Here is a 57671-nt window from a genome sequence, read left to right as displayed (position 1 = left end):
TGCAGAGGAGCGGAAGAAAGAACTGATGGAGAAGAACAACATCAAAGACGGTCTTATGTTTAAGATGGACGATGACCCGCGAATTATCAAGAGAATCGGTCATTTTATCCGCAAGACTTCTCTGGACGAGTTCCCGCAGTTCTGGAACATCTTAAAAGGCGATATGAGTCTTGTAGGAACAAGACCGCCGACAATGGATGAGTGGGATAAATATGAGCTTCATCACAGAAGAAGACTGGCAATCAAGCCGGGACTTACCGGTATGTGGCAGGTAAGCGGACGAAGCGAGATTACAGATTTTGAAGAGGTTGTAGAACTGGATACCAAGTACATTGAGCAGTGGTCAATCGGACTGGATATCAAGATTCTGTTTAAGACCGTAACGGTTGTTTTTACAGGGAGCGGAGCAAAATGAGATCCTCTATTTGGAAGAAAGGCCTTATTTGTCTGAGTGCAGTAATGCTTCTGGAATGCCCGGTTGGAGCACTTCCAGGAACTGCATATACAGCGAAGGCCGAAGAAACAGATGATAAGACAGACACCAGCAATATAAAGAGTATTTTGCTGATCGGACAGGACAAACGGGAAGGACAGTCCCGCCAGCGTTCTGATTCCATGATTCTTGCAACACTGGATAAAGATCAGAAGACCATAAGCCTTACTTCTTTTATGAGAGATCTTTATGTGGCAATTCCTGGATATTCCAGCACAAGGATCAATGCAGCTTATGCATACGGCGGCATGGATCTTCTGGATGAGACACTGACTCAGAATTTTGGAGTAGAGATTGACGGAAATGTGGAAGTGGACTTCGAAGTATTCCAGGTTCTGGTAGATAAGGTTGGCGGAATTGATCTGGAGCTTACCCAGGCAGAAGCAGATTACATCTGCGGACGTGACCAGAGTGTTCTTTATCCGCAGCCTCTTCGTACAGACTGGAACCTTCAGGAAGGCATGAACCATCTGGACGGAGAGCAGGCACTGATCCATGCGCGCAACCGTTCCATTGGCAATTCCGATTACCGAAGGACTGAGAGACAGCAGGAAGTGCTGATGGCAGCCTTTGAGAAAGTGAAGGACTTAAGTGCTTTTTCCATTGCAGGTCTTGTGAAGGATGTACTTCCTCTTGTTACTACAGATCTGTCTTTCACAGAAATCATCGGATATGCTATGGATGTGATGAGTATTGGAACTGGTGATATCGCCACCTACCGGATTCCGGAAGATGGTGCATACACCCCGCAGACCATAAGCGGCATGCAGGTTCTGGTACCGGATCTTGAACAAAATCGGAAATACCTTCAGCAGGTTTTGTATCACGCTGAAGCATAACTATGAAATCTTTTGGGCGGTTCGTTGGAACCGCCTTTTATCATAAGGGCACAAAAAAGGGATGAATTCTTTTGGGTGCGAGATCATAAAGGAGGCAGATGCAGATGGGAATTCTGGAATGGATTCAAAATATAGATGCGCAGATCCTGCTGTTTATCCAGCAATATATCCGGCAGGATATGATGAACTGGTTCTGGAAGGGCATTACATTTCTGGGGGATGGAGGCTGGTTCTGGATTGTGCTTGGTGTGGTCCTTCTGATACCGAAGAAAACAAGAAAGTCCGGTTTTACCGCCCTTCTTGCACTGATCATCGGATCGGTAATCACCAATCTGGTGCTGAAAACTGCGGTGGCAAGGATTCGCCCCTATGATGCAGTGGAGGGGCTGGTTCCCTTGGTGAAGAAACTGGGAGATTACTCCTTTCCCTCCGGCCACACCTGTGCTTCTTTTTCCTGCGCAGTTGTATATTATAAAATGTATCCGGATATAAAAGGAAAGGGAGCTATGGTACTGGCCGTGCTCATTGCGTTGTCAAGACTTTATGTGGGCGTACATTATTCCACCGATGTTCTGGGCGGCGCTATAGTTGGATGGCTGTCAGCCATTCTGGCACTTAAAATATCTGTATTTACGGAAAAGAAAAAGGCGGCAGTTTAACAGAGATTTTACCTGCGTCAGACGATTGTCCGATATCTGACATGGTATCATTTCGCTGCTGCCTGTGAAGCAGGCAGCCATGACGCTATGAAGGAGAAGCAGATAAAATATGAGGGAACCTAAAAAGACAGAAGAAAAACCAGCTGCAGTGGAGGAAGCGCAGCTGATTGAAAATATTAGAAAATCCATGGAAAAGGACCAGTATTATCTTCTTTGCCAGTATGCTATCAGCATTGTGGAGGCGAAGGCGAAGATCATAGATGAGCAGCTTTCCATGAAATATGGCAGAGAAATTATGAGAAGCGTAAGCGGCCGGGTAAAATCTCCGGAGAGCATTTATGCCAAGCTCATGCGGAAAGAACTGCCTGCAGATCTGGAAACTGCAGGGAAGAAGCTGAATGATCTTGTAGGCGTGAGGATTGTCTGTCTGTTTCTGGATGATGTGTACGAGATTGCGGAGATTCTGAAGAAACAAAGGGATGTAACCCTGGTAAAAGAGAAAGACTATATTGCGAAGCCGAAGAAAAATGGCTATATGAGTCTGCATCTTATTGTTGACATTCCCATCTATTTCGGGGATAATTTTCAGAGTAAACGAGTGGAAATCCAGATCCGTACTCTTGCCATGGACTTTTGGTCTGTGCTGGAATACCAGCTGATGTACAAGAAGAATCTGTCCGGAGCGGAGAAAATCGGAAAAGAACTGAAGAATTATTCTGAAGAGGTTGCGAATCTGGATCAGAAAATGATGAAACTGAGAAACAAAATAGATAAAATATAAGGAGCATGTATGGAGGAAAAGAAAAACGCACAGAAAGTCTGTCCGTATGCCAAAAAGTGCGGCGGATGCCAGTATCAGGGAATTCCTTACCCCGCACAGCTGAAGAAAAAACACAACCAGGTGCAGAGCCTTCTGAAAAGGTTTGGAACTGTGAAACCGGTAATTGGGATGAAGGATCCCTATTTTTACCGGAATAAGGTTCATGCTGTATTTGACCGGGACAGGAAGGGAAATATTATTTCCGGAATTTATGAGCAGAATTCACATAGAGTGGTTCCCATTGACCAGTGTCTGATCGAGGATGAAAAAAGCCAGGAGATTATCCGCACCATCCGTGGAATGCTGAAGTCTTTCAAGATTAAGACCTATGATGAGGATACCGGATACGGACTGCTGCGTCATGTGCTGGTTCGAAGAGGCTTTACCAGCAATGAAGTGATGGTAGTGCTGGTTGTGGCGTCCCCGATCTTTCCTTCTAAGAACAACTTTGTGAAAGCGCTTCGCAAGGTACACCCGGAAATCAGTACAGTTGTGCTGAACATCAATGACAAGAACACAAGCATGGTTCTCGGAGAACGAGAGATCATTCTCTATGGAAAAGGCTTTATACGGGATACCATCTGCGGCAAATCCTTCCGTATTTCTGCCAAATCCTTTTACCAGGTGAATCCGGTGCAGACAGAGATCCTTTACAAAAAGGCGGTAGAGTTTGCAGGACTTACAGGGAAAGAGAAGGTGATCGATGCTTATTGCGGAATCGGAACCATCGGTATGATCGCATCAGATAAAGCCAAAGAGGTGATCGGGGTAGAGCTGAATAAGGACGCTGTACGGGATGCAAGAATTAATGCCAGAGAGAATAAGGTAGTAAATATTTCCTTCCGCCAGGGGGATGCCGGAGAATTTATGGAAGCGATGGCAGCGGCAGATGAAAAGGCGGATGTGGTATTTATGGATCCGCCCCGTTCGGGAAGCAGTGAAAAATTCCTGAATTCCGTAACCCGCCTGGCACCCAAAAAAATCGTCTATATTTCCTGCAATCCGGAAACACTGGCAAGAGATCTTCTTTTCCTTACAAAGAAAAATTACGTAGTAAAAGAGATCCAGCCTGTGGAAATGTTCTGTTTTACAGACCATACAGAAGTGGTGACCTGGCTTGAGAAAGCTGCCCGTTAGAGCGGGAAAAAGGCTTTTTGCAGGACAGGATGTTCGGCATAGTTTGCAGAAAAGAGGTACTTTAAGATGGCAGAGATAACTGGAACAATGGAATGGATCCTGGAGAATATTGCAGGCCTTGCCATTGTGATCTTTGAATTTATCGGCGTGGCAATTATTATCTGGAGCGGTATTACCGGATTTCTCAAGTGGCTGAAGCACGACAGCAATACCGGCGTGTACCTTGCAAGAGGGCTTGCCATGGGATTGGAATTTAAGATGGGAAGCGAGATCCTGCGTACGGTTGTGGTACGGGAATGGAAGGAAATCGGCATTGTGGCGGGAATCATAGCCCTGCGTGCGGCGCTGACCTTCCTTCTTCACTGGGAAATCAAGGAAGAGGAAAAAAGCAGCGGACACAAGTGATTCTAATCAGGTGAAAAACAATGGAAAAAATTTATTTGTTCTACATGGTCATGGGATTTTGTCTGGGCAGTATTTTGTTTGCCTACGAGATTCCCAGAATGGTAAAGCATGTTGATATCCGCCAGATTTCTGAGGACGGAAACCCTGGAACCTTCAATGCGTTTGCGGCAGCGGGAGTGGGATGGGGAATCCTGGTGCTTCTTGCAGAACTGCTGAAAGGTTTTTTTCCCGTATATTTGTGCAGCAAAAGAGCGGGGCAGGATTCCCTGCTATTTGCGGGAGTGCTGGCTGCGCCTGTGTTTGGCCATGCCTTTTCCATTTTCCATAAGGGAAAAGGCGGTAAGGGAATTGCAGTCAGCTTCGGCGTGCTGCTTGGACTTCTTCCATGGTGGACGCCTGTGCTGACCCTGGCTGGCTTTTATATTTTCTTTTCCCTTGCAGTTCCGGTGAAATCCCATCTGAAAAGAAGCATTATTACCTTTGGCTGTTTCGGCGTGGCTTCCCTGTTTCCACAGTGGGAATTTTCTGTAAGAATGGGAATTCTGCTTTTGTGTATGGTGGTGGTGTATAAGCATGTGGAGGCTGCCAGAGAATTAGAGTTTGCAGACAAAAAGAAATGGAGAATCCAATGAAAGCGTTGATTTTATCCTGCAACACCGGAGGCGGACACAACTCGGCAGGCCGTGCTATTGCAGAGGCTATGACCTGGCGGGGAGATGAAGCCTATGTGCTGGATTATCTTACTCTTGCAGGAGAGGGTGTATCCAGAATTGTAGGGGACGGATACGTCCAGATCGTCAAGAAAACGCCCAGACTTTTTGGAATTGCATATAAGCTTGGAATGGGCGTAAGCCGCATTACCCGGAAATCCCCAGTTTATTATATGAACGGCCGCATGGCCAAATATCTGAACCAGTACATCCAGGAAAATCCAGTGGATGTGATTGTAATGCCCCATCTTTACCCTGCGGAAACCATTACGTATATGAAGCGAAAAGGCATGAAGCTTCCTCTCACTGTGGTAGTGATGACCGATTATACCTGCATTCCCTTCTGGGAAGAGACAGATGCGGATTACTATATCACTCCTCACGAAAACCTGATAAAGCCCTGTGTGAAAAGAGGGCTGAAAGAAGAAAAGCTGATCCCTCTTGGAATCCCTGTGTCCAGAATCTGCAGGCGTGAAATTTCCAAGGAAGCAGCAAGAGAGATGCTGGGTCTTAAAAAAGATGAGAAATACATTCTGGCAGCCGGAGGCAGCATGGGCGCCGGAGATTTGAAGAAGCTGGTGGCGTGCATTCTGAAATCAACGAAGGAGGAAAAGCTGATCATTGTCTGCGGAAACAACGCCAAAGTAGAATCTCAGCTGAAAAAAGCCTTTTCCTCCTGTGACAGGGCAAAAATACTTGGCTATACTACACAGATGAATCTGTATATGAAAGCCTGTGATGTCCTTTTTACCAAGCCGGGAGGGCTGACTTCCACAGAAGGGGCAGTTGCGGGGATCCCCATGGTTCACACAGAACCCATTCCGGGATGTGAGACTGCCAACCGCAAATTTTTCGGAAGGCTTGGAATGAGCGTTTCTGCGAAAACGATAAAAGGACAGGTGCAGGCTGGCCTGAAATTGCTTTCTGACAAAGAAGCAGCGGATGAAATGATTCGAAGGCAGCAGAAAAATATCAACAAAATGGCAGCAGAAGATATCTGTGATTTTATAAAAGGAAAATTAACAGATGAAAAGGCACTGCTATAAAGTCCATATAGCAGATACTTGATTCGAGCGTTAAAAAGAACAGGAACCAGAGAATTATGGAAATGAAAGTAATCGCCCACATAAAAAGTGACTTTCCCACCAAGTTTGGGATTCCTCACCAGAGCGGCAGGATAAAGGAACTGAAGGCGGAGATTGTATTCGAGCCGGAATATCAGGTGGCGGAGGCCTTCCGGGGAATTGAGGAGTACACCCACCTGTGGCTGATCTGGGAATTTTCCCAGGCAGTGCGAAAGGACTGGTCGCCTACCGTGAGACCGCCAAGACTTGGGGGAAATACCCGAAAAGGCGTTTTTGCCACAAGATCCCCTTTTCGGCCCAATCCCATCGGCCTTTCCAGTGTGAAGCTGGAAGGCGTGGAATTCACCAGCCAGGGGCCAGTCCTTCATGTGTCCGGTGCGGATCTGATGGATGGGACGCCGATTTATGACATTAAGCCTTATCTTGCCTATGTGGACAGCCACCCGGAGGCTTCCGGGGGCTTTACAGACCAGATACAGGATCATAAGCTGAAGGTGGATTTTCCTGCGGGGCTTCTGGAGCAGGTTCCAAAAGAGAAAAGGGCGGCACTTCTGGCCGTTCTTGCAAATGATCCAAGACCAGGCTATCAGAAAGCTCCTGACCGGGAGTACGGAATGTCCTTTGGAAATCAGGACATTCATTTTAAGGTGGATGGAGAGCTTTTGCGGGTAATTCGTATTGATAATGAAAAAAAACTTGCAAAAAGTCGGATTTTCTCATAAAATGGAGAAAAAGTTTTTCGAGGAGCACAAGGATTATGAAAAAAGTAGTAAAGTTTGGCGGAAGCTCCCTTGCTAATGCGGAGCAGTTTGAGAAAGTGGGAGACATTATCAGAAGTGAGGAGAGCAGACGTTTCGTTGTTCCATCCGCACCTGGCAAGAGATTCGACGGTGATACCAAGGTAACAGACCTTCTGTACAGCTGTTATGATGCAGCTGCAAAGGATGGGGATTTCGAGAAAATCTTAGAGGAGATCAAATCCCGTTACAATGAGATTATTAAAGGTCTTTCCCTTACCTTTTCCCTGGATGAGGATTTCCAGGTGATCAAAGAGAACTTCAAGGCACAGATCGGCAGAGATTATGCAGCATCCAGAGGAGAATATCTGAATGGTAAAGTAATGGCAGCATATCTTGGCTATGAATTTGTAGATGCAGCAGATGTGATCCGCTTTGACAAAAATGGCAATCTGGATTCCGAGAAAACAGACAAGCTTTTGGGCAAGAGACTTTCCAAATGTGAGAATGCAGTAGTACCTGGCTTTTATGGTGCGAAAGAAGACGGAACTGTTACTACCTTCTCAAGAGGCGGTTCTGACGTAACTGGTTCCTTGGTTGCCAAGGCAATAAAAGCTGATATGTATGAGAACTGGACAGATGTATCCGGTTTCCTTGTAACAGACCCAAGAATCGTGAAGGATCCTGCAGTGATCGAGACCATCACCTACCGTGAGCTTCGTGAGCTTTCCTACATGGGAGCCACTGTCCTTCACGAGGATGCAATTTTCCCGGTAAGAAAAGAGGGAATCCCGATCAACATCCGCAATACCAACCGTCCGGACGACAAAGGTACCTTCATTGTAGAGAGCACCTGCCGTAAGCCGAAATACACCATTACCGGTATTGCAGGCAAGAAGGGCTTCTGCTCCATCAACATTGAGAAATCCATGATGAACAGCGAAATCGGTTTTGGCAGAAAGGTACTTCAGGTATTCGAGGATCAGGGGATCAGCTTCGAGCACGTTCCATCCGGAATTGATACTATGACAGTATACGTTCACCAGGATGAATTCGAGGAAAAAGAGCAGCAGGTAATCGCAGGAATCCATCGTCTGGTTCAGCCGGATTTCGTGGAGATGGAATCTGACCTGGCACTGATTGCAGTGGTTGGCCGTGGAATGAAATCCACAAGAGGTACTGCAGGAAGAATCTTCTCTGCACTGGCACATGCCAATGTAAACGTGAAGATGATCGACCAGGGATCCAGTGAGCTGAACATTATCATCGGTGTGGAGAACCGTGATTTTGAGAATGCAGTGAAGGCAATTTATGATATTTTTGTGCTGACACAGATGTAAGGCAGGTACAAAGTTTAAGAAAATAAATCAGGAGTTGTAAGCCTCCTTTCCCATCAGATGTGTGGAAATATTGGCTTATGGCTCCTTTTTTCGGCAGCAACAGGCACCGGAATCAAAGACAGGAGCATGGGATGGAGAAACCAGTAACACGAATATCAGTGAGAAATCTTGTGGAATTTATATTGCGAAGCGGGGATCTTGACAGCCGCAGGGGAACCATGGACAAAGAGGCCATGCTAAAAGGCAGCAGACTCCACCGCAAGCTTCAGAAGCAGATGGGCGGGGATTACCGGGCTGAAGTGGCACTGAAACGCGAGAGCAGCTATGAGGATCTTTCCATCCAGGTGGAAGGCCGGGCCGACGGCATTTTCACAGAGGAGGAAACCACCTGGATCGATGAGATCAAGGGAATCTACGGAAATGTGGAAAAGCTGGAGCAGCCAGTCGCTGTTCACAAGGCACAGGCCATGTGTTACGGTTATATTGTGGCCATGGAGGAGAATCTGTCTTCCATTGGAATTCAGATGACCTACGCCAATCTGGACACCGAAGAGATAAAACGGTTCCGCGAGGTTTTTTCCATAGAAGATTTGAGTGACTGGTACCAAAAACTTCTGGATGAATATCACAAGTGGCTGAGCTACAGCCTGAAATGGAAGAAGGAACGAAACGAATCCCTGCAGAATCTGGAATTTCCGTTCCCGTACAGGGAAGGCCAGCGGAAAATGGTGGGAAGCGTCTACCATTCCATCAGCGCTGGCAGGCAGATCTTCATCCAGGCTCCTACAGGCGTTGGAAAAACTATGTCCACTATTTTCCCGGCTGTCCGCGCTGTGGGCGAGGGAAAAGGGGAGACCATTTTTTACCTTACTGCCAAGACCATTACCAGAACTGTGGCGGAGGAGGCTTTTGCGGTTCTTCAGGAAAAAGGCATGAAATACAAGGTGGTGACCATCACGGCCAAGGATAAGCTCTGCTTTATGGAGGAGACGAAATGTAATCCTGCCCATTGTCCCTATGCCAAAGGTCATTTCGACCGGGTCAATGATGCGGTTTATGAGCTGTGGACCTCCTCTCATGTCTATGACAGGCAGACCATCCTTGGCCAGGCCGAGAAGCGGCAGGTGTGTCCCTTTGAGATGTGTCTGGATCTTGCGCTGTGGGTGGATGCAGTGATATGCGACTATAATTATGTGTTTGATCCTACGGTGCATCTGAAACGGTTTTTCGGGGAAGGCGTGGGCGGAGACTATATTTTTCTCATTGATGAGGCCCACAATCTGGTAGAGCGTGGCCGTGAAATGTACAGCGCTGCCATCTGCAAGGAGGATGCAGTGCTGGCTCGCCAGAAAATGAAGGACAAGGCACCGAAGCTGTATCGGTCTCTTGGAAAGCTGAACCATCAGCTGAAGGAACTGCAGGAAGAATGCGAAACTTACAGAATCCTTCCGGGAACAGGCACCATTACTATGATGGCTTTGAAAATCCAGGGAGAATTCGATATGTTTCTGGAAGAACATAAAGATGCAGAACTGGAAGACGAGGTACGGCAGTTTTATTTTGATGTGCGGAATTTTCTGAACATTGCAGAGCTGGTGGATGAGAACTACGTGGTTTATGCGGAAAATGGAGCGGACGGGCGTTTCCGGCTGAAGCTGTTCTGTGTGAATCCGGCAGCCAATCTGGGAGAGTACCTGAAAAAAGGCCGCAGCGCTGTGTTCTTTTCCGCAACTCTTCTGCCGATGGGCTATTATCGGAAGCTTTTAAGCTGCAGGGCGGATGACTACGGGATTTACGTGGAATCTCCTTTTTCCCAGGAAAAACGCTGTATCCTGAATGCCTGTGATGTGAGCACCTTATACACCCGCCGCAGCTACGAGGAATACCGCAGAATCGCGGAATATATTGCAAAAACAGTGTGGCAGAAAAAGGGAAACTATATGGTATTTTTCCCATCCTACAAGATGCTGGAAGAGGTTTACCGGATTTTTGACGAAGAATTTTCAGTAAACTGGGTGCGCTGCATCTGCCAGAACAGCTCCATGAAGGAAAGCGAAAGGGAAGAATTTCTGGAAGAGTTCGAGCACAATCAGGATTCCCTTGTGGCCTTTTGCATTATGGGAGGGATTTTTTCAGAGGGGATCGACCTGATGGGAGAGAAGCTGATCGGAGCCATTATGGTGGGAACCGGGCTGCCCCAGCTGGGAAATGAAAGGGAAATCCTGCGTTCTTTTTACAGCGAAAAGGGAGAGAACGGATTCGATTATGCGTATCGCTATCCGGGGATGAACAAGGTACTGCAGGCAGCCGGCCGGGTGATCCGCACAAGAGAGGATAAGGGCGTGATCCTGCTTCTGGACGAGCGTTTCCGGCAAAGAGAGTACAGCAGCCTTTTCCCCGTAGAGTGGAATGACCGGAAAACCTGCACATTGTCCAATGTGGAGGAGCAGCTGAAACGGTTCTGGGAAATGGCAAAATAAAGAAACAGTTGCACTGTGGTGGAAAAACAGTTATACTGCCCTTAACCAAAAAGGAGAACAGAATGAAAAAAGTGCAGTATTTGAAAATTATGGCTGCGGCGATTCTGGGAATATCCGGAATGTTCGCGCTGCAGCCGGGAACTCTGACTGGGGAAAAGCTGACAGCCACGGTCTATGCGAACGGCGAGGATCTGTCTGTTTTTGAGAATAGCGGCAAATATATAAAAAAAGAGGACGACGGGCTTTACTGTGTGGACCAGGATGGTTCCCCGGATGTCCGATGCGCAGTTCATTATTTTGATCATTTTGCAGTAGACGGAAAGGTTTTGGACGGCTATTACTATCACGATGAGAGTGGACGGCTGGCGCTGGAAGGCGGCATTCACTATGTTTCCAGAATGCGGTGCCAGGGGCAGCTGTTTGACGGCTATTATTATTTTGATGAGCAGACCGGAAGCTTATCTTCTGGCGGCGTGACGGTTCAGGGACTGACCGTGGAGACAGATGGAAAAATAAAAGAGCTGGTAAAGCCAGGCACAGACAGTCTGGAAAAAAAGCTGGAAGAGCTGCTAAACGGTTTTGAAGGGCAGTGGAGCGTTTATGTGAAGGATTTAGGCAGCGGCGAACAGTTTTCCATCAACAATCAGTCTATGACCTCAGCGAGCGTGATCAAGGCATTTGTCATGGCAGCCAGCTATGAAAATATGGATCGTCTCCGTGTGCAGGAGGGAACAATCCTGAAAGCAGAACCCCTCAGCGATACCGTTCTGAACAAGCTGTATGCACTGACAGAGAACATGGTAACCTTCAGCGACAATGAATCCTTCAATGAGATGGTAAGGCTTCAGACTCCATCCATGCAGTTTAATGCAGGGGCAAGGGTGATCAACCGTTTCCTTCGGGGCCAGGGCTATCAGGAAACCGCTGTGCTGCACACGCTTGCGCCTTCCAGTACAGAGCCGGTGGGACTGGGCGGCAGCAACACCACATCTGTGGAGGACTGCGGAAAACTGCTGGAGAGCATTTACCGGGGCGAGTGCGTCAGTGAGGAAGCCTCCAGCCAGATGCTGTCCTTCCTTCTTATGCAGGACACAAGAACCAAGATCCCAGGCGGTCTTACGGATTCCATCACCATAGCCAACAAAACCGGGGAAAACGACAGCAATCAGCATGACATTGCCATTGTATACGGAGACCGGACGGACTATGTTCTGTGCGTGATGTCGGAGAACGGAGGCACGGAAGAGACCGCTGTTTCCAATATCCGGATGATCTCGGCGCTGACGTACTATGCACTGAACTGGTAGTGAAAGAAATGACAGCTGCTATCCAAAAAAATTGCTTGACACTAACAAAATTTTGCGATAGCATGAACATAACAAGAGGCGATTTAGAAAGGAGATTTTTATCATGAAAGTAGTTTACACAGATAAGGCACCAGCAGCAATCGGACCATATTCACAGGCTATGATTTTAAACGGAGTATTATTTACATCCGGACAGATCCCGGTTGATCCTGCAACAGGCGAGATCAGCGGAGACACCATCGAGGTTCAGGCTGAGCAGGTTATGAAGAACCTGGGCGAAGTTCTGAAAGAAGCTGGAAGCAGCTTTGAGAACGCTGTCAAGACTACCTGTTTCCTTGCTGACATGGGAGATTTTGCCAAGTTTAACGAAGTATATGCGAAATACTTTGTAAACAAGCCGGCACGTTCCTGCGTAGCAGTGAAGACACTTCCGAAGAACGTACTCTGCGAGGTAGAGGTAATCGCAGCCGTTGACTGATGATTACATATGACGTTTGTCAGAACCATGCCGTATGATGGAACCTGGTTTTCACTGTACGGTTTAGAACGAGACCTTCCGGATTCACCGGGAGGTCTTTTTCCGTTGCTTTTTAAACGAAAATCATGTATAATAGCCAACGATAGCATGGGGATTTTTTGAACGGTTCAGGCAGCAGCCTGGATCACCAATGAGAAGAATCCTTTTTTATAAAAGAAAGGCAGGGCAAAATAGTGGAAAATCTTATGAGAGTTGGAATGGGATATGATGTACACAGACTGACAGAGGACCGGGACCTGATTCTTGGAGGCGTGAAGATTCCCTGGGAAAAAGGCCTTCTTGGACATTCGGATGCCGATGTTCTGATCCACGCCATTATGGATGCGCTTCTTGGCGCAGCAGCTCTTGGAGATATCGGACAGCATTTTCCAGATACAGATCCGGCATACGAGGGAATTTCCAGTGTGAAGCTTCTGGAGCATGTGGCAGCTCTTCTTGATGAAAAGGGATACGGTGTGGGCAATATTGATGCAGTGATCATCGCCCAGAAGCCTAAGATGGCACCTCATATTCCGCAGATGAGAGCAAACATTGCCAGAGCTCTTCACATGGATGAGGAATGTCTGAACATTAAGGCAACCACAGAGGAGAAGCTTGGCTTTACCGGAAGAGAAGAGGGAATTGCATCCCAGGCTGTCTGCCTTTTGTACAAGAAGAAATAAAGGACCGGAGGGAGAACTACAATGAAGATTTTTAACACACTGACCCGTCAGAAAGAGGAATTCGTACCTCTTGAAGAGGGAAAGGTAAAAATGTATGTTTGCGGACCGACTGTATACAATCTGATCCACATCGGAAATGCACGTCCGATGATCATTTTTGATACTGTTCGCCGTTATCTGGAATATAAGGGATATGAAGTAAACTACGTATCCAACTTTACAGACGTAGATGACAAGATCATCAAGAAAGCAATCGAGGAGGGCGTTTCCGCAGAGGAGGTTTCCACCAGATACATTGCAGAGTGCAAGAAGGATATGGCTGGCATGAATGTAAAGCCGGCTACCACACATCCTCAGGCAACCCAGGAAATCGACGGCATGATCAGCATGATCCAGACCCTTATGGACAAGGGCTACGCTTATGCGGCATCTGACGGAACCGTGTATTTCCGTGTGAAGAAATTTAAAGAATACGGCAAGCTTTCCCATAAGAACCTGGACGATCTTCAGTCCGGATTCCGTGCACTTCAGGTGTCCGGCGAGGACCAGAAGGAAGATCCCCTTGATTTCGTTCTCTGGAAGCCGAAGAAGGAAGGCGAGCCATACTGGACTTCTCCATGGTGTGACGGCCGTCCGGGCTGGCACATTGAGTGCTCTGTAATGTCTAAGAAATATCTTGGAGAGGAGATTGATATTCACGCTGGCGGAGAGGACCTGATCTTCCCGCACCATGAGAATGAGATCGCACAGAGCGAGTGCTGCAACGATAAGATTTTTGCAAGATACTGGATGCACAACGCATTCCTGAACATTGACAACCGCAAGATGTCCAAGTCCCTTGGAAACTTCCGCACTGTCCGTGAGATCAGCGAGCAGTACGATCTTCAGGTACTCCGCTTCTTCATGCTTAATGCACATTACAGAAGCCCGCTGAACTTCAGCGCTGACCTTATGGAATCCTCCAAGAACGCACTGGAGAGAATCACAGATGCAGCAGCAAGCCTGAAGGACCACAAGGACAATGCACAGGCAGCAGACCTGACAGAGCAGGAACAGGCACTTCTTGCAGAGGCATCCGGCTTTGTGAAGAAATTTGAAGAGGCAATGGATGACGATTTCAATACTGCCGATGCACTTGCAGCTGTATTTGAGCTGGTGAAATTTGCCAATACCAATGTAACAGAAGAGAGCAGCAAAGCATTTGCAGCAGGACTTCTTGAACTCCTTGTAAAGCTTTGCGATGTGCTTGGTATTATTGCAGTGAAGAAAGAAGAGATTCTGGACAAAGAGATCGAAGATCTGATCCAGGAGCGCCAGGAAGCAAGAAAGGCAAAGAATTTTGCAAGAGCAGACGAGATCCGCGATGAGCTTCTGGCAAAAGGAATTATTCTGAAGGATACACGCGAAGGAGTAAAATGGAAACGGGCTTAAATGAATTAAAAGAGCTGTTTGGCTTAAAAGACCGGGATCTGCGGACTTACTCCCCGCTGACACTGGCCTATATCGGTGACGGCGTCTATGAGCTGGTGATCCGGACCATCCTTGTAAAAAAAGGCAACTGTCCGGTCAATCAGCTTCATAAGCATGCAAGCAGCCTGGTGAAGGCAGGGGCACAGTCCAAAATGATGGAGACTCTGGAGCCCATTCTTACAGAAGAAGAGCTGGCCGTCTACAAAAGGGGAAGAAATGCACATTCCCCCACAATGGCGAAGCACGCCACAATGGCAGACTACAGAAGAGCCACAGGCTTTGAAGCGCTGATGGGCTATCTGTACCTGAAGGAGGATTATTCCAGAATTGTGGAGCTGGTAAGAAAGGGAATCCCGGAAGAGAGTTTATAGGAAAAACAGGAGGCTGCAAATGAGCGAGCAGATTGAAGGAAGAAATGCGGTACTGGAAGCATTCCGTTCAGGCAAATGCGTGGACAAGCTTTTCGTGCTGGACAGATGCCAGGACGGACCGGTGCGCACCATTATAAGAGAAGCAAGAAAAAAAGATACGATTATAAATTTTGTACAGAAGGAGCGGCTGGACCAGTTAAGCGAGACAGGTGCTCATCAGGGCGTGATCGCACAGGTGGCAGCCTACGAATATTCCACAGTGGAGGACATTCTGGAAAAAGCAATGGAAAAGGGGGAGGCTCCTTTTATTTTCCTGCTGGATGACATTGAGGATCCCCACAACCTGGGCGCCATCATCCGTACAGCCAACCTTGCAGGAGCTCACGGGGTGATCATCCCCAAAAGACACGCAGTAGGACTGACCTCCACGGTTGCCAAGACATCTGCAGGTGCCCTGAACTACACTCCGGTTGCCAAGGTTTCCAACCTTGGACAGACCATTGAGGAGCTGAAAAAAGAGGGCATGTGGTTCGTATGCGCAGATATGGGCGGAGAACTGATGTACAACCTGAATCTCACAGGTCCTATGGGCGTCGTGATTGGCAATGAAGGAGAGGGCGTCAGCCGTCTTGTAAAAGAAAAATGTGACTTTGTGGCAGCCATTCCCATGAAGGGAGATATCGACTCCCTGAATGCGTCTGTGGCAGCAGGAATCCTTGCCTATGAGGTAGTCCGCCAGAGAATGAAATAAAATCCGGAGGAACTATGGGAAAGTTCGATAATATAAGTGATGAAGAACTGATCGCCCGTCTGCGGGATGGAGAAACCATTATTGAGGATTATCTCATGGAGAAATATAAAGGCCTTGTGCGTCAGAAAGCCAGGGCCATGTTTCTCATAGGCGGAGATACCGATGACCTGATTCAGGAGGGAATGATCGGGCTGTTTAAGGCAGTCCGTGACTTTCAGCCAGGCAGGGAGGCCACCTTTGCCACCTTCGCAAGAATGTGCATTGACCGCCAGATCTACAGCGCCATCCAGAATTCCAACCGCCAGAAGCATCTGCCTTTGAATTCCTATGTTTCGTTGAACCAGGAGGACGAGAGCAGTCCCATCTGGGAGCTTAGCGTGGAAAATCCGGAGGAGATCATCATTGACCAGGAAACCACCCGGGATCTTCAGCAGAAAATTTCTGACTATTTAAGCCCCATGGAGAATAAGGTGCTGGATCTGTACCTGAAGGGGGAAGGCTATGTGGAGATCGGCAGAATCCTGGGAAAATCCCCGAAATCCATTGACAATGCCCTGCAGAGAATACGGGCGAAAATCCGTGAAGTGATAAGTCAGAACAGGAAATAAAAAAAGAGAAATGAAAAAGAGTTTATTTTTCTTTTAGATTTCCTGTCTTGACTTTTGAAAAAAATCTGTTATCATATCAATTAATCAATGCGTCCGGGAAGGACGCGTCAGTAATATCTAAAATTCTAATTTATCAATTTTGTTATAAAATCCAATTTGTTTTTTTATTTAAATCCAGAAGAAATCAATTTATCTATTTTTTATATTCTATCATGTCAGCTTTTCTATTTTTATTCACATGATTTTATTCTCTAATTTATCATTCGAAGTCTGGAGGTGATTCCATTGTGCCAAGCAGCTTTGGGGCAAAATTTTGTCCCGGATATTTGATGTGACAATAGAAAATCCCCAAAGAAAGGAGTTGGCAGAAATTTTTTCTGCCAAAGCGAATCCATGAAGAAAAGATGGATGATCTTTGTACTTGCGTGCTGTCTGACTGCGGGAATTACAGGTTCTGTGGTATATGCCTATCTGATCGACCAAAAAGAAACGGTCAATCAGATTCGGATTTTGGAGAATACCACTCATATTGAGGAAGAATTTGAACCGCCGGATGAGGTAAAGCCCGGGCAGGTGATTAAGAAAAAGCCCTGTATTGCAAATGATTCTGGTTTCCCGGTATTTATCCGGGCCAGGGTGATTTTCAGCAATGACAGGGGAGAAGCACAGTGCCAGCCGCTAGAGATTGCAGACAGCTGGAAAAAAGGAGAAGACGGATACTATTATTATCAGAAAAAAGTGTTGTCTGGACAGCGTACAGATGTAATTTTTGATAAGGTTGTTATAAAAAATACAGTGAAAAAAGATGAGTTGGTAAGTTTTGATATTCTGGTTTACGAAGAATCCGTTCAGGCAGAGGGATTTTCTTCCCCGGAAGAAGCCTTTGCCAGACTGTAAGGAGGGACAGATGAAGAAAAAAATCATAGTATGTTTAGCTGCACTGACCTGTCTGGCAGCAGGCGGGGGAACGGCCCTGGCTTATATCAGTGACAGTGCATATGTGTCCAATCAGCTGGCGTTTGCCGGGGAAAACGGGCTGAATGCCAGGCTGACAGAGCCATCCTGGAATCCGCGGAAGGGACTTCTTACAGTGCCGGGAGCGGTGATCCCCAAGGATCCTCAGGTGACCAATACCTCAGAACTGGATATGAATGAGCTGGTGGCGCTGAAATGTGAGTTTGTCTACACAGACAGCTGCCCGGATCCTTCGAAAAAAGGAAAGCTTTTGAGCGCTGCAGATATGAAAAAAGCAGTGGATGTATACCAGATCGATTACAACAGCGATGATCCAAAGAAGAGTGACTGGATTCGCTTTCAGAACCAGAAAGACACGGATCCGGTCCAGTGCTTTTACTATTCCAGAGTCCTGAAACGGAATTTTCCAGGAGAAGGGGAGACAACCGTTCCCTTATTTACCCAGGTATCTGTCGATAAAAGCGTCAATTATGCAAGGCAGAACAAAGTGCTGGAAATGGGCGGTGTCGAAATCCGGATTTCCGGGCACGTCCTGCAGCAGATGCCTGGAGAAGCAAGCTATGGACTGGACAACCCGAAGGCAGCTTATGAAGCCGGTTTGTTCCAGTTTCAGTAAAAATCAGCAAGAAAGGAAGAGAAAAAATGACGAATACAAAGAAAAGAAACTTACTGGCAGCAGGCGTGATCTTGTGCGCACTGCTTTCCGGAATCGGCACTACCATGGCTTATTTTACCGAGAGTGTCCAGGAAACAAATGTTTTTACAACCGGTGATCTGGATATTGGTCTGAAGGAACCGGAATGGGATCCAAAAGACAACGATGGAAAAAACATGTATCCCGGTTATACCGTATACAAAAATCCTACTGTGAAAAATATTACCTCAGACAAAAATGGGGAAGAACCCTGCTATGTGCGGATGATCGTGGACATTCTGGATGGAGACGGCGCAGATGTGACAGACAGCCAGGCGCTGAATCTGATCTACAAAACCATCTATTATGATGAAAGCTTTGATGGCGGATACGACAAAAAGGAAGGAACCTCAACCGGGTTGATCCAGGACCGGATTCCAGGCTACAGCCTTTCAGAGCTGGCGGCATACCCGATGGTGAATCCTCTTTGGGAAAAGGATACGGCAAGATCTACGGCGTCTAAGCTGGTATACAACTATATGGGCAAAAACGGAGATGGGATTCTGAATATCCAGGAGGAATCCACTCTGTTCACCAATGTGGTGATTCCCATCGACTGGAACCAGACGGAAATGAAAAAGGTGGGCAACTATCAGCTGAAGGTAACTGCGCAGGCAATTCAGAGCAAGGGCTTTGCCACACAGGCAGAGGCGTACCGCATGCTGGATGAGGAGATCAAAGGAGGCACTCTGCAGGAGATCAGGAGCGCTGGCGTGAACTGATCAGAAAGGAAGAGATGCTATGAAAAAGCATACGTTTACATGTATGGCCCTTCTTGTGTTTGCAGGAATGCTGTTTGTATGCGGTGCTGTGCTGGCTGCGTGGAATGTATCAGAATATGCCGAAAACCTGCTGTCTATGTCCTCCTACAAAAATTCCATACAGGAGAATTATATAAGACCGGATCATGTAGATCCCGGACAGAAAGTCGTGAAGGAAGTATTTATTAAAAATGAGGGAAATACGGACTCTTTTGTGCGGGTGAAGGTTACCAGCATGTTCGGGAGCATGGATGAAGAGGGGAGCTTTCAGGAAGAGAAGGATCTGGATCCAGGGCTGATCGAAATTCACTACAATACGGATCTCTGGACGTTGGAGGATGATGGGTACTGGTACTACAAGGATGTTCTGCTGGCAGGAGAAAGTACCAGAAAACCTCTGATGGACCGATATTATCTGTCCGAAAAAGCGGACAACCGCTACAAAAACAAAGAGGCCAGGATCCTGATCAATATGGAGAGCATTCAGGCTGAAGGCGGTGAGATGGAGACCATCTGGGGAAAAAAGGAGCGGGATCTGGGGATTTTCTATCAGCCCTGTACCTGTGAGACTGTAACAAGTGTAATCTTCGGGGAAAACCAGAAGCTGAAAATCGGCGGGGAGACCACAGATCTGTTTGCCAATTTCAAGAACCTGACGCCGGGATGCACAAGAAGCCAGACCATCCGTATCACCAATTCCTCTCAGATTCCGGTTCAGATGTATCTGCGTGCAGAGCTTGCAGAGCAGGAAAAAATGAGTCAGGAAAATCTGGAACTGGTGGAAAAGCTTCTGTCCAGATATGCTGTGGTGGAGATTCGGCAGGACAGCAAAGTTCTTTATCGGGGGGCTGTGGACGGAAATGTGACCGGGGCAGGCTGGAACATGAAGGAGAATATTTCTCTTGGAGATTTTGCAGCAGGCGAAGGGAAAAGCCTGGTGGTGAAGCTGTCCTTAAGCGAAGAGATGGACAACCAGTATCAGAGCCTTCTTGGCAGAGTAAACTGGGTATTTTCGGCGCAGGGAGCAGGTAAAAGAGAAGAAGATCCGGATGGTTCCGAAAAAGAATACGGTCAGCAGAATTCCAGAGAAGAGAATAGCCAGAATGCAGGGGAAAAAGTTTTTTCATCTGTGGCAGCAAGCCCGAAAACAGGGGATGAGACAAAAGCTGCGGTGAAATGGCTGGCATTGTTTGGTGCCCTGGCAGCAATGGCGGTCAGCAGCTGGCGGCTGTACAGAAAGGAAAGCCAGGATGAATAAAAGATATCCAAAAGCTATGTGCCTGATTATTCTTTCTGGTATGCTGATCTGTTTTTGCTATCCGCAGATTCTGAAAATGAGATGTTATACCGTAGTATCAGGGAGCATGTCACCGGCACTTCCGGTGGGGGCTGCCGTTTATGTGAAAGAGAAGCAGCCCCGGGAAATAAAAAAAGGGGAGATCATCACTTTTTTTGAAGGGGAAACGGTTATCACTCACCGGGTGATGGAAATAGATGAAAACGCCCAGCTGTTTATGACAAAAGGAGATGCAAACGAGAAGCAGGATACCCAACCTGTGAAGTGGGAGAATGTATATGGAACCGTTGTTTTTACAGTTCCCTATGTGGGGTATGTACGGCTGTTTCTTAGCACCTGGAATGGAAAAGCGGCGGTTTTGTCCTGTTTCCTGGCGTTTTCTCTGTGCATGAATATCTGGGAAGGCGTGAAAGCAAAAAGGAGCGTGAAATAAAATGAGGAAAAAACGGTACATACTGGGAGGCGCAGGCCTGCTGCTGGGAATTGCATTTTCCGGGGCTGTTACAATTGCATATCTCACCAGATCAGTGGGCGAGGTGAGAAATGTGATCACAGCAGGCTCTGTAAAAGCCAGGCTGACAGAGGCACATTGGGATGCAGAGAAGGCGTTGAAGGTGTATCCCGGTCAGACCCTGGAGAAGGATCCTGTTGTGCAGAATACAGGAAAGAATGAGGCAAATGTTTTTCTGGAAGTCAGGATCCCGGTGGAAAACATTTCCGTGGTGGATGAAAAAACCGGGAAAAAAACAGAAAAGGAAAGAAGAGAACTGTTTCAGTTTGAGGCAGACACAGGGAAATGGACGCTGTTTTCTAAGAAACAGGACCAGAATAGCCAGAAATATGTTTACGGCTATAAAAAGGTACTAATGCCAGGAGAAAGCACTGCGCCTCTGTTTTCCGAGATTGTGACGGTTCTCTATCTGGAAGGGGAGCTTGATGTGAAAAGAAGCTATGATGTGCCTGTAACTGCAAAGGTGATCCAGATGCAGGATGAAGGAATGACCATGGAGAAAAAGTATGAGAATTATTTAAAACAGTATGAGGCAGACCGCCAGGAGGACGCAGGATGAGGAAAAGATTTTTTAGAAAGGCTGTACTGGCAGCTGTGATCGCTGTGCCTGCGGTATTTTCCCATCCGGACAGCAGGGCATTGGCCCAGGAAGAGGGCAAAGCCATAGAAAGGGAGAAAGAAGCCGCAGGAGCAGAGGAGCAGGAAGCGTGGAACTCTGAAGAGGAAATGGAAAATATTTCGGAAGATACCGGTGAGGAAGAGGATACTGGTTCAGAGGATGCCACAGATTTGGAAAACCAGATGGATGCAGAAGGGGACGAAGGATTTTTTACAGAAAATGATCTATTTTCTGAGATGGAAGAGGATGACCTGCTTTTTTCAGAAGGAGAAGAGGCTGTTCCAGAAGAAAATATGGAGAATCTGATCGACCTGTATGCGGCACATGCTGGTTTTGTGCAGGAGGGTTTGCCTGTACGAAATGGAAACGGCGGCTTTGTTCCGGTTACCAATGGGGAGGCGGTTTTCAGCAGCAAATATACAAGGCTTGGCTGGAATTCCAATTCCGCAGTGTATCCCTGGAGTCAGGCTGGAAGCAGTGTGCTTGCCGGGCAAAAGATACAGGGAGCGGTACAAGGTCCGTATTATCTGCCCCTTGATAACCGTGCAAAAGGAAAATACGGGTTTCGGGTTACAAACGTAGGCTTTAACAAAGAAGCAAATACCAGTCTGGACCTTTTGATGACCTGCACGGATTATCTGGATTATACCTACGACAACAAAGGTGCAAAAATGACGGATCTGATGCCTATTTTTGGGATCAGCGATACGGATGACCTGTGGCTTCTGTTTGCAGATGGTCTTCCAGCCCAGGAAATCAAAATAGATATTGTAAAAAGCGGAACAAGTACGCCTGTACCGGGAAATTACCGCTTCAGATGGCTGGATATTGATCTGTACCAGCGTTTTGGAATCCGGCTGCAGAATGGTTCCATTGGGCACAGATATGCCACAAAGGATTCTGTAGTCAATGTGTTCCAGACGGAGCTTTTTTCCAAAAACTATGAGGTGCTGACAGCTCCTGCCGCCAAGGTAGAAGGAGAAGTTCCAGAGCATACCGTTGTCTATGAAGTGGATCAATCCGCTGGCTTTTATCTTGCAATTCTCAGCCCTGGTTACGGGAATGTATCAAAGAACCCGGCGAAAGCAATCCAAAACCAGTATGAAGAGGCGTTGACTGGAACATGTGTAAGTGTGGCAGGGCTTCAGTGGGATGCAAAAGGATACGGTCCTGTGGAATATCCCAAGCTGACCAAAAAGACAGGAAACACACTGGCAGAACAGGGAGCTTTTAACGATCTGGTGAATATTTCGGATGAGTTTTATTATACCCTTCAGACCGAAATCCCGGAGGAGCATCCGGCATATTACTATGGATCCTGTACCATCACAGATGCACTCCCTGCAGGAGTGGATTTCGCAGAGGATGCGGCTGTCAAGATGCTTCCATCCGGGGAAAATGTGACTTCCTGGTTTCAGCTCACAGCGAAGGATGATGTGGTAAGTTTTCAGGCAACCCAGGCAGCACTGGCTTCCTCGGCATTCTATGGAAAAACATATGAATTCCAGATAAAGGCAAGGATGGACGCATCAGAAATGACGCCCTCCTACAGTGGGAATGTGTGCAGCTATGCGGTAAAAAACAAAGGTTCCATTACCTGCAGACACAAAAACGGGCAGGAGGGGACAAACTGGTCCAATGAGGTTGTTTCCCGGGCAAAGGTTCAGCGGCCGGAACCGGAAAAACCGCAGAAATGGATCATAGACGGAACAGCAAAGGTAAAAGCAAAAGAATATAAGGGCAGAGATTTTGAAACGGTATATGAGATTTCCCAGCAGATTCCCCAAAACACAGAACAGTGGAAAATCGCAGGTCTTCATATCCAGGATGAGCTTGCAGACTGTTTTGAGTTAAAATCCGCAAAGCTTCTGGTTGAGCAGAATGTGCTGGCTTCATTTGGAACTTCTGGAGGAACAGATGGAAACTGGAAATTAAGTGTGAAAAATCAGCTGCTTAAGCTGTCATCTATTGGTTCCCTGCCAGAAAGCAGCTACGGGAAAATCCTCAGACTGCAGCTGTCGGTAAGATTAAAAAAAGGCTGCAGTCTGCAGCCTTATTACGCAGTGAACCAGAATCCGGACATTCTGGAGGCACATGTGTATAATATGGCTTCGGTTATTTTTGAATGGCATCAGGGAACCCCAGCCTCTGTTTTCGGAAATACAGATAAAACAGAAGTGATCATAAAAGAAGACACTCCAAAGGGAACGATAACTGTTCGAAAGAAAGATCCTTCCGGCAGAAACCTGCAGGGAGCTGTATTTGAAGTGAAAGCTGCGGCAGATATCTATTCTGTTGTGGGAACGCTTCTGCTTTCTTCAGGAGAAACAGTGGACAAAGTTACTACGGATGAAAGCGGAACAGCCATTTCGAAGCCTCTTTATATGGGAAAATATACAGTAGAGGAACGGACTCCTCCCAAAGGTTACGTGGTTACGTCAAAAGTCTGTGATGTGGAATTAAAAGAAGGAGATGCACAAAAAACAGCCGTCTTCCAAAATGAGGAAACTCTGGTCTGCATTAAAAAGGTATCCAAAAAGGAAAATGTCAGCGATCCGGATCGGTGTCTTGCTGGCGTAAGCTTTCTTCTGTGGGAGAAAACACAAGGAGCAGACAAAGGGAAGCTTTATACAACAGACGCAAACGGCATGATCCAGATCAAGGGGCTTGTCCCTGGAACCTACGTATTTCAGGAAAAAACAGCGCCGGATGGCTATGTACCGGACGGACGCTCCTATGAATTCACAGTAGACGAAAACGGTCTTGTGGAACAGGAACAGGGACATACCATTACAGTAGAGAACGGATACACCAAAGCAGAATTTCGAAAAACAGACAAGGCCACCCAAAAAACGGTAGCTGGTGCCACCCTGCGGCTTACAGACGCAAAGGGAAAAATCGTGGACACCTGGATATCTGGGACAACACCCCACAGAATCAACCGGCTGGCAGCAGGAGAGTACCTTCTGACAGAATTGGAAGCTCCAAAAGGCTATAAAAAGGGTGCGCCTGTAAAATGCGTGATCCAAAATGAGGAAGCCGTCCAATCCTTTGAGATGACAGATGTGAAGCTGGTGACCATCCAGGTGGACAAAGTAATCCATGGAAAGGAAATTGTATGGGCCCATGGAAATCCTGTTTTTACATTTCGCTTGCAGGGAACGGATCTGGACGGAGAAAAGTACACTTATTATGATACAGTAGAATTCACCAGGGAAAATACAGATACCTCCAAAGACGCAAGACTAAGCCTATCTTTTGAAGTTCCTGCAGGAGTATATACCGTTTCCGAATGCAGGATCATGCGGTATGAACTGGAAAAGATTGACGGCGTATCCGGCGGAAAGATAAATGGAAAAGAAGTGCAGTTTGACCTGTCTATGAATCAAAATGGAACCGCCGTATTTACCAACAAAAAAACAACGGACCGGGAACTGACGGACACCGGATTTGTGAGAAATGTGATCATACCGTAGAAACAACTTTTCATAAAAAATTCCCATAAAGAAAGATTCCATATCATAAAGCCCAGCCTGGCACAGGCTGGGCTTGGGGGAAGAATTTTAATTATTTTATATTTTTTGAAAAAATTTGAAAATAACTGTTGACAATCGCATAACCTTCTGGTAATATAATCAACTGTGAGCGGCAGAAATGCTGAAGCACAAGAGTGCTGATGTGGCTCAGTCGGTAGAGCGTCGCCTTGGTAAGGCGGAGGTCACGGGTTCGATTCCCGTCATCAGCTTAAAGTCCTTGATTCTATTTCAAGGACTTTTTTGTTTATACGATATAAAAAAATCCACTTTTTATTAAGAAAAACTTTTAAAATGAGAGGGATTATGATAAGATAAATCAACTGGAGCCTGTAAAAGAAGGCTTTAAGACTAACTGATAGTATTCATATGCTATAAATAACAGAGGATTTCAGGAGGGAGAAACATGGAGAACGAAACGGTTTCCAAAAATTTTATTGAAAATATCATTGATAAAGACCTGGCAGAAGGAGTTTATGATACCGTTCATACCCGTTTCCCGCCAGAGCCAAACGGCTATCTTCATATAGGACATGCCAAATCCATTCTTTTAAATGCAGGACTGGCAAAAGAATATAACGGTAAATTCAACATGCGTTTTGATGATACAAACCCGACCAAAGAGAAATCTGAGTTTGTAGAATCCATCAAGGAAGATATCAAATGGCTGGGAGCAGACTGGGAGGACAGACTGTTTTTTGCTTCCGATTATTTCGGACAGATGTACGAGGCTGCTGTAAAGCTGATCAAGAAAGGCAAAGCCTATGTCTGCGATTTAAGTGCTGACCAGATCAGGGAATACCGCGGAACCTTAAAGGAGCCAGGGAAAGAGAGCCCATACCGCAACAGAAGCGTAGAAGAGAACCTTCAGCTGTTTGAGGAGATGAAGGACGGCAAGTACGCAGATGGAGAGAAGGTTCTCCGTGCCAAAATCGATATGGCTTCTCCGAACATGAACATGCGTGATCCGGTTATCTACCGTGTGGCACATGTAAGCCACCACAGAACCGGTGATACCTGGTGTATTTATCCGATGTATGACTTTGCACATCCAATTGAGGATGCAATCGAGGGAATTACCCATTCCATCTGTACTTTGGAATTTGAGGACCACAGACCGCTATATGACTGGGTAGTAAGAGAGCTTGAGTATCCGCATCCGCCGAAGCAGATCGAGTTTGCAAAGCTGTATCTGACCAACGTAGTAACCGGTAAGCGTTATATTAAGAAGCTTGTTGAGACCGGAATCGTAGATGGCTGGGATGACCCGAGACTGGTATCCATTTCCGGTCTGCGCCGCCGCGGATATACTCCGGAATCCATTCAGAAGTTTGTAGAGCTTTGCGGTGTTTCCAAGGCTGACAGTTCTGTGGATTATGCAATGCTTGAGTACTGCATCCGTGAGGATCTGAAATTAAAGGCTCCGCGCTACATGGCAGTTCTTGATCCGATCAAACTGGTGATCGATAATTATCCGGAAGGACAGGTAGAGTACCTGGATGCTCCGAACAATATGGAGAATGAGGCACTTGGAACCAGAAAGGTTCCGTTTAGCGGAGAGCTTTATATTGAAAGAGAAGACTTCATGATCGACCCACCGAAGAAATACAAACGTCTCTTCCTGGGAACAGAAGTGCGTCTGATGAACGCATATTTTGTAACCTGTACAGGTTTTGAGGCAGACGATGACGGAACCGTTCATGTGGTACACTGTACTTATGACCCGGAGACAAAAGGCGGCAACGCACCTGACGGACGTAAGGTAAAGGGAACCATCCACTGGGTAGAGGCAACAAATGCCGGCAAGGTTCCGGTACGCCTTTATGAGAACATTGTTGACGAGGAGAAGGGTGTATACGATAAGGAAACTGGCGAGCTGAACCTGAACCCCAATTCCCTTGTTGAGGTTTCTGCTTATGTAGAGCCAGAGCTTCTTAAGGCAAAAGGCTATGACAGCTATCAGTTCGTAAGAAACGGATTCTACTGTGCCGATATCCACGACTCCAAGGAGGGAGCACCGATATTTAACCGTATTGTATCCCTTAAGAGTTCCTTCAAATTACCGAAGGCTTAATTGCCGGAGAAGATTAAAAAGTTTGCAGTCTGCATGCTTTACTTTGCAGAATGCCTTTTGAAAAGCGGTATTTAACTGCTGAATCGTGAAACTAAATAATTATTATAACAGTGTGAACTGCCGGTATTCCTATGGGAATTGCCGGCAGTTCTGCGCAGAAGTTTTTTAGTTAGTTTCATCTATTCGGCAGGATAAAACAACTATCATAAATATTACAAAAGCGGAGGAAATCAAAATGAAAAAGCTTAACGTAGCAAAAAAAGATGCATGTATGGCATGCAAGGCATGTGAAATTGCCTGTTCAGAGGCATTTTACAAGAAATTTGACGAGGATCTTTCCTGCATCAAAATTTCTGTACAGAAAGACGGCGTAAGCCCGAAACCAGTTGTATGCGTACAGTGCGGAAAATGCGCAAAAGTCTGTCCAGAGGGTGCCATCACTCAGAATCCAAAGGGCGTATACATGATCAACAAGAAGAAATGTGTAGGCTGCGGAAAATGTAAAGAAGTCTGTCCATTCGGCGTAATGGTAAAAGCAGAAGAAGCAGAGACAGTAAGCAAATGTATCGCCTGCGGCATCTGCGTAAAAGCATGTCCGATGGATGTTCTCGAGATTAAAGAGGCATAATGAGAGAGGGCGCTTTACCCAGCATCCTCACATAAGTATTTGTAAAATTAAAAAGGCCATTGTCCGGAGAAATTACCGGGCAGCGGCCTTTCAATTTTTTATCTGTCAAAATCAGTGACTAAAAATCAGTCGATATGAATGGAAGCTTCTTCCTTGTCCTGCTCTTCTTTTGCTTCTGCAAGATCTTCCTCGAATTCATCCGCAATTTTTTCTGCTTCTTCAAGAGCATTGTCTACGGCTTCCTCATCTGTTTCCTCAGCGTCCGCTGAATCTTCGTCTGAATCCTTTTCGGCAGGATCTTCAGCTGAATCCTCATCTTCCGGTACTTCGGCGGTCTCTTCCTCGGAAGTTGCTTCCCAGGAAATGAAATCCTCATGAACTTCCTTTTTTTCCGGCTGGCTGGAAGTCTCCTGCTCGTCCTCAAAATCATCCTCAGCATCAGCTACCTGCTCCAGAACTCTGCGCTTTGCAAAAGCGGCGGCTGCAGCACCGGCTGCTGCGGCAGTCACTGCACCAAGGGCAACCATACCCCAATATTTGTTAATTTTTGCCATATTGTATACTCCTTTCGCGGTTCTCCACCTGTCCTGGAAACAAACAGATGGGGCTGACCTTATTGTAATACTTTTGGGACAAAAAGAAAAGAAAAAAATCATTGCGTCGATATACGCACAGGGTTATACTGATAACACAGAAAAGGAGAGATTATGGAAATAATTGTTTTAGCTTCGGGATCCCCTCGAAGAAAGGAATTGCTTGCAAAAACCGGACTGAAATTTTCCGTGGTTGTAAGCGGCGGGGAAGAAAAGGCAGAGACATCAGATCCTGCCGAAACAGTAGAAAAGTTGTCTTTGGATAAGGCATCTGAAGTTGCAGACCTGCTTCAGGCCGAAAAGGAGCCGCAGCTGATCATCGGCGCGGATACAGTGGTTGCCTGTGACGGTGAAATTCTTGGAAAGCCTTCGGATAGGGAAGATGCTTTTCGTATGCTGTGGAAGCTGCAGGGACAGACACATCAGGTTTATACAGGAGTGACGCTCCTGCTTAAGAAAAAACATACCTGGCAGGCTCATACCTTCAGCGAGAAGACAGATGTACAGTTTTATCCTGTTTCCAGGGAAGAACTGCTCGCCTATATTGAAACGGGAGAGCCTATGGATAAAGCTGGCAGCTATGGGATCCAGGGCGGATTTGGAATCTATGTGAAGGGAATTTGCGGGGATTATAATAATGTAGTAGGTCTTCCTGTTGGCAGACTGGTATATGAACTTAAGAAACTTGGAATAGACATAAGAGGTATAAAAAAATGATAAAAGCATGTATTTTTGATTTGGACGGAACACTGGCTTACACTCTGGATTCCATGGCAGCTGTAGGAAATCAGGTAGTGCGGAAGTTTGGACTGAACCCAATGCCAGTGGAGAATTACCGGTATTACTGTGGAAACGGTGCAGATATGCTGGTAAAAAGACTTCTGATCGATGCAGGAGACAAAGAGCTTGTACATTATGAAGAAGCACGTAAGCTTTACAGAACGGAATTTGATAAGGATCCTTTCTATAAAATACAGCATTACCCGGGAATGCCGGAGACTTTGAAAACTTTGAAGCAAAACGGGGTAAAGCTTGGCGTATGCTCCAACAAGCCCCATGAGGCAGCTGTGAAGGTAGTAAAAAGAATGTTTGGAGATCAGGTCTTTGACATGGTGATGGGCCAGAGCGATTCCATTCGAAAGAAACCGGCACCGGATGGTCCTCTGAAGATTGCCGAGGCATTTGGCGTGCTGCCAGAGGAGTGCATGTATCTGGGAGATTCCGGAACGGATATGCAGACAGGCAAGGCAGCAGGCATGTATACTGTAGGTGTTCTGTGGGGCTACCGGGAAAAAGAAGAGCTTTTAAAGAACGGCGCAGATGCCCTGGTGGAATCTCCGGAAGACATCCTGGATCTTTATGAGGAAAAATGCAGCAAATAAAAAAGGAGGTATATAAGATGTATACAGAAGAGTGCATCCAGACATTTTTGGAAAATCAGGAGCAGCTTTTTGATGAGCCTGTAGCAGAGAATTATGAGGAGGCAGAGGCTTTTCTTGAGGACTGCATGGCAGTGGTGGCAGATTCCATCAGCGAGGTGCGTAAATACCTGTCCGGTATGGGCGCGGATGTGGATGGTATGAGCGATGACGAACTGGAGGAAGCCAGCGAGGTATTTGTCCTGCCAGATGGAAAATATCTGATCGTAGAGGGATAAGGACTGCCAGTAATCCTGTTGGATAAATTCATATTACATAGACGTAAAATCAGGTTGCTATAATAACCATAAACAAAGATACAGGTGCAGCATTTTACAAAGCGACCCATAGTTTACAGCATTGTAAAAAGCACTTGTAGAAATGTTTAAAATATGTTACGATAATGTTAAGACTCAGCCAAAAGGGGAATGTAAAGGAGGATGGCATATGAGATCTAGGAAAATTATAGCAATGGTTATGACTTTTCTTATGATGCTTTCCTTGCTTCCGTCACTGGTATTCGCTTCTGCGGTACCGTCCGGAGAATTAGGAGGCAAGCTGAAAATCAAAGGAACTGCAGCTGTAGGATCTGAACTCAGCGCAGATTATACCAAAGTTACACCAGAGGGGCTTAGTGATGACTACGTAAGCTTCAGCTGGTCAAGGAAAACAGGAGACCAGCTTACAGAGGTTGGTACGGAGAAAACTTATAAGCTTACAACTGATGATCTTGGAAATAAGATCCAGCTGAAGATCACCGGAAAGTCCGAGCTTGGAGTAACTGGTGAGCTGAAAGCAAACACAGTTGAAATCGTGGCAACACCGGAGGAAGCTCCGCAGGAGACTACAGAGGATCCGGATGCTGCAGCTGCACAGGATACAGCAGCTGAGGATTCTGCCGCAGAGGATATCCAGCAGGCAGAAGATGCTCAGCCAGCAGAGGATACTCAGGACGAAGTAATTGATATTGGCGGGGAACCGGAAGCTTCTGCTGATGAAATGCAGCCGGCAGAGAACCAGACAGCAGCAGATACCACAGATACATCTGATTCAGCAGCTGATTCTGCAGATGCTGCACAGCCGGCTGATACCGCAACAGATGACAGCGTAATCGATATTGGAACAGAAGACTATCTGGAAATTCCAGAAGAAGGTCAGAGCAACGATGCATCTGAGGCAGACAATGCGCAGGATGCACAGGCACCGGAGGAAGTTTCTTATGCAGCTGAGGCAGCAGCGGATACTGCATCAGAGGACGGAACTGCAGTTGTAGATTTCGGAACTGTAGATGCCGGATTCACACAGGAGGAATCTAATTCCATAGCAAAGACCGTCACCATTAAGAACATCGGTACAGGTACTCTGAATTTTAACGAGATCAGCCCGGAACACTTTATGGTACAGGATATCAATGAGCCTCTCGCAGCCGGAGAGCAGACATCCGTATGGATCATGCCAAGAGCAGGCGTTGAGGCCGGAGAATACAAGGATACCATTACCTATACCACAGAAGAGGGTACAGAGGTTTCCTTCAATGCGGATATGGTAGTAGCGGCAGCAGATGATCAGACACCAGCTGAGGAGCCGACAACTGACCCAACTCCAACCGAGGAACCATCCGCCGACAATCAGATACCAACTGAGGAACCGGCAGAGCCTACTCCGGAAGTTCCATCAGAACCAGAGGTTCAGAATGATCCGAAGATTGAAGCAGCAGATGAAACAATCACGGACAACACTGTAAACCTTGGCGAGTTTACCGTAGATGCGGATACTGCACCTACACCTGTAAAACTGAAGAATTCCGGTACCGGAACTGTGAAGCTTGCAGTACAGACTGATAAAGATTTTGTAACAGCAGCCTTTGCTTCTGAAGAAATTGAGCTTCCAGCAGATGGAAGTACTACAGCAGCATTAAGCATTACACCAAATGATACCAGCGAGACTGGTGACTTTGAGGATACCGTAACAGTTGTCAATGCAGAGACTGGAGATACCCTGCTTGCTCTTAAAGTTTCCTACTCTGTTAAGGAGACACCAGCTCCGGAGCTGACTGCAGATCCTTCAAAGGTAGAATTTGACAGCAAAGAGGTTGGCTACACAGAAGCACCTGTAGCAGCAACTGTAACTCTTGAGAACACAGGCAATGTGAAACTGACAAACCTTACTGTAAGCATCAGCGGAAGTGAGTTCACTTTAGGCAATCTGCCGGTAGCAGAACTGGATTCCAGTCAGACGGCATCCTTTACCGTAGCACCTGCAGTTGGATTAGCAGCTGGTTCTTACAGCCAGAACATCTCCATCAAAGCAGACCAGATCACAGAAATCGTAATCCCTGTAAGCTTCACTGTAACTGAAGCAGCTGTTAAGCTTACCGCAGTCAGCAAGCCAGCAGACATCACTCTGGCAAACGGCGTGGAGAAATCCGCAGAGGGATTACAGCTCCCATCCACAGTTAAGATTACCACTACAGCAGGCGACATGAACGCTTCCGTAGCATGGGATGTAAATGGATGTGCTTACAACCAGAACAGTGCAGAAGCACAGAAGTTCTCTGTAAATGGTACCGTTACCCTTCCAGATGGCGTGACCAATCCGGATAACCTGAACCTGATCGTATCTGTAAATGTTTCTGTAAGCCGCGGACCGATCGTTTCCGATGCTTCCAAGAACACAATTACAGGAATCAGCTCTGATGGTTCTTACACCACAGAGACCAAGATCACCTTCACAGCAGTTGGAGCAGGAACCGACATTGAGAACCCGATTAAGGGTGATGTAAGATATCTGCCTCTGAACTGGGAAGTTCTGGAATCAAGAAGCTGGGACAAAGCTCCATATTCCGCAACCTTCCGTATGGGCAAGAGTGGTAACTACACCTTAACGGTAACCTACAACCAGCAGAAATTCGATGGAAGCAACTGGGTAAACACAGGCACACAGGATACCAAACAGGTGAACTTCACCGTTGCAGCAGCACCGAATCAGACACTGACACCTGCTGCTGACAAGTCCGATGCAAACCAGAAGAACGCAGTAAAGACTGGTGATAACACACCAATCCTTCCATTCGTAATCATTCTGGTAATTGCAGTGGTACTGATTGCAGGAATCCTTGTTTACCGCAATAAGAAGAAATAATAAGCATTCAGCTTTTTCAAAAATAAAAAAGCATGAATGATGAAAGGGGAGGCTGATAACAGCTTCCCCTTTTTGGCGGCAGAAACCGCAGGAATGTCCGTGTACATCAGACCTTTTTTATAGATCATTCCATCCATCAACAAATATTACTAGCACTCATTTTAAATGAGTGCTAAATTTTTCTTGACTTTTGGGAAATTTGGTATTACTATAGTTTGTATAATTTAGAAGACAAAGGAGAGTGAGCTGCATGGCTGAGAAGCATGGTAGTTTATCAATTAACAGTGAAAATATTTTTCCAATTATAAAGAAATGGTTATATTCTGATCACGACATTTTTGCAAGAGAGCTGATTTCCAATGGCTGTGACGCCATCACCAAGCTGAAGAAGCTGGATGTTATGGGAGAGTATACACTTCCAGATGATTACAAGGCAGAGGTTCATGTAATCGTTAATCCGGAAGAGAAGACCCTGAAATTTATCGATACAGGTCTTGGTATGACAGCAGACGAAGTAGAGGAGTACATTACTCAGATCGCTTTTTCCGGCGCAACTGAGTTCCTTTCCAAATATAAAGACAAGACAACAGATGACCAGATCATCGGACACTTCGGACTTGGATTCTATTCCGCATTTATGGTAGCCGATGAGGTTCAGATCGATACTCTTTCCTATAAAGAGGGAGCAACTCCGGTACACTGGACCTGCGACGGCGGTACAGAGTATGATATGCAGGATGGCAATAAGACCACAGTTGGTACTGAAATCACCCTGTTCCTTAATGATGAGAGCACAGAGTTCTCCAATGAGTATCGTATGAGAGAAGTGATTGAGAAATACTGTTCTTTCATGCCTGTGAATATTTATCTTTCCAAGGAGAATGCTCCTCAGGAATATGAGACCATCGATGAGTCCGAGCTTCGCGAGGATGATGTGGTTGTAGAACATATCCACGAGGATGCCAAGACTGAGGAGAAAGAGAACGACAAAGGGGAGAAAGAAGTAGTAGAAGTTTCTCCTGCCAAGGATAAAGTAAAGATCAACAAGCGTCCGGTATCCTTAAGTGACCCGCAGCCGCTGTGGATGAAGCATCCGAACAGCTGCACAGATGAGGAATACAAGGAATTCTACCGCAAGGTATTCATGGACTACAAGGAGCCTCTGTTCTGGATCCATCTGAACATGGATTACCCGTTCAACCTGAAAGGTATCCTGTATTTCCCGAAGATCAATACAGAGTACGATTCCATTGAGGGAACCATTAAGCTGTACAACAACCAGGTATTTATTGCAGATAATATTAAAGAGGTTATTCCGGAGTTCCTGCTTCTTCTCAAAGGTGTGATCGACTGCCCGGATCTGCCGCTGAACGTATCCAGATCTGCCCTGCAGAATGATGGATTTGTAAAGAAGATTTCCGAGTACATCACCAAGAAGGTTGCAGACAAGCTTACCGGAATGTGCAAGACAGACCGTGAGTCCTATGAGAAATACTGGGATGACATCAGCCCATTTATCAAATATGGCTGCATCAAGGACAGCAAGTTTGCAGACAAGATGAATGACTATATTCTTTTCAAGAACATTGACAGCAAATATCTCACTCTGAAAGACTGCATCGAGGAGAACAAGAAGCCGGAAGAGAATACCGAGACAAAGGCTGAGGAAACCACAGAAGCCAAAGAAGAGAATAAAGAAGACTCCAAGGAGAAAGAGCCTGAGAAGACTACCATCTTCTATGTAACAGATGAGGTTCAGCAGAGCCAGTACATCAATATGTTCCGTGAGGCAGGCAAGGATGCGGTTGTTCTGAAGCACAACATTGACAGCGCATTTATTTCCCACTTAGAGCAGAAAGATCAGACCATCCAGTTCAAGAGAATTGATGCAGACCTTTCCGAGGAACTTCGCGAGGACGGTGCTGCTGATGAAGAGACATCCAAGACACTTACAGAAGTATTCCGCAGCGCCCTGAAAAACGACAAGCTGGAAGTGAAGGTGGAGAACCTGAAGAATGAGAAGGTTGCTGCTATGATGACACTTTCCGAGGAAAGCCGCCGTATGCAGGATATGATGAAGATGTACAATATGTACGGCATGGATCCGTCTATGTTTGGCGGCCAGGAGACTCTGGTGCTCAATGCCAAGCATCCGTTGGTTCAGTTTGTTGCTGGCAACAAGGATTCTGAGAAGACTCCGGTAATCTGTGAGGAACTCTACGATCTTGCAATGTTAAGCCACAAGCAGCTCTCTCCGGAAGAGATGACCAAATTTGTACAGAGAAGCAACGAGATCCTGCTTATGCTTACCAAATAAATTAAGATGTCAGGATTCTAAATAAAAGACAGTCCCGCCAGGACAGGGGAAATCCCTCCTGGCGGGACTGTTTTTTGCATGCGTAAAAACCGCCAGGACGAAAATCCTAAAATTTTTTACATTTTTATAAAAAAATTATCTCAAAAAGCTAAAAAACTGGAAATTAATTCGTATTATATATAGAGGCAAAAATTCGCTAACTGCAGATGCAGGAGTAACTAATTGTGGGAGGGACTTAACATGAAAGAGGTATACGGAACGATACGTAAACTAGGTGCAACATCAAAATACAAAGGATATTATTTTGTGGCAGAAGCTATACGGATGACTATGGAATTTCAGGAAAGACCGATGAAGATCACAAAGGACATTTATCCAAGGCTGGCAAAGAAATTTAAATCCAAACCATCCAATATAGAGCATGATATCCGTACTATTGTAAATGTATGTTGGGAAAATCATCGGGAAAGGCTGGAACAGATCGCCGGATATCCTCTGGAATACAGACCAACGAACAGTGAATTCGTAGACATGATCGCATTTTATCTGGGAACGGATGAGGAGAGCTGAGACTATAAGCTCTCAGCGGAAATCTCATTACGACTGAAAAACTCCGTTACATACTGCTCCCAGAGATGGTCCAGTTCTTTGCCCGGGAAAAAGGTCTTCAGGGAAGTGCCGGTAGTGCAAAGAAGGGTTTTGTTTTTGTACTGAAGGTTCAGATATAGTCCCGCCACCTGTTCCGGGGGAAAAGGAAGGGACGAGTTCTGAAGCAGGGCAGCAGCTTTATTGGGAGAAAACTGAAGCACGATCTTAAAGGAAAGCGGCGCACGTTTCCCGCGGATGATGGAATAGCAGATGGGCTTCACCTCTTTCCACAGTGAGTAGGTGCGATGGCTGGAACTTAAAAATTCCTGCTGGTCATTGTCGAAAAATTCAGTCTGCAGTCTGCCGTCAATGGTAAAGAGATTGCTTGTGGTGATCTCGGCCTGGTTCAGCCAAAAAAGGTCGAAGGTGTCGCCGAGAAAAAGTTTGTTTGTGAAATCTTTCTGATCAGTGATTTTCAGGGCAAGCATAGGTGCCTCCTTTCACGGGAAAAACAAATTCATAAGTATTTACCATTATAAAGCAAATTGCCAAAAAAGGAAAGAAAAAACTCTTTTCAAACATGTAGTAATGTGTTAATATAGATGTGGTATTTAAAACTACATAGCATGGAAAAGAGGACGATATAATTGAGCTATAAAATTGTTATAGATAGTTGCGGAGAACTTCTGGAGCAGTGGAAGCAGGATGAGAGATTTGAATCTGTACCGCTGACGCTTACTGTGGGAAGTGAGAATATAATTGATGACGAGACCTTTGACCAGGCAGATTTCCTTCAGAAGGTTGCAGCCTGCCCGGAATGCCCCAAGTCAGCGTGCCCGTCTCCAGAGAGCTACAGAAAGGCATTTGACTGCGAGGCAGATCATGTGTACTGCGTGACTCTTTCCTCTGAATTAAGCGGTTCCTACAACAGCGCTGTTCTTGGAGCAAGCCTTCTTCATGAGGAGAGGAAGGATAAGCAGGTTCACGTGTTTAATTCCCGCTCTGCTTCCGTAGGACAGACCCTGATCGCCATGAAGATCGCACAGTGCGAGGACGCTGGACTTCCTTTTGAGGATGTCATCAGCGTGGTGAATAAATATATTGAAGAGCAGCATACATTTTTCGTTCTGGAGAATCTGGAGACCCTTCGCAAGAATGGCCGTCTTAGCCGTGTGAAGGCACTTGTGGCAACTGCACTTAAGATCAAGCCGATCATGGGCTCCACACCGGAAGGCAGCATCTGCCAGTTAGACCAGGCCAGAGGCATGAACAAGGCTCTTGTAAAGATGGTGGAGAAGATTATGGAAGCTACGGAGAACAGTGAGAGTAAGGTGCTTGCCATTTCACACTGCAACAGCCCCAAGAAGGCTCAGATGCTCAAGGAAGCCATCCAGGAGAAGATGAAGCTGACCGACATCGTGGTACTTAACACGGCCGGAGTCAGCAGCATGTATGCAAATGACGGTGGAATTATTGTAGCGGTATAATGAATACGCTTCCTTTTTTGAAAAAAGTGTGCTATACTCACTTAAGACGATATTTCATCGCAAAGGAGACGTGCTACTATGAGTCAGAAGAAAGTAGATGCTTACAAAGCAGAGAAAGCAAACCGTGAGAAAATCATGAAAAGAGAGAAACTGATCCTGAATCTTGAGAAGCTTGCAGCACTTGTTGTATGTATTGTTGCTGTATGCTGGATTGGCTATTCTGTCTATGGCAAGGTAACAGAGGGACAGGAGACCGTACAGACAGAGACTGTTATGGATACCTCCGCACTGGATTCCTATCTGAACGGACTGAGCGAAGACGCCGAATAAAATAATTCGGCAGCCTGCCGCCAGACCGAATCTGTCAGGCATTCATTTTTCATAAATTTCAATAAAAAGGTTAAAAAAATCCCCCCGGAATCATCCGAGGGGAATTTTTTGCCTCAATTATAACTTAGTAACGTTAGCTGCCTGCATTCCGCGAGCGCCCTCTGTTAAGTCATATGTTACAGCCTGGCCTTCTTCAAGAGATTTGAAGCCTTCACCATTGATTGCAGAAAAGTGTACGAATACATCAGCTCCGTCTTCTCCTGTGATGAAACCATAACCTTTTTCAGCGTTGAACCATTTTACAGTGCCCTTGTTCATTTGAGTTACCTCCATAAAAAATAAAAAAATTATAATACTGTTCTGGCGAAAAAAATCACCAGATTTTACAGACTATATCATGTAAATATATAATCTCTAAAAACTAGTGATTTTACATTAAATAATCTTCGACATGGATTGATTATATAACCTGCACCAGAAAAAGTCAAGGAGAATTAAATTTGTGTGAAAAAAAACAATTCTGGCGGCCAAACAGATACTTGTGGAAAAAAAGTCTTTATTAAATGAACGTTTTCGTGTATGATAGTTGTGATATAATCTAACATATGCCAAGTGTATTTTTTGATAGATACCAGAAGGGAGAGAATCAAATGGGTATTCTGATTCAGGGCGGTCGTGTTGTGGATGCGGCGTCCCAGATGGACAAGATTGCAGATGTTTACCTGGACGGCTGCGTGATCCAGGAAATCGGAGAGAAGCTGAAGGTAAAGGATAAGGATGACAGGATCATAGATGCCAGAGGAATGGTGGTAATGCCAGGACTGGTGGATCTGCATGTGCATTTCCGTGATCCGGGACAGACTGAGAAGGAAGACATTGAAAGCGGCTCGAAGGCAGCGGCAAGAGGCGGTGTGACTACAGTTGTGGCAATGCCGAATACCACTCCGGTGATTGACTGTCCGGACCGTGCCAACTATGTGAAAAACAAAGCGGCTCAGGTTTCCCCCATCCATGTGCTTCAGGCAGGAGCCATGACCAAGGGGGAACTTGGATGCGAGCTTTCTGACATTGCAGGAATGGCAGCTGCAGGCGTGCCTGTTCTTTCAGAAGACGGCAAGTCCGTTATGAAAGCAAGCCTTTGCAAGCAGGCCATGGAAGAAGCAGTAAAAGCCGGACTTCCTATTTTTGACCACTGCGAGGATATGACTCTTCGCGGGGACGGCTGCATGAATGATGACGAGAATGCAAAGCGTCTGGGGCTTCCGGGAATCTGCAATTCCACAGAGGATACCATTGCAGCAAGAGATTCTCTTCTTGCCATTGAGACAGGGGCGAAGCTGCATCTGTGCCACTGCTCCACAAGAGGCGTGGCAATTATGATGAAAATGCTGAAGGAAGAGGGCATTCAGAATGTAACCGCAGAGGTTTGCCCCCATCACTTCATTCTTACATCTGATGATATTGAGAGAGACGATCCTAACTACAAGATGAATCCGCCTCTTCGTACCAGAAAGGATGTGGATGCCCTGATCGAAGGCCTGAAGGAAGGCTATATTCAGGTTATCAGCACAGACCATGCTCCTCATACCCAGAAGGACAAGACCGGTTCCATGCGCACCGCAGCATTTGGAATTGTAGGAATTGAGACCAGCTTTGCCCTTAGCTACACCGCACTGGTTGAGACAGGAGTCCTGACTCTTTCCCAGCTGGTGGAGAAGATGAGCTACAATCCGGCCAAGATTCTGAATCTGCCCTGCGGAACCCTGCAGGAGGGTCATCCGGCAGATGTAGTGATCGCAGATATCAAGCATCCATACACCATCCATAAAGCAGACTTTGTTTCCAAAGGAAAGAATACCCCGTTTGAGGGGAAAGAAGTAAAAGGAAAGATCCTGTACACCATCTGCGACGGCAAAGTGGTCTACACAGATCCATCCGCAGTGAAATAATCCTATTTTAAGTGAACAACAGGACCGGCATCCTGGCAGACCATGCCCTGTGGTGCCTGGCTTCCTATAAAATATATCCAGGAGGACAACATCCATGATCAACAAACTTATTGCAAATATCAAGAAAACAGGTGCGCCTATTGTAGTAGGCTTAGACCCAATGCTGAACTACATTCCAAAGCAGATCCAGGAGAATGCATACAAGGAATTCGGCGAGACTTTAGAGGGCGCTGCAGAGGCAATCTGGCAGTTTAACAAAGGAATCGTAGATGCTACATACGATCTGATCCCGGCAGTGAAGCCCCAGATTGCTATGTACGAGCAGTTCGGACTTCCGGGACTTGCAGCTTACAAGCGTACCATTGACTACTGCAAGGAGAAGAACCTGGTGGTGATCGGAGATATTAAGCGAGGCGACATCGGATCCACATCCGCTGCCTATGCAACTGCACATCTTGGAAAGATTCAGATCGGAAGCAAGACCTACGCACCCTTTGATGAGGATTTTGCGACTGTAAACCCATACCTTGGAACTGACGGCGTGAAACCTTTCGTAGATGTGTGCAAAGAAGAGAAAAAGGGAATTTTCGTGCTGGTTAAGACTTCCAATCCGTCCAGCGGCGAGTTCCAAGACAGAATCGCAGAAGGCCGCCCGGTTTATGAGTGGGTTGGTGAGAAGGTAGCAGAGTGGGGCGCTGACTTTATGGGAGACGGCTACAGCTATGTAGGTGCGGTAGTAGGCGCAACCTATCCGGAAATGGGCAAGGTATTAAGAGAACTGATGCCGAAAACCTTCATCCTGGTACCTGGATACGGTGCACAGGGCGGTAAGGGCGCTGACCTTGTACATTTCTTCAACAAGGACGGACTTGGCGCGATTGTAAACTCTTCCAGAGGAATTATTGCAGCCTACAAACAGGAGAAATATGCGGAATTTGGTGAGGCAAACTATGCGGATGCTTCCCGCCAGGCTGTAAAAGACATGGTACAGGATATCAGCGAAGCACTGGAAAACCGCTAGGAGGAAGAAAATGGGCACAAAGGTAAAAGAAACCTGCACTGTGATCAGCCAGGAATGCATTGGCAAAGATATCTACAGCATGTGGCTGCAGACGAAGACCATAGCAGGAAACGCAAAACCGGGACAGTTTGTCTCCGTATATACACAGGATGGGGGCAAGCTGCTTCCCCGTCCTATCAGCCTGTGTGAAATCGATAAGGAGAAGGGCGCACTGCGTCTTGTTTACCGCGTTACAGGCAAACATACAGGTACAGAAGGATTTTCCAGACTTGGCGCAGGCGCACAGCTGGATCTTCTCGGACCTCTTGGAAACGGCTTTCCGTTAGAGGAAGCAGAAGGCAAAAAAGTATTCCTTATGGGCGGCGGCATCGGTGTACCGCCTATGCTTGAGACCATGAAGCAGCTGCATGCACAGAAAATGGCAGTTCTTGGCTACCGCGACGAGCTGTTTCTTGATAAGGAATTTGCCAAAAACGGTGACGTATACATTGCCACAGAGGACGGCTCTGCCGGAACAAAGGGAAATGTAATGGATGCCATCCGTGAGAATGCTCTGGAAGCAGACGTGATCTTTGCCTGCGGACCAAAGCCTATGCTTCGTGCAATCAAGGCGTATGCCCTTGAAAAAGGCATTCCCTGCTGGATCTCCATGGAAGAGCGCATGGCATGCGGAATCGGTGCATGTTTAGGCTGCGTATGCCAGTCCACAGAGGTGGATTCCCACTCCCATGTACACAATAAGCGAGTATGTAAGGATGGTCCGGTATTCCTTAGTACGGAGGTGGAGTTATGAGTAAAATGAGCGTAAATCTTGCCGGAGTTACCCTGAAGAACCCGGTAATGACAGCTTCCGGAACCTTTGGCTCCGGTGCGGAATACAGTGAGTTTGTAGATCTGAACCATCTTGGCGCAGTAGTGACAAAGGGCGTGGCAAATGTGCCGTGGCCGGGCAATCCTACCCCTCGCGTTGCCGAGACCACAGGAGGCATGCTCAATGCCATCGGACTTCAGAATCCGGGAATCGATGTTTTCTGTGAAAGAGACATCCCGTTCCTTCAGAAATACGACACAAAGATTATCGTAAATGTGTGCGGAAAGACCACAGAGGATTACTGTGAGGTAGTAGAACGTCTGGCTAATGAGCCTGTGGATATGCTAGAGATCAATGTATCCTGCCCCAATGTAAAAGAGGGAGGCATTGCTTTTGGCCAGAATCCAAAGGCACTTGAGGCAATCACAAAAGAAGTGAAAAAATATGCCAAGCAGCCCGTGATCATGAAGCTGAGCCCTAATGTAACCGACATCACAGAGATGGCCCGTGCTGCAGAGAGCGGCGGAGCAGATGTGGTTTCCCTGATCAATACCATCACAGGAATGAAGATTGATATTAACCGCAGAACCTTTGCCCTTGCCAACAAAACCGGAGGAATGTCCGGTCCGGCTGTGAAGCCTGTTGCAGTGCGCATGGTATACCAGGTTGCAAATGCGGTGAAGATCCCGATCATTGGAATGGGCGGAATCGCAAGCGCAGAGGATGCCCTGGAATTTATTATGGCAGGTGCCACCGCAGTCTCTGTGGGAACTGCCAACTTCATCAATCCATACACTACCCAGGAGGTTGTGGACGGCATGGAGGCATTCCTTGAGAAACAGAAAGTAGAAGACATTAACCAGCTCATCGGCTGTGTGAAATAATTCAGATAAAACAGGATAAGACCTAAGGAGGACATAAAAATGGAACAGTATAAACAGGAATTTATTGAGTTTATGATCGACTGCAATGTGCTGAAATTCGGAGATTTCGTTACAAAATCAGGAAGAAAGACCCCGTTTTTCGTAAATACAGGATTCTATCGCACAGGAGCACAGCTTCGCAGACTGGGCCAGTATTATGCAAAAGCAATCGAGAGTAAATTCGGACTGGATTTTGATGTGCTTTTCGGACCTGCATACAAGGGAATCCCGCTGACGGTTGCTGCAACTATAGCAATCAGCGAAGAGTATGGCAAGGACATCCGCTACTGCTCCAACCGTAAAGAGGTAAAGGACCATGGCGATAAGGGAATCCTTCTTGGAAGCCCGATCGAGGATGGCGACAAGGTAGTGATCATTGAGGATGTTACCACCGCTGGAACCTCCATTCAGGAGACTCTGCCTATCATCAAGGCACAGGGAGACGTTTCCCCTATCGGTCTTGTAGTATCTGTAGACCGTATGGAGCGCGGCCAGGGAACCAAGAGTGCCCTTAAGGAAATCGAGGAGAAATATGGTCTGAAGACAACAGCCATCGTTACCATGGCAGAGGTGGTAGAGCATCTTTATAACAAAGAATATAAAGGAAAGGTCATCATCGACGACACTTTGAAAGCTGCCATTGATGCATATTACAGCCAGTACGGCGCAGAATAATGGTAAAAGGAGGAAATTGCTGATGAGCGAGAAGCTTTATAAGATCGTATCAGGCGTGGGAGCCGGAAGCATTGCCCTTGGAATCATTACCCTGGTAACCGGCGTCACAACCGGAGTTCTCATGATCGTGAACGGTGCCAGACTTCTGAAGGGCAAATCCGATATGATGATTTAAGGGGATTGTTTTGAAAAAGGAAACGAAAACGATGATTCGCCGTATGGGAATCGTGTTGTTTGCAGTCTATGTGATCCTGCTGATCTACTTTCTCTTCTTTTCAGAGGAGTACGGCAGGGTTGCACAGGCGGAACGGGTGTATCGGTATAATCTGGTGCCTTTTGTGGAAATCAGAAGGTTCTGGGTATATCGGGAACAGCTGGGCGCATTTGCGGTATTTACCAATATTTTCGGAAATGTGATCGGCTTCCTACCTTTCGGGTTTATCCTTCCGGTTATTTTCAGAAGAATGAACAGTGGTTTTCTTATCTGCATATCAGGATTTATATTAAGTCTGACAGTAGAAGTGATCCAGCTTGTCACGAAGGTCGGATGTTTTGATGTAGATGATATGATTCTGAACACCCTTGGGGCAGCCCTTGGATATGTTCTGTTTCTCATCTGCAATCATATTAGGAGAAAATTCCATTATGGCAAGAAGATATAGATATTCATTTACAAAGAAAAAAGAAGCCAAAAAAGGGAAGCTGTCTGCCGGCCTGGCAGCGGCGTCCTTTTTGCTGTTTATAACGGCAGTGGCACTGGCCTATTTTCTGGACACCAGCCTGGGCTTTTTAGTAGGAGGAGTGGGCCTTTTTGCCACTCTTCTTTCCGTGTACGGATTTATTATGGGCCTTCTCAGCTTTTCAGAAGAGGGCAAAAGCCACAAAACCAGTATGATCGGCTCCATCGCAAACGGCCTGATCATGGTGGTATGGCTTGGTATTTACCTGACAGGGCTTTGACTGAGAGCGCGTTTGAAAGGAGTACTATGGACGAACGTTTGAAAAAACAGATGGACTTTATTTTGGAAGTGGATAAGGTGAAAAATATTATGCGGCAGACCTATCTGGCAGACGGGAACCGCAAGGAGAACGATGCGGAGCATTCCTGGCATCTGGCGCTGATGGCAGTGCTTCTGAAGGAGTATGCGCCGGAAGAAGTGGATCTGTCCAAGGTAATTCCCATGGTTCTGATCCACGACCTTGTGGAAATTGATGCCGGGGATACCTATGCCTATGATGATGACGGTGCAAAGACAAAGCGTGCCCGTGAGAAAAAAGGGGCAGACCGTATTTTTGGACTGCTTCCTGAGGATCAGGGCAAATGGCTCTATGATCTCTGGGAGGAATTCGAGGCCTACGAGACACCGGAGGCTAAGTATGCTCACATGCTGGACAACAGCCAGCCGCTTTTCCTCAATGATGCTACAGACGGAATCAGCTGGGTAGAGCATGGGGTAAAGAAAAGCCAGATCTACAAGCGCAACAGCCGCACAGGGGAGGGTGCACCGAAGATCTGGGAATATATGCAGGAACTAATCGACAAGCATGTGGAAAAAGGACATGTGATCGGAGATATATAAAGAGAAAGTGAGGGGAAAATTTGGACGAATTATTAGTGGAGCGATACACCCTTGCCAGTGAGCGGGTTCGTGAAGTGATGGACGAGAAGCTGGTGCCGGAGCCGTACCAGGATTTCTTCCGGAAAACCGCAGCCTTTCTTTCCCAAACCGTACAGGTGATGAACGGAAGCGGGAAAGATTTATCCATGGAGGAATGGAAAAACCTGAATCACCAGCTGTATGAGGACATTCTTCCGGAAAATTACAAAACCAGCTACGGAAATCCGGTTTACGCCTGCGAGAAGCTTGGGGAATATGGAAAGGATCTTACCTTCCTCTATGCAGAGTTAAGAGGTGCAGTTGTTTTTGCCCATGAAAAAAGAATGTGGGATATGACCGTGCTTCTGGAACTGTTTCTGGAAGTATACGGGGCGTTTTCCCAGGAAGAACTTCCAACAGAAGCAGAGCTTAAGGGAATTCTCTGCTCCTATATCAATGACTACTGCCAGGATATGATCGAGGAGCGCACCCGGGCAAGCGTGGATCCACAGGTGGATTTTGCCGCAAGGATTATTATGGATTCTGACCTTACGGATCTTCGATACCTGTATCAGTTCGGAGAGTATATCACGGAAAATGAGCTTGGAGCAGCCCGTTTCCTGAACGGACTTTCCCAGGAAGAGATTGATGCCTGCGCAAGAACCTACACAGAGGGCTACCGCATGGGATTTGTCAACGGACGCAAGGATCTTAGCAAGAAGAAAACGGTGAACATCCGCTACAACCTTGGCTTTGAGCGCATGGTAAAGGCTGCCATTCTCCAGTTTGAGGAAATGGGATTAAAGCCTGTGATTTTCCGCTATGGAGCTCATGCGGTGAACAGACGTGGAATGCTGAGAATCGGCTACACAGGAGCTGTGGCCAATCCTCAGTTTGACTATGACCACCGCCAGGACAGCGCCCTTTACATGGACGCAGATTTTGTGCAGAGACGTCTTCGTGCGCTTCAGACCTCTTATGAGAAATATAAGGAGCTGGCAGCCGTTCATGCCGGACCTGCATGCATTGATGTATTTGGAGAAGCGCCGTTTAGTCCGGTGAGCGTGAAGGAAGCCTGGGAATATTCTGAGGCACAGCAGAAGCTGGAGATTGAGATGTCAAATGAAGCGGGGCAGATCACCAACCGCTACATCAGAGGCGACGAGAGAAGCTTTACCATTATCGCGTACCCGGTACCGGAGATTGGCGGCAATTATGAGGAGATTTTCCGCGAGATCGTGAAGATCAACACTCTGGATTACCAGCTGTACCAGAAGATACAGCAGACCATCATTGATACCCTGGATACCTGTGAGTGGGTAGCGGTAAAGGGAAAAGGAAACAATGAGACCAATCTGAAGATCCATCTTCATACGTTAAGTGACCCGAAAAAGGAAAGCAATTTCGAAAACTGCGTGGCAGATGTAAACATTCCGGTAGGAGAAGTGTTCACCTCTCCGGTTCTTGCTGGCACAAACGGACTGCTTCATGTATCCAAGGTATATCTGGAGGGACTGCAGTTTGTTGACCTGAAGCTGGAATTTAAGGACGGCAAGATTGCGTCCTACTCCTGCGGAAACTTTGAGACAGAGGAAGAAAATAAGAAATACATTGAGGATATCATTCTGTTCCATCATCCAACTCTTCCTATGGGTGAATTTGCCATTGGAACCAACACCACAGCTTATGTGGCTGCGGAGAAATACGGCATTGCAGACAAGCTGCCGATTCTGATCGCAGAGAAAATGGGCCCCCATTTTGCAGTAGGTGACACCTGCTACAGCTGGTCCGAGGATACCCCTGTGTTTAACCCGGATGGAAAAGAGATCATCGCAAGGGACAACGAGGTTTCCATTTTGCGTAAGGAAGATATGAGCAAGGCATATTTTGGCTGCCATACAGATATCACCATTCCTTATGATGAGCTGGGAAGCATCCGTGTTCTTGGAAAGAACGGGGAGGAGACTTCTATTATTGAAGATGGAAGATTCGTCCTTCCAGGAACAGAGGAACTGAATAAGCCTTTCGGAAACAAAAATAATTAGCACATCAAAAATTTTTCTTTGCGCCATTCGTATTGACAGAAAATAGGATTCTTAGTAGAATTTACCCGAATGGTCGTTCCATATAAGGGGATTTTTACCCCCTTACATCATTTTATAAAAGAGGAGAATATTATGCCAAAAGTAGGAATTGTAATGGGAAGCGATTCAGATATGCCGGTTATGAGCAAGGCGGCAGACATTCTGGAGAAGCTTGGAATTGATTACGAAATGCGTATTATCTCCGCACACAGAGAGCCGGATGTGTTCTTTGAGTATGCGAAGACAGCTGAGGAAAAAGGCTTTAAGGTGATCATTGCAGGTGCAGGAATGGCAGCACATCTGCCGGGAATGTGCGCAGCGATTTTCCCGATGCCTGTGATCGGAATTCCGATGCACACCACTTCCTTAGGAGGAAGAGATTCCCTGTACTCCATTGTACAGATGCCGTCCGGTATTCCGGTAGCAACGGTTGCCATCAATGGCGGTGCAAATGCAGGCCTTCTTGCAGCTAAGATCCTTGCAACATCCGATTCGGAGCTTCTTGCACGTCTGAAGGCGTACAGCCAGGAGTTAAAGGAACAGGTAGAAGCCAAGGATGCAAGACTGCAGGAAGTTGGACACAAAAATTATAAGTAATCTGGTTTAAACGGATAGGGATTGTCCGATGATTTTACCGAAATGAGGCAGCTGCAAAATAAGAGGCAGCTGTGAAAAACAGAAAAATTCTGGGAGGATAAAGGCATGGATTACAAGAACGCGGGCGTTGATATTGAGGCAGGATACAAATCAGTAGAGTTAATGAAACAGCACATTGCAAAGACAATGAGACCGGAAGTACTTGGAGGAATCGGCGGATTCTCAGGTGCTTTTTCCATGAACAGCTTTAAGGACATGGAGGAGCCAACACTGGTTTCCGGTACAGACGGTGTAGGAACCAAGCTGAAGCTGGCATTTATTATGGACAAGCATGACACTGTGGGAATCGACTGTGTTGCAATGTGTGTAAATGATATTGCATGTGCAGGCGGAGAGCCTCTTTTCTTCCTTGACTATATTGCCTGTGGCAAGAACTATCCGGAGAAGATCGCTGAGATCGTAAAAGGCGTTGCAGAAGGCTGCAGCCAGTCCAGCGCAGCACTGATCGGCGGCGAGACAGCAGAAATGCCTGGATTTTATCCGGTAGACGAGTATGACTTGGCTGGCTTCGCAGTTGGCGTAGTGGATAAGAAGGACCTGATCACAGGAGAGAACCTGAATGCAGGAGATGTTCTCATTGGAATGGCATCCTCCGGCGTACACAGCAACGGTTTCTCCCTTGTCCGCAAGGTTTTTGAGATGACAAAGGAATCTCTTGACACTTATTATGATGAACTTGGAACGACCCTTGGCGAGGCGCTGATCGCACCTACCAAGATTTACGTGAAGGCTCTTAAGAGCATTAAGGATGAAGGGGTGAAGATCCATGCATGCAGCCATATTACAGGCGGCGGCTTCTATGAGAACGTACCCCGTATGCTCAAAGAGGGCACAAGAGCTGTGATCGAGAAAGACAGCTATCCGGTACTTCCAATCTTCAAGCTTCTTGCAAAAACAGGAGACATTGAAGAGAAGATGATGTACAACACTTACAATATGGGGCTTGGAATGGTTCTGGCTGTTGATCCTGCGGATGTGGATAAGACTATGGAAGCAATCAAGGCAGCTGGCGAGACTCCATATGTGGTAGGACACATTGAAGCAGGGGAAAAGGGAGTGACATTATGCTAAAGGTTGCTGTCCTGGTATCAGGAGGCGGTACCAACCTCCAGGCAATTCTGGATGCAGTTGACTCCGGTAAGATCACTAATGCCCAGGTATCTCTGGTAGTCAGCAACAATCCCAATGCCTATGCCCTTACAAGAGCGAAGAATCATGGAATCGAGGCGGTCTGTATTTCCCCTAAGGAATTTGAGAGCCGTGAGAAATTCCATGAGGCACTTCTGAAAAAATTACAGGAAAGCGGCGCAGAGCTGATCGTTCTCGCCGGATATCTTGTGGCAATTCCTCCGATGATCGTGGAGGCATTTCCAAATAAGATCATTAACATCCATCCGTCTTTGATTCCGTCTTTTTGCGGAGTTGGATATTATGGACTTCATGTGCATGAGGCAGCCTTAAAGCGGGGCGTGAAGGTAACCGGCGCCACTGTCCATTTTGTGGATACCGGCACAGATACAGGTCCGATCATTCTGCAAAAAGCAGTGAAGATTGAGCCGGATGATACACCGGAGTCTCTTCAGAGAAGCGTAATGGAAAAGGCTGAATGGAAAATTTTGCCAAAGGCCATCAATCTGATTGCCAATGGAAAGGTTTCTGTGGATGATCACATTGTGACCATCAGCGACTAAGGAGGATATTATGAAAGTACTGATCGTAGGAAGCGGCGGAAGAGAGCATGCCATTGCATGGAGCGTCTCAAGAAGCCCTAAGGTAGATAAAATTTACTGTGCACCAGGCAATGCAGGAATTGCAGAATATGCCCAGTGCGTGAACATCGGTGCCATGGAATTTGAGAAGCTGGCTGATTTTGCACAGGAGAATCAGGTAGATCTTACCATTATCGGTATGGATGATCCTCTGGTTGGCGGCGTTGTAGATGTATTTGAGTCACGGGGACTGCGCGTATTCGGACCCCGCAAAAATGCAGCCATCCTGGAAGGCTCCAAGGCTTTTTCCAAGGATCTGATGAAGAAATACAACATTCCTACTGCTGCATATGAGAACTTTGACGATCCCGAAAAAGCGCTTGCATATCTTCGCACAGAAGCCAAATTCCCGATCGTTCTCAAAGCAGACGGACTTGCACTTGGAAAAGGCGTTCTGATCTGCAAGGATCTTCAGGAAGCTGAGGACGGCGTCAAGGAGATCATGGAGGATAAGAAGTTTGGAAATGCAGGAAACACGATGGTCATTGAGGAGTTTATGACCGGACGCGAGGTTTCTGTTTTGTCCTTTGTAGATGGCAAGACCATCAAGACCATGACCTCCGCACAGGATCACAAGCGTGCCATGGACGGAGACCAGGGTCTGAATACAGGCGGTATGGGAACCTTTTCCCCAAGCCCCTTCTACACTAAGGAAGTGGACGAATTCTGCCAGAAGTATGTGTATCAGCCAACCGTGGATGCCATGGCAGCAGAGGGAAGAGAATTTAAGGGAATTATTTTCTTTGGCCTTATGCTGACCAAGGACGGCCCCAAGGTTCTGGAATACAATGCCCGCTTCGGAGATCCGGAAGCACAGGTAGTTCTTCCGCGTATGAAAAATGACATTGTGGAAGTGATGGAAGCCTGCATCGACGGCACACTTGACCAGATCGACCTGCAGTTTGAGGATAATGCAGCTGTCTGCGTAGTTCTTGCAAGCGAGGGCTATCCGGTGAAATATGAGAAGGAGATCCCTATGTACGGCTTTGAGAATTTCAAGGACAAAGAGGGATACTACTGCTTCCACGCCGGAACCAAATTTAAAGACGGACAGATCGTCACAAACGGCGGCCGCGTAGTGGGAATCACTGCAACCGGAAGCAACCTGAAGGAAGCCAGAAAGAATGCTTATGCGGCAACTGAGTGGATTACTTTTGCAAATAAATATATGCGCCACGATATTGGAAAAGCGATTGACGAAGCATAAATAAGTGGTATAAAATAGGCAGGAGACTATAGATCTGGTTTTCTGCCTTTTTCATCCAGAAAAAGCAAAGGCCATTTTCAAAAGATCATGGCTCAACCGCAAAAGTGCAGTGAAATAAGTTCATAGAAAAAGGAGAGCTTGCTATGTACAATGTAAAGAAAGTAAACGAAGATTTATACTGGATCGGCGCAAGTGACAGAAGACTTGCCCTGTTTGAAAATATTTACCCCATTCCAAGAGGGGTATCCTACAACTCCTATGTGATCCTGGACGAGCAGACCGTGCTTCTGGACACCGTTGACAAGGCTGTAAGCGGACAGTTTTTTGAGAATCTGGAGCATGTCCTTGGGGAAAGGAAACTGGACTACATCATCGTGAACCACATGGAGCCGGACCACTGCGCCATCGTAGAAGAAGTGGTAAGAAGATATCCGGAAGTAAAGGTTGTGGGAAATGCCAAAACCTTCACTATGATGAAGCAGTTCTTTACCTTTGATGTGGATGCACACGCAGTTGTAATTAAAGAGGGAGACACCATCAGCACGGGAAAACATACCCTTGCATTTGCCATGATTCCTATGGTTCACTGGCCGGAGGCAATGGTAACCTACGATGCATATGACAAGGTGCTGTTCAGCGCAGACGCTTTTGGAACCTTTGGCGCATTAAACGGAAATGTGTTTGCGGATGAGGTAAATTTCAAGGAAGAGTGGCTGGATGACGCAAGAAGATATCTGGTAAATATTGTAGGCAAATACGGCGTACAGGTTCAGGCTGCCTTAAAGAAAGCCCTGACTCTTGACATTGCCATGATCTGCCCTCTTCACGGACCAATCTGGAGAGAGGACCTTGGATGGTTTATTGAGAAATACCAGAAATGGAGCACCTATACACCGGAAGACCATAATGTGCTGATCCTTTACGCTTCCATTTACGGAAATACAGAGAACGCAGCAGACGTTCTGGCAGGCAAGCTTGCAGATGCAGGAGAGAAAAATATTGCCGTTTATGATGTATCTGTAACAGATCCTTCCTATCTGGTGGCTGAGGCATTCCGCTGCGACAGAATCGTATTTGCATGCCCCACCTACAATGCAGGCCTTTTCCCGAAAATGGAGACACTGCTTCATGAGCTGGCTGCACACAACCTTCAGAAACGTAAGGTGGCAGTCCTGGAAAACGGTACCTGGGCGTCTACAGCAGGCAAGCAGATGAAGGAAATCCTGTCCTCCATGAAGAATATGGAGATCTGTGAGAATACGGTAACTGTGAAGTCTGCCCTGAAGGAAAACCAGCTGGAGCAGCTTGACCAGATCGTAGACTTTATGACAAAAGAAACAATCGCCTGAGAGTGATGTCCTGTGAAAGTCCGGGATTTTCATAGTAAATTGCATAAAAATACCAAGTCTTATGCTTTACTTTTTTATGATTTTGTTATAAAATAGTTTACATATCAGGTTTTCACGATGAAAATAACGGACTGCAGCCGCAGGCACACAGCAGCCAGCTTTCATCCATTAAGAAAACCAGGACTGAGAGGATAAAGACATGGGAATCAGCGAACAGGACGCAATTAAGGAATTACAGACAAGAGACGCAGTCTTTGTAGCGTATTCACAGGCTACGAAGCTTCCATATGTAATTTGTGACGAAGAAAGCTTTAATGACCAGGTGTGGGTATTTGCCACAGAAGAAGAAATCAAGGCATTCGGCAAGAAGAAGCTGGAGGAGAAGGTTCTTCTCATGGGAATGAAATATGAGAAGAAGGACTACCCAAGATTCTACGGAACTCTGTATGCGATCGGCGTAAACAGTGTAGTATGGGTAGATGGAGAGAACCAGATCGAGGTGGAACTGACCAAGATCGCCAGACAGGCAGACTTCAGCCAGTTAGAGCCGAAGAAGCAGCCCCTTTTCAACTCCACACTTCAGCTTTCCGGCATTTATTTCATGCAGGAGCTGCGCCGTCCGCTTAAGAAAGAAGAGCGCACAGCCAACATGCGTGAGATGGAAGAGGAACTGATCGTAAACCTTAAGAAATCCGAATTCTTAGTAGCAATGGCTACTGATCCGGAAGACCCGAAGAAGGTGAACATTCCATACCTGAAGAACAAGCAAGGCGATATTCTTCAGCCGGCTTTCACCGATGTTATGGAATTTGACAAGTTTGCAAGAGGCAAGAAGCTTCGTGCAGCCAAGGTTCCATTTGCGAAGCTGCCGGGACTGATCATCAGCCAGGCGAAAGCATTTGTGATCAACCCTATGGGATTTAACCTGATCCTTGACAGAGAGCAGCTTGGAAGAATCCTTGGAGTGAAGATTCCGGCAGCCGTTCCGATGCCGGCAGCACAGCCAGAGAAGCCTGAGGAAGCTAAGGCAGAAGAGGCACAGAACGCTCCGGCAACTGAAGAAGCAGCACAGCCAGCTGAGGATGCTGCTAAGAGCGAAGAATAAGCAAGAATTTTATGATAACAAAAGATGCAAAGAGGCCGGGGCCCAAGACTCCGGTCCCTTTGTTTTTACAGTGGCAGATGCCACAGGGAGGGAAATATGGTAATCGAAATAGATTTCCAGAGCGGTGAGGCACTGTACACTCAGCTGATGAATCAGATCATCCTGGGAATTGCCACATCACGGCTGCAGGAAGGAGATCCTCTTCCATCTGTCAGGCAGCTTGCAGATACCATCGGAATCAATATGCATACCGTAAACAAGGCCTACTCATTGCTGCGCCAGGAGGGCTTTGTATCCATTGACAGAAGAAAAGGCGCAGTGATATGCCTAGATGTGGACAAAATAAGAGCCACGGAAGAACTGAAGCAGAATCTTAAGATTGCCCTTGCAAGGGGCTGCTGCAACAATGTGACAAGAGAGGAAGTTCACAGCCTGATCGATGAGATTCTGGATGAGTACGGGCAGTAAGGAGGAACAACTGATTTATGCGCAATAAATTCACGAAGCAGGCTCAGAATGCACTGGCCCTGGCGAAAGCCGCAGCTGTTGACTTTGAGCTTGGCTATATCGGCACAGAGCATCTTCTCCTGGGGCTTTTAAGTGAGACAGAAGGTACAGCAGGAAGAGTGCTGGAGGAATTTCAGGTGGATGGCAAGAAGCTTGTGGAGCTGATCGACAAGCTGGTTACCCCTGTTGATGCCGGGAATGTGGAAGTGATAGAAACGCAGCCGGTCTACAGCCCAAGGACCCAGAAGGTTCTGGACAGTGCAGAAGCAGAGGCACAGAGTACAGGCTGCGAGAAGGCAGGAACAGAGCATCTGCTTCTTGCTATGCTAAGAGAGACGGACTGTGTAGGAACCAGGCTTTTGTACACTATGGGTGTGAACATCCAGAAGCTTTATGCCTCTGTTCTTGGTGCTATGGGCTATGACAATGAGTCCATCCAGGAAGAATTTCAGGCAGCCCGGGCAATGCAGCAGGGCCAAAAAGGCAGCGTTACCCCGGCACTTGACCAGTACAGCCGCGACCTTACCCAGATGGCGGCAGAGGGCAGACTGGATCCTGTAGTGGGAAGAGACCGGGAAATCACCAGGCTGATCCAGATCTTAAGCCGCAGAACCAAGAACAATCCCTGTCTGGTGGGAGAGCCAGGCGTGGGCAAAACAGCCATTGCTGAGGGACTGGCACAGAGGATTATCGCAGGCACCGTGCCGGATACCATCCGGGACAAAAGACTGGTTGTGCTGGATCTTTCCGGAATGGTGGCTGGAAGCAAATACAGAGGCGAGTTCGAGGAGCGAATCCGCAAGGTGGTAGATGAAGTAAGGGAGAATCAGGGAATCCTTCTGTTTATTGACGAGCTTCATACCATTATCGGAGCAGGAGGGGCAGAGGGAGCACTGGATGCTTCCAACATTCTGAAGCCATCTCTTTCCAGAGGGGAGCTGCAGATCATTGGAGCTACCACCCTGGAGGAATACCGCAAATATATTGAGAAGGATGCAGCACTTGAGCGCCGTTTCCAGCCGATTACGGTGGAAGAGCCTTCTGAGGAAGAGACTTATGAGATTTTGAAAGGGCTTCGTCCTTATTACGAGCGCCATCATAAGGTGGAGATTCTGGATGAGGCACTGGAAGCCGCAGTGAAAATGTCTGTGCGCTACATTAACGACCGTTTTCTTCCGGACAAGGCCATCGACCTGATCGATGAGGCAGCTTCCAAGGTACAGCTGTCTGGTTATCAGGCATCCACAGATTCAGAAGAACTGAGCAGGGAAATCCAGGAGATCCTTCAGGAGAAAGAGGGCGCGATCAAGAGCGGCAATCTGACTCTTGCAAAAGAATACCAGCAGAAGCAGAAAGAAGCAGAAGCAAAGCTTGAGCAGCTTCATGCAAAGGAAGAAAAGAAGAGCCGCAGAAGATCCGGAAAAGTAGATGAGAAAGCAGTGGCATCCATTGTATCTGACTGGACCAAGATTCCGGTACAGAGGTTGACCGAAGGGGAGACCAGACGTCTTGCCCAGCTGGAGAAAGAGCTTCACAAGCGTGTAATTGGCCAGGAGGAAGCGGTACATGCAGTTTCCCAGGCTGTAAAGCGCGGACGTGTAGGCCTTAAGGATCCCAATCGCCCTATTGGCTCCTTCTTATTCCTTGGCCCCACCGGCGTTGGTAAAACCGAGCTTTCCAAGGCGCTTGCCCAGGCTGTGTTTGGAAGCGAGCAGGCAATGATCCGTGTGGACATGTCTGAATATATGGAGAAGCACAGCGTCTCCAAGCTGATCGGTTCCCCGCCAGGGTATGTTGGCTATGATGAGGGCGGACAGCTCAGTGAGAAGGTGCGCAGGAACCCGTACAGCGTGATCCTTTTTGATGAGATTGAGAAGGCTCACCCGGATGTGTTCAATATTTTGCTGCAGGTGCTGGACGACGGCCATATTACAGATGCCCACGGAAGAAAGGTGGACTTCAAGCAGACCATTATCATTATGACCTCCAATGCAGGGGCGCAGGCCATTGTGGAACCCAAACAGCTTGGCTTTATTTCCACAAAGGATGAGAAGAAAGATTACGAAAAAATGAAATCCGGCGTTATGGAAGAAGTCCGCAGGCTTTTCAAGCCGGAATTCCTGAACCGAATCGATGAGATCATGGTATTCCATACTTTGAACAAAGAGGAAATCCGCAAGATCGTCACCCTGCTTTTGAAATCCTTAGAGGAGCGCTGCATGGAACAGATGGACATCCGTTTGAATGTGACGAATTCTGCTGTGGATTATCTGGCTGAAGCCGGATTTGACGCCAAATACGGGGCAAGACCGCTTCGCCGCGCCATCCAGTCCAAGATCGAGGACCGTCTGGCCAATGAGCTTCTGGAGGGCAAGATCAAAAGGGGAGATCAGGTACAGGTTCAGTACCGCAATAAAGAAATCCGGTTTATTGTAAAAGATAAAAAGGAAGATTAAAGATTTCGTAAAATTTGTCAGGTTAATTCTAAAAAACTTATAAATTCATGTAAGGTACTGGCAAAGAAAAAGGTTTTATTATATAATATGTACAACGTCAGGGAAACCTGATGAAGAAGATCCGGCAGCTGTATTTTTGCCGGAGAACATAACGAAAGAGTCTTAGGGAGGACAAGCATCATGGCAGTAGTAAAGGAACTGATCCGTACAGAGGAAAATGGTACTATCAGCTTTGGAGATTATGAGAAGAATCAGAAGTCAAAGGTCTCTGATTATCCGCATCAGGGAGATATGTATAAAGTAAAAACATTCAAGGAGATCACCAAGCTGGAGCGCAACGGCATGTTCGTATATGAGTCTGTACCGGGCACCGCTGTATTTGGTCTTGCACAGGACGGAAGCCAGATGAGCTTTCGCGTAGAAGGACCGGAGGATGCGCAGATTACAGTAGAGCTTGAGGCTGAGGCTGTTTACGAGGTATATCTTGACGGCGCAAGCACAGGCAAAATGGAAACCAATCTGGGCGGTAAGCTTTCTTTCAGCGTAGAGCTTGGAAATGGCTCAGCTGTTGATGTAAAAATTGTAAAATGCTGAAAAATAAAAAAATAGTCTATTTTTGTCAGGAGTGCGGTTATGAATCCGCCAAGTGGATGGGCCAGTGTCCTGGATGCAAGGCATGGAATTCGTTTGTGGAGGAACCAGTTTCCACAGTGAAAAAATCTGCCGCAGGGGGCAAAGCGTCCATACGACAGCAGTCTGAACCGGTGATTCTGAAGGATATCAGCCTGAAGGAAGACGAGCGTCAGACAACGAAAATAGGTGAACTTGACAGAGTACTCGGGGGCGGCATCGTCCCCGGGTCTTTGGTTCTTGTGGGTGGAGATCCGGGTATTGGAAAGTCCACCCTTCTTTTGCAGGTGTGCCGGAACCTGACAGAGAACGGAAGCTCTGTGCTTTATATATCCGGCGAGGAATCCCTGCGGCAGATCAAGCTGCGGGCAAACCGTATTGGAACTTTCAATGAGAATCTACAGCTTTTGTGTGAGACCAACCTGGATAAGGTACGGGAAGTCATGGAGCGCAAGAAGCCGGATGTGGCGATCATAGACTCTATTCAGACTATGTTTGATGAAGAAATCGGTTCAGCACCTGGAAGTGTGTCCCAGGTAAGAGAGTCTACGAACGTGCTGATGCAGATTGCCAAGGGACTTGGAATCACTATTTTTATAGTGGGCCATGTGACCAAAGAGGGAAATGTAGCCGGACCAAGGGTGCTGGAGCATATGGTGGACACCGTGCTTTATTTTGAGGGAGACAGGCATGCTTCCTACCGGATCCTGCGTGCCGTCAAGAACCGATTTGGCTCCACCAATGAGATTGGTGTTTTTGAAATGCGGGAGTCCGGCCTTGAGGAAGTATCCAATCCTTCCGAGTACCTTCTGGAGGGACGCCCGGAGAATGCTTCCGGGTGCGTTGTGGCGTGTTCTATGGAGGGAACCCGTCCAATCCTTGTGGAAATCCAGGCGCTGGTATGTGAGAGCAATTTTGGCATTCCAAGGCGGACTGCAGTGGGCACAGATTTTAACCGCGTGAACCTTCTGATGGCTGTTCTGGAGAAAAAGGTGGGCCTTCATCTGGCATCTTCCGATGCCTATGTAAACATTGCCGGCGGCATGAAGATGACAGAGCCGGCGATTGACCTTGGAATCTGCCTTGCAATCGCATCCAGCACCAAAGACATTGTGATTCCTGATAAGCTGATGGCCTTCGGGGAAATCGGCCTCAGCGGCGAAGTCCGCGCCGTAAGCATGGCCGGCCAGAGAGTCCAGGAAGCAAAGAAGCTGGGCTTCGAAACCGTAATCCTGCCGGAAGTGTGCCGCGGCTCCGTAGAAAAAGAGAAGTCCCGGGGAATCCAGCTGGTATATGTAAGACAGATTCAGGATGCGATTCGGTATATTATGAAGGGATGAACGTCTACACAAAAGACTTGCACAAAAAATATGTAATTATTTGTAAAAAGTGCTTGACTTCTCCTTGCGGCAGTGGTATATTAAACAAGCTGTCGCAAGGAATTGCTTCTGAAATACTGAAAAAGAAATCAGTTTTCAGAAAATTTAAATTAACTGTTGACAATCGACTGAACTTATGGTAAAGTAATTAAGTCGCTGAGACCTGTCTCTTA

At 46.9% G+C, this 57671-nt stretch carries 58 protein-coding genes and 1 tRNA gene (1 of these 59 running past the window's edge); 56 read left to right on the top strand and 3 right to left on the bottom strand.

The window, feature by feature from the left end:
• From H8S54_RS11740 to H8S54_RS11605, 28 genes are all read left to right on the top strand, one after another.
• On the top strand, positions 1-415 hold the 3' end of the coding sequence (locus H8S54_RS11740; RefSeq protein ID WP_186901544.1) for a sugar transferase. It extends 1004 nt beyond the left edge of the window; only the last 415 of its 1419 coding nucleotides appear in the window; the start codon falls outside the window, past its left edge; its stop codon occupies positions 413-415.
• Positions 412-1332, top strand: a complete 921-nt coding sequence (locus H8S54_RS11735; protein ID WP_186901543.1) for an LCP family protein — start codon at positions 412-414, stop codon at positions 1330-1332. Before H8S54_RS11740 ends, H8S54_RS11735 begins: the two co-directional genes overlap by 4 nt.
• Positions 1333-1436: 104 nt before the next feature.
• Positions 1437-1991, top strand: coding sequence for a phosphatase PAP2 family protein (locus H8S54_RS11730; RefSeq protein WP_186901542.1), 555 nt, complete (start codon positions 1437-1439; stop codon positions 1989-1991).
• A gap of 109 nt (positions 1992-2100) precedes the next feature.
• On the top strand, positions 2101-2772 hold the full coding sequence (locus tag H8S54_RS11725; protein WP_186901541.1) for a GTP pyrophosphokinase: 672 nt from the start codon (positions 2101-2103) through the stop codon (positions 2770-2772).
• 9 nt (positions 2773-2781) lie between these two features.
• The gene (gene rlmD, locus H8S54_RS11720) at positions 2782-3948 is read left to right on the top strand and encodes a 23S rRNA (uracil(1939)-C(5))-methyltransferase RlmD (protein WP_117854075.1); all 1167 of its coding nucleotides are present in this window, start codon (positions 2782-2784) and stop codon (positions 3946-3948) included.
• A gap of 66 nt (positions 3949-4014) precedes the next feature.
• On the top strand, positions 4015-4353 hold the full coding sequence (locus H8S54_RS11715; RefSeq protein WP_021924933.1) for a DUF1622 domain-containing protein: 339 nt from the start codon (positions 4015-4017) through the stop codon (positions 4351-4353).
• Between the two features lie 20 nt (positions 4354-4373).
• On the top strand, positions 4374-4985 hold the full coding sequence (locus tag H8S54_RS11710; protein ID WP_021924932.1) for a glycerol-3-phosphate acyltransferase: 612 nt from the start codon (positions 4374-4376) through the stop codon (positions 4983-4985).
• Positions 4982-6109: an MGDG synthase family glycosyltransferase gene (locus H8S54_RS11705; protein WP_117854072.1), complete on the top strand. Its 1128-nt coding sequence runs from the start codon at positions 4982-4984 to the stop codon at positions 6107-6109. The genes H8S54_RS11710 and H8S54_RS11705 overlap by 4 nt, the downstream gene beginning before the upstream one ends.
• Positions 6110-6165: 56 nt before the next feature.
• Positions 6166-6870 (top strand): tRNA (N6-threonylcarbamoyladenosine(37)-N6)-methyltransferase TrmO, encoded by a 705-nt coding sequence (tsaA, locus tag H8S54_RS11700; protein WP_330600178.1) that lies wholly within the window; start codon positions 6166-6168, stop codon positions 6868-6870.
• Positions 6871-6905: 35 nt separating this feature from the next.
• Positions 6906-8225, top strand: coding sequence for an aspartate kinase (locus tag H8S54_RS11695; protein ID WP_021924929.1), 1320 nt, complete (start codon positions 6906-6908; stop codon positions 8223-8225).
• Between the two features lie 131 nt (positions 8226-8356).
• On the top strand, positions 8357-10705 hold the full coding sequence (locus tag H8S54_RS11690; RefSeq protein ID WP_186901540.1) for an ATP-dependent DNA helicase: 2349 nt from the start codon (positions 8357-8359) through the stop codon (positions 10703-10705).
• 62 nt (positions 10706-10767) lie between these two features.
• Positions 10768-12012, top strand: coding sequence for a serine hydrolase (locus H8S54_RS11685; RefSeq protein ID WP_186901539.1), 1245 nt, complete (start codon positions 10768-10770; stop codon positions 12010-12012).
• A gap of 103 nt (positions 12013-12115) precedes the next feature.
• Positions 12116-12490 carry a RidA family protein gene (locus H8S54_RS11680; protein ID WP_173766700.1) on the top strand — a complete coding sequence of 125 codons (375 nt, stop codon included), beginning with the start codon at positions 12116-12118 and terminating at the stop codon, positions 12488-12490.
• 245 nt (positions 12491-12735) lie between these two features.
• Positions 12736-13212 (top strand): 2-C-methyl-D-erythritol 2,4-cyclodiphosphate synthase, encoded by a 477-nt coding sequence (gene ispF / locus H8S54_RS11675; RefSeq protein WP_021924925.1) that lies wholly within the window; start codon positions 12736-12738, stop codon positions 13210-13212.
• A 21-nt stretch (positions 13213-13233) separates the two neighbouring features.
• A complete protein-coding gene (cysS, locus tag H8S54_RS11670) occupies positions 13234-14643 on the top strand; it encodes a cysteine--tRNA ligase (protein ID WP_117854065.1) in 1410 nt (469 codons plus the stop codon).
• On the top strand, positions 14628-15053 hold the full coding sequence (locus tag H8S54_RS11665) for a Mini-ribonuclease 3 (protein ID WP_021924923.1): 426 nt from the start codon (positions 14628-14630) through the stop codon (positions 15051-15053). Before cysS ends, H8S54_RS11665 begins: the two co-directional genes overlap by 16 nt.
• Before the next feature lie 19 nt (positions 15054-15072).
• Complete coding sequence (gene rlmB, locus H8S54_RS11660) at positions 15073-15804, top strand: 23S rRNA (guanosine(2251)-2'-O)-methyltransferase RlmB (protein WP_186901538.1); 732 nt, start codon at positions 15073-15075, stop codon at positions 15802-15804.
• Positions 15805-15818: 14 nt separating this feature from the next.
• The gene (gene sigH, locus H8S54_RS11655) at positions 15819-16412 is read left to right on the top strand and encodes an RNA polymerase sporulation sigma factor SigH (protein WP_117854061.1); all 594 of its coding nucleotides are present in this window, start codon (positions 15819-15821) and stop codon (positions 16410-16412) included.
• A gap of 393 nt (positions 16413-16805) precedes the next feature.
• Positions 16806-17309, top strand: a complete 504-nt coding sequence (locus tag H8S54_RS11650) for a hypothetical protein (protein WP_186901537.1) — start codon at positions 16806-16808, stop codon at positions 17307-17309.
• Between the two features lie 10 nt (positions 17310-17319).
• On the top strand, positions 17320-18003 hold the full coding sequence (locus tag H8S54_RS11645; protein WP_021924919.1) for a hypothetical protein: 684 nt from the start codon (positions 17320-17322) through the stop codon (positions 18001-18003).
• A 26-nt stretch (positions 18004-18029) separates the two neighbouring features.
• Positions 18030-18803 carry a SipW-dependent-type signal peptide-containing protein gene (locus H8S54_RS11640; protein WP_186901536.1) on the top strand — a complete coding sequence of 258 codons (774 nt, stop codon included), beginning with the start codon at positions 18030-18032 and terminating at the stop codon, positions 18801-18803.
• Between the two features lie 19 nt (positions 18804-18822).
• A complete protein-coding gene (locus tag H8S54_RS11635) occupies positions 18823-20100 on the top strand; it encodes a hypothetical protein (RefSeq protein ID WP_186901535.1) in 1278 nt (425 codons plus the stop codon).
• The gene (locus H8S54_RS11630; protein WP_186901534.1) at positions 20093-20572 is read left to right on the top strand and encodes a signal peptidase I; all 480 of its coding nucleotides are present in this window, start codon (positions 20093-20095) and stop codon (positions 20570-20572) included. The genes H8S54_RS11635 and H8S54_RS11630 overlap by 8 nt, the downstream gene beginning before the upstream one ends.
• A gap of 1 nt (position 20573) precedes the next feature.
• The gene (locus H8S54_RS11625) at positions 20574-21209 is read left to right on the top strand and encodes a hypothetical protein (RefSeq protein ID WP_186901533.1); all 636 of its coding nucleotides are present in this window, start codon (positions 20574-20576) and stop codon (positions 21207-21209) included.
• Complete coding sequence (locus tag H8S54_RS11620; RefSeq protein ID WP_186901532.1) at positions 21206-24745, top strand: isopeptide-forming domain-containing fimbrial protein; 3540 nt, start codon at positions 21206-21208, stop codon at positions 24743-24745. The genes H8S54_RS11625 and H8S54_RS11620 overlap by 4 nt, the downstream gene beginning before the upstream one ends.
• Positions 24746-24941: 196 nt before the next feature.
• Positions 24942-25014, top strand: a tRNA-Thr gene (locus H8S54_RS11615).
• 194 nt (positions 25015-25208) lie between these two features.
• Positions 25209-26876 (top strand): glutamine--tRNA ligase/YqeY domain fusion protein, encoded by a 1668-nt coding sequence (locus tag H8S54_RS11610; RefSeq protein WP_186901531.1) that lies wholly within the window; start codon positions 25209-25211, stop codon positions 26874-26876.
• 235 nt (positions 26877-27111) lie between these two features.
• Positions 27112-27504 carry a 4Fe-4S binding protein gene (locus H8S54_RS11605; protein WP_117854047.1) on the top strand — a complete coding sequence of 131 codons (393 nt, stop codon included), beginning with the start codon at positions 27112-27114 and terminating at the stop codon, positions 27502-27504.
• A 125-nt stretch (positions 27505-27629) separates the two neighbouring features.
• On the opposite strand, the gene H8S54_RS11600 is transcribed toward H8S54_RS11605, so the two are convergent.
• Complete coding sequence (locus H8S54_RS11600; protein ID WP_186901530.1) at positions 27630-28058, bottom strand: hypothetical protein; 429 nt, start codon at positions 28056-28058, stop codon at positions 27630-27632.
• Positions 28059-28211: 153 nt separating this feature from the next.
• Between H8S54_RS11600 and H8S54_RS11595 the strand changes: the two genes are divergently transcribed.
• The 6 genes from H8S54_RS11595 to H8S54_RS11570 all read left to right on the top strand — a co-directional run bounded on the left by H8S54_RS11595 (position 28212) and on the right by H8S54_RS11570 (position 35543).
• On the top strand, positions 28212-28814 hold the full coding sequence (locus H8S54_RS11595; protein WP_186901529.1) for a Maf family protein: 603 nt from the start codon (positions 28212-28214) through the stop codon (positions 28812-28814).
• Entirely contained in the window at positions 28811-29479 is a 669-nt protein-coding gene (locus H8S54_RS11590) for an HAD family hydrolase (RefSeq protein ID WP_117854040.1), read from the top strand. The genes H8S54_RS11595 and H8S54_RS11590 overlap by 4 nt, the downstream gene beginning before the upstream one ends.
• A 17-nt stretch (positions 29480-29496) precedes the next feature.
• Complete coding sequence (locus H8S54_RS11585) at positions 29497-29754, top strand: glyoxalase (RefSeq protein ID WP_117854038.1); 258 nt, start codon at positions 29497-29499, stop codon at positions 29752-29754.
• A gap of 208 nt (positions 29755-29962) precedes the next feature.
• The gene (locus tag H8S54_RS18295) at positions 29963-32656 is read left to right on the top strand and encodes a COG1470 family protein (protein ID WP_243176803.1); all 2694 of its coding nucleotides are present in this window, start codon (positions 29963-29965) and stop codon (positions 32654-32656) included.
• A gap of 250 nt (positions 32657-32906) precedes the next feature.
• Positions 32907-34973 (top strand): molecular chaperone HtpG, encoded by a 2067-nt coding sequence (htpG, locus tag H8S54_RS11575; RefSeq protein ID WP_186901528.1) that lies wholly within the window; start codon positions 32907-32909, stop codon positions 34971-34973.
• A 240-nt stretch (positions 34974-35213) separates the two neighbouring features.
• Entirely contained in the window at positions 35214-35543 is a 330-nt protein-coding gene (locus tag H8S54_RS11570) for a sporulation initiation factor Spo0A C-terminal domain-containing protein (protein WP_117854034.1), read from the top strand.
• 2 nt (positions 35544-35545) lie between these two features.
• Here the strand turns inward: H8S54_RS11570 and H8S54_RS11565 are convergent, their stop codons facing one another.
• Positions 35546-36049 carry a DUF5721 family protein gene (locus tag H8S54_RS11565; RefSeq protein ID WP_186901527.1) on the bottom strand — a complete coding sequence of 168 codons (504 nt, stop codon included), beginning with the start codon at positions 36047-36049 and terminating at the stop codon, positions 35546-35548.
• A 159-nt stretch (positions 36050-36208) separates the two neighbouring features.
• Here H8S54_RS11565 and H8S54_RS11560 point away from each other — a divergent pair, with 159 nt between their 5' ends.
• A complete protein-coding gene (locus H8S54_RS11560; protein WP_021925397.1) occupies positions 36209-37048 on the top strand; it encodes a DegV family protein in 840 nt (279 codons plus the stop codon).
• Between the two features lie 78 nt (positions 37049-37126).
• Complete coding sequence (locus H8S54_RS11555) at positions 37127-37378, top strand: hypothetical protein (protein ID WP_021925396.1); 252 nt, start codon at positions 37127-37129, stop codon at positions 37376-37378.
• 117 nt (positions 37379-37495) lie between these two features.
• Here the strand turns inward: H8S54_RS11555 and H8S54_RS11550 are convergent, their stop codons facing one another.
• Positions 37496-37696 (bottom strand): cold-shock protein, encoded by a 201-nt coding sequence (locus tag H8S54_RS11550; RefSeq protein WP_008705499.1) that lies wholly within the window; start codon positions 37694-37696, stop codon positions 37496-37498.
• A gap of 332 nt (positions 37697-38028) precedes the next feature.
• Here H8S54_RS11550 and H8S54_RS11545 point away from each other — a divergent pair, with 332 nt between their 5' ends.
• From H8S54_RS11545 to radA, 20 genes are all read left to right on the top strand, one after another.
• Complete coding sequence (locus H8S54_RS11545; RefSeq protein ID WP_021925395.1) at positions 38029-39327, top strand: dihydroorotase; 1299 nt, start codon at positions 38029-38031, stop codon at positions 39325-39327.
• Between the two features lie 94 nt (positions 39328-39421).
• The gene (gene pyrF / locus H8S54_RS11540) at positions 39422-40348 is read left to right on the top strand and encodes an orotidine-5'-phosphate decarboxylase (protein WP_021925394.1); all 927 of its coding nucleotides are present in this window, start codon (positions 39422-39424) and stop codon (positions 40346-40348) included.
• A 10-nt stretch (positions 40349-40358) separates the two neighbouring features.
• Positions 40359-41141, top strand: a complete 783-nt coding sequence (locus tag H8S54_RS11535) for a dihydroorotate dehydrogenase electron transfer subunit (RefSeq protein ID WP_021925393.1) — start codon at positions 40359-40361, stop codon at positions 41139-41141.
• Positions 41138-42043, top strand: coding sequence for a dihydroorotate dehydrogenase (locus H8S54_RS11530; RefSeq protein ID WP_021925392.1), 906 nt, complete (start codon positions 41138-41140; stop codon positions 42041-42043). Before H8S54_RS11535 ends, H8S54_RS11530 begins: the two co-directional genes overlap by 4 nt.
• A 39-nt stretch (positions 42044-42082) precedes the next feature.
• Positions 42083-42757: an orotate phosphoribosyltransferase gene (gene pyrE / locus H8S54_RS11525; RefSeq protein ID WP_117854022.1), complete on the top strand. Its 675-nt coding sequence runs from the start codon at positions 42083-42085 to the stop codon at positions 42755-42757.
• Positions 42758-42779: 22 nt separating this feature from the next.
• The gene (locus H8S54_RS11520) at positions 42780-42932 is read left to right on the top strand and encodes a hypothetical protein (RefSeq protein ID WP_021925390.1); all 153 of its coding nucleotides are present in this window, start codon (positions 42780-42782) and stop codon (positions 42930-42932) included.
• A gap of 10 nt (positions 42933-42942) precedes the next feature.
• The gene (locus H8S54_RS11515; protein ID WP_243176802.1) at positions 42943-43419 is read left to right on the top strand and encodes a VanZ family protein; all 477 of its coding nucleotides are present in this window, start codon (positions 42943-42945) and stop codon (positions 43417-43419) included.
• Complete coding sequence (locus H8S54_RS11510) at positions 43403-43717, top strand: DUF6142 family protein (RefSeq protein ID WP_021925388.1); 315 nt, start codon at positions 43403-43405, stop codon at positions 43715-43717. Before H8S54_RS11515 ends, H8S54_RS11510 begins: the two co-directional genes overlap by 17 nt.
• A 26-nt stretch (positions 43718-43743) precedes the next feature.
• A complete protein-coding gene (locus H8S54_RS11505) occupies positions 43744-44337 on the top strand; it encodes an HD domain-containing protein (RefSeq protein WP_021925387.1) in 594 nt (197 codons plus the stop codon).
• Positions 44338-44414: 77 nt separating this feature from the next.
• Complete coding sequence (locus H8S54_RS11500; protein WP_186901548.1) at positions 44415-46400, top strand: aminopeptidase; 1986 nt, start codon at positions 44415-44417, stop codon at positions 46398-46400.
• A gap of 132 nt (positions 46401-46532) precedes the next feature.
• The gene (gene purE, locus H8S54_RS11495) at positions 46533-47036 is read left to right on the top strand and encodes a 5-(carboxyamino)imidazole ribonucleotide mutase (RefSeq protein WP_186901526.1); all 504 of its coding nucleotides are present in this window, start codon (positions 46533-46535) and stop codon (positions 47034-47036) included.
• Positions 47037-47141: 105 nt separating this feature from the next.
• Positions 47142-48167 (top strand): phosphoribosylformylglycinamidine cyclo-ligase, encoded by a 1026-nt coding sequence (gene purM, locus H8S54_RS11490; RefSeq protein WP_186901525.1) that lies wholly within the window; start codon positions 47142-47144, stop codon positions 48165-48167.
• A complete protein-coding gene (gene purN / locus H8S54_RS11485; RefSeq protein WP_021925383.1) occupies positions 48161-48787 on the top strand; it encodes a phosphoribosylglycinamide formyltransferase in 627 nt (208 codons plus the stop codon). The genes purM and purN overlap by 7 nt, the downstream gene beginning before the upstream one ends.
• 10 nt (positions 48788-48797) lie before the next feature.
• Positions 48798-50072: a phosphoribosylamine--glycine ligase gene (gene purD / locus H8S54_RS11480; protein ID WP_186901524.1), complete on the top strand. Its 1275-nt coding sequence runs from the start codon at positions 48798-48800 to the stop codon at positions 50070-50072.
• A 143-nt stretch (positions 50073-50215) separates the two neighbouring features.
• The gene (locus tag H8S54_RS11475; protein ID WP_021925381.1) at positions 50216-51421 is read left to right on the top strand and encodes an FprA family A-type flavoprotein; all 1206 of its coding nucleotides are present in this window, start codon (positions 50216-50218) and stop codon (positions 51419-51421) included.
• Between the two features lie 199 nt (positions 51422-51620).
• Positions 51621-52526 (top strand): SseB family protein, encoded by a 906-nt coding sequence (locus tag H8S54_RS11470; RefSeq protein ID WP_207725616.1) that lies wholly within the window; start codon positions 51621-51623, stop codon positions 52524-52526.
• Positions 52527-52622: 96 nt separating this feature from the next.
• Positions 52623-52994: a GntR family transcriptional regulator gene (locus H8S54_RS11465; RefSeq protein WP_021925379.1), complete on the top strand. Its 372-nt coding sequence runs from the start codon at positions 52623-52625 to the stop codon at positions 52992-52994.
• Positions 52995-53011: 17 nt separating this feature from the next.
• Positions 53012-55489 carry an ATP-dependent Clp protease ATP-binding subunit gene (locus H8S54_RS11460; protein WP_186901523.1) on the top strand — a complete coding sequence of 826 codons (2478 nt, stop codon included), beginning with the start codon at positions 53012-53014 and terminating at the stop codon, positions 55487-55489.
• Positions 55490-55669: 180 nt separating this feature from the next.
• On the top strand, positions 55670-56083 hold the full coding sequence (locus H8S54_RS11455; RefSeq protein WP_021925377.1) for a hypothetical protein: 414 nt from the start codon (positions 55670-55672) through the stop codon (positions 56081-56083).
• Complete coding sequence (gene radA, locus H8S54_RS11450; RefSeq protein WP_117854005.1) at positions 56077-57459, top strand: DNA repair protein RadA; 1383 nt, start codon at positions 56077-56079, stop codon at positions 57457-57459. The genes H8S54_RS11455 and radA overlap by 7 nt, the downstream gene beginning before the upstream one ends.
• Positions 57460-57671: the final 212 nt, after the last annotated feature.

The organism is Blautia segnis (genome assembly GCF_014287535.1).
Classification (GTDB): domain Bacteria; phylum Bacillota; class Clostridia; order Lachnospirales; family Lachnospiraceae; genus Blautia_A; species Blautia_A acetigignens.
Note: the sequence above shows the minus strand (reverse complement) of the source record. Positions and strands in the feature narration are given on the sequence as shown.

Excerpts from the sequence above, each read along its gene's own strand:
- H8S54_RS11600 (WP_186901530.1), bottom strand. The coding sequence starts at position 28,058 with ATGGCAAAAATTAACAAATATTGGGGTATGGTTGCCCTTGGTGCAGTG.
- H8S54_RS11530 (WP_021925392.1), top strand. The coding sequence starts at position 41,138 with ATGAGTAAAATGAGCGTAAATCTTGCCGGAGTTACCCTGAAGAACCCG.
- pyrE (WP_117854022.1), top strand. The coding sequence starts at position 42,083 with ATGGAACAGTATAAACAGGAATTTATTGAGTTTATGATCGACTGCAAT.
- H8S54_RS11545 (WP_021925395.1), top strand. The coding sequence starts at position 38,029 with ATGGGTATTCTGATTCAGGGCGGTCGTGTTGTGGATGCGGCGTCCCAG.
- H8S54_RS11505 (WP_021925387.1), top strand. The coding sequence starts at position 43,744 with ATGGACGAACGTTTGAAAAAACAGATGGACTTTATTTTGGAAGTGGAT.
- ispF (WP_021924925.1), top strand. The coding sequence starts at position 12,736 with ATGAGAGTTGGAATGGGATATGATGTACACAGACTGACAGAGGACCGG.
- H8S54_RS11460 (WP_186901523.1), top strand. The coding sequence starts at position 53,012 with ATGCGCAATAAATTCACGAAGCAGGCTCAGAATGCACTGGCCCTGGCG.
- H8S54_RS11550 (WP_008705499.1), bottom strand. The coding sequence starts at position 37,696 with ATGAACAAGGGCACTGTAAAATGGTTCAACGCTGAAAAAGGTTATGGT.
- H8S54_RS11555 (WP_021925396.1), top strand. The coding sequence starts at position 37,127 with ATGAGTCAGAAGAAAGTAGATGCTTACAAAGCAGAGAAAGCAAACCGT.
- cysS (WP_117854065.1), top strand. The coding sequence starts at position 13,234 with ATGAAGATTTTTAACACACTGACCCGTCAGAAAGAGGAATTCGTACCT.
- H8S54_RS11535 (WP_021925393.1), top strand. The coding sequence starts at position 40,359 with ATGGGCACAAAGGTAAAAGAAACCTGCACTGTGATCAGCCAGGAATGC.
- H8S54_RS11585 (WP_117854038.1), top strand. The coding sequence starts at position 29,497 with ATGTATACAGAAGAGTGCATCCAGACATTTTTGGAAAATCAGGAGCAG.
- H8S54_RS11705 (WP_117854072.1), top strand. The coding sequence starts at position 4,982 with ATGAAAGCGTTGATTTTATCCTGCAACACCGGAGGCGGACACAACTCG.
- purE (WP_186901526.1), top strand. The coding sequence starts at position 46,533 with ATGCCAAAAGTAGGAATTGTAATGGGAAGCGATTCAGATATGCCGGTT.
- purM (WP_186901525.1), top strand. The coding sequence starts at position 47,142 with ATGGATTACAAGAACGCGGGCGTTGATATTGAGGCAGGATACAAATCA.
- H8S54_RS11470 (WP_207725616.1), top strand. The coding sequence starts at position 51,621 with ATGGGAATCAGCGAACAGGACGCAATTAAGGAATTACAGACAAGAGAC.
- H8S54_RS11640 (WP_186901536.1), top strand. The coding sequence starts at position 18,030 with ATGACGAATACAAAGAAAAGAAACTTACTGGCAGCAGGCGTGATCTTG.
- purN (WP_021925383.1), top strand. The coding sequence starts at position 48,161 with ATGCTAAAGGTTGCTGTCCTGGTATCAGGAGGCGGTACCAACCTCCAG.
- purD (WP_186901524.1), top strand. The coding sequence starts at position 48,798 with ATGAAAGTACTGATCGTAGGAAGCGGCGGAAGAGAGCATGCCATTGCA.
- H8S54_RS11610 (WP_186901531.1), top strand. The coding sequence starts at position 25,209 with ATGGAGAACGAAACGGTTTCCAAAAATTTTATTGAAAATATCATTGAT.
- H8S54_RS11565 (WP_186901527.1), bottom strand. The coding sequence starts at position 36,049 with ATGCTTGCCCTGAAAATCACTGATCAGAAAGATTTCACAAACAAACTT.
- rlmB (WP_186901538.1), top strand. The coding sequence starts at position 15,073 with ATGAGCGAGCAGATTGAAGGAAGAAATGCGGTACTGGAAGCATTCCGT.
- rlmD (WP_117854075.1), top strand. The coding sequence starts at position 2,782 with ATGGAGGAAAAGAAAAACGCACAGAAAGTCTGTCCGTATGCCAAAAAG.
- H8S54_RS11465 (WP_021925379.1), top strand. The coding sequence starts at position 52,623 with ATGGTAATCGAAATAGATTTCCAGAGCGGTGAGGCACTGTACACTCAG.
- H8S54_RS11605 (WP_117854047.1), top strand. The coding sequence starts at position 27,112 with ATGAAAAAGCTTAACGTAGCAAAAAAAGATGCATGTATGGCATGCAAG.
- H8S54_RS11710 (WP_021924932.1), top strand. The coding sequence starts at position 4,374 with ATGGAAAAAATTTATTTGTTCTACATGGTCATGGGATTTTGTCTGGGC.
- H8S54_RS11715 (WP_021924933.1), top strand. The coding sequence starts at position 4,015 with ATGGCAGAGATAACTGGAACAATGGAATGGATCCTGGAGAATATTGCA.
- H8S54_RS11680 (WP_173766700.1), top strand. The coding sequence starts at position 12,116 with ATGAAAGTAGTTTACACAGATAAGGCACCAGCAGCAATCGGACCATAT.
- pyrF (WP_021925394.1), top strand. The coding sequence starts at position 39,422 with ATGATCAACAAACTTATTGCAAATATCAAGAAAACAGGTGCGCCTATT.
- H8S54_RS11645 (WP_021924919.1), top strand. The coding sequence starts at position 17,320 with ATGAAGAAAAAAATCATAGTATGTTTAGCTGCACTGACCTGTCTGGCA.
- sigH (WP_117854061.1), top strand. The coding sequence starts at position 15,819 with ATGGGAAAGTTCGATAATATAAGTGATGAAGAACTGATCGCCCGTCTG.
- tsaA (WP_330600178.1), top strand. The coding sequence starts at position 6,166 with ATGGAAATGAAAGTAATCGCCCACATAAAAAGTGACTTTCCCACCAAG.
- H8S54_RS11500 (WP_186901548.1), top strand. The coding sequence starts at position 44,415 with ATGGACGAGAAGCTGGTGCCGGAGCCGTACCAGGATTTCTTCCGGAAA.
- H8S54_RS11570 (WP_117854034.1), top strand. The coding sequence starts at position 35,214 with ATGAAAGAGGTATACGGAACGATACGTAAACTAGGTGCAACATCAAAA.
- H8S54_RS11695 (WP_021924929.1), top strand. The coding sequence starts at position 6,906 with ATGAAAAAAGTAGTAAAGTTTGGCGGAAGCTCCCTTGCTAATGCGGAG.
- H8S54_RS11730 (WP_186901542.1), top strand. The coding sequence starts at position 1,437 with ATGGGAATTCTGGAATGGATTCAAAATATAGATGCGCAGATCCTGCTG.
- H8S54_RS11690 (WP_186901540.1), top strand. The coding sequence starts at position 8,357 with ATGGAGAAACCAGTAACACGAATATCAGTGAGAAATCTTGTGGAATTT.
- radA (WP_117854005.1), top strand. The coding sequence starts at position 56,077 with ATGCTGAAAAATAAAAAAATAGTCTATTTTTGTCAGGAGTGCGGTTAT.
- H8S54_RS11635 (WP_186901535.1), top strand. The coding sequence starts at position 18,823 with ATGAAAAAGCATACGTTTACATGTATGGCCCTTCTTGTGTTTGCAGGA.
- H8S54_RS11595 (WP_186901529.1), top strand. The coding sequence starts at position 28,212 with ATGGAAATAATTGTTTTAGCTTCGGGATCCCCTCGAAGAAAGGAATTG.
- H8S54_RS11630 (WP_186901534.1), top strand. The coding sequence starts at position 20,093 with ATGAATAAAAGATATCCAAAAGCTATGTGCCTGATTATTCTTTCTGGT.
- H8S54_RS11520 (WP_021925390.1), top strand. The coding sequence starts at position 42,780 with ATGAGCGAGAAGCTTTATAAGATCGTATCAGGCGTGGGAGCCGGAAGC.
- H8S54_RS11475 (WP_021925381.1), top strand. The coding sequence starts at position 50,216 with ATGTACAATGTAAAGAAAGTAAACGAAGATTTATACTGGATCGGCGCA.
- H8S54_RS11510 (WP_021925388.1), top strand. The coding sequence starts at position 43,403 with ATGGCAAGAAGATATAGATATTCATTTACAAAGAAAAAAGAAGCCAAA.
- H8S54_RS11590 (WP_117854040.1), top strand. The coding sequence starts at position 28,811 with ATGATAAAAGCATGTATTTTTGATTTGGACGGAACACTGGCTTACACT.
- H8S54_RS11455 (WP_021925377.1), top strand. The coding sequence starts at position 55,670 with ATGGCAGTAGTAAAGGAACTGATCCGTACAGAGGAAAATGGTACTATC.
- H8S54_RS11685 (WP_186901539.1), top strand. The coding sequence starts at position 10,768 with ATGAAAAAAGTGCAGTATTTGAAAATTATGGCTGCGGCGATTCTGGGA.
- H8S54_RS11625 (WP_186901533.1), top strand. The coding sequence starts at position 20,574 with ATGAGGAAAAAACGGTACATACTGGGAGGCGCAGGCCTGCTGCTGGGA.
- H8S54_RS11665 (WP_021924923.1), top strand. The coding sequence starts at position 14,628 with ATGGAAACGGGCTTAAATGAATTAAAAGAGCTGTTTGGCTTAAAAGAC.
- H8S54_RS18295 (WP_243176803.1), top strand. The coding sequence starts at position 29,963 with ATGAGATCTAGGAAAATTATAGCAATGGTTATGACTTTTCTTATGATG.
- H8S54_RS11735 (WP_186901543.1), top strand. The coding sequence starts at position 412 with ATGAGATCCTCTATTTGGAAGAAAGGCCTTATTTGTCTGAGTGCAGTA.
- H8S54_RS11650 (WP_186901537.1), top strand. The coding sequence starts at position 16,806 with ATGAAGAAAAGATGGATGATCTTTGTACTTGCGTGCTGTCTGACTGCG.
- H8S54_RS11725 (WP_186901541.1), top strand. The coding sequence starts at position 2,101 with ATGAGGGAACCTAAAAAGACAGAAGAAAAACCAGCTGCAGTGGAGGAA.
- htpG (WP_186901528.1), top strand. The coding sequence starts at position 32,907 with ATGGCTGAGAAGCATGGTAGTTTATCAATTAACAGTGAAAATATTTTT.
- H8S54_RS11620 (WP_186901532.1), top strand. The coding sequence starts at position 21,206 with ATGAGGAAAAGATTTTTTAGAAAGGCTGTACTGGCAGCTGTGATCGCT.